Source organism: Candidatus Methylomirabilis sp., assembly GCF_028716865.1.
Classification (GTDB): Bacteria; Methylomirabilota; Methylomirabilia; order Methylomirabilales; family Methylomirabilaceae; genus Methylomirabilis.
The window spans coordinates 1-57671 of record NZ_JAQUOY010000014.1 but is presented as its reverse complement, the minus strand read 5'-3'; the positions used below and the strand labels follow the sequence as shown (position 1 = coordinate 57671).

54 protein-coding genes and 1 pseudogene are annotated in these 57671 nt (G+C 58.1%); 33 read left to right on the top strand and 22 right to left on the bottom strand.

From position 1 onward, the window contains the following. Both PHV01_RS07235 and PHV01_RS07230 read left to right on the top strand, forming a co-directional pair. Complete coding sequence (locus PHV01_RS07235; protein WP_337290484.1) at positions 1-1344, top strand: UDP-glucose/GDP-mannose dehydrogenase family protein; 1344 nt, start codon at positions 1-3, stop codon at positions 1342-1344. A 10-nt stretch (positions 1345-1354) separates the two neighbouring features. Continuing rightward, entirely contained in the window at positions 1355-2323 is a 969-nt protein-coding gene (locus PHV01_RS07230) for a UDP-glucuronic acid decarboxylase family protein (RefSeq protein ID WP_337290483.1), read from the top strand. A 31-nt stretch (positions 2324-2354) separates the two neighbouring features. Here the strand turns inward: PHV01_RS07230 and PHV01_RS07225 are convergent, their stop codons facing one another. Then, positions 2355-3266 (bottom strand): branched-chain amino acid transaminase, encoded by a 912-nt coding sequence (locus PHV01_RS07225; protein WP_337290482.1) that lies wholly within the window; start codon positions 3264-3266, stop codon positions 2355-2357. Between the two features lie 206 nt (positions 3267-3472). Here PHV01_RS07225 and PHV01_RS07220 point away from each other — a divergent pair, with 206 nt between their 5' ends. Next, entirely contained in the window at positions 3473-3859 is a 387-nt protein-coding gene (locus tag PHV01_RS07220) for a cytochrome c (protein ID WP_337290481.1), read from the top strand. A 20-nt stretch (positions 3860-3879) separates the two neighbouring features. Here PHV01_RS07220 and thiI read toward each other — a convergent pair whose 3' ends face one another. Next, positions 3880-5061, bottom strand: a complete 1182-nt coding sequence (thiI, locus tag PHV01_RS07215) for a tRNA uracil 4-sulfurtransferase ThiI (protein ID WP_337290480.1) — start codon at positions 5059-5061, stop codon at positions 3880-3882. A gap of 401 nt (positions 5062-5462) precedes the next feature. On the opposite strand from thiI, the gene PHV01_RS07210 reads away from it, so the two are divergent. The 4 genes and pseudogenes from PHV01_RS07210 to PHV01_RS07195 all read left to right on the top strand — a co-directional run bounded on the left by PHV01_RS07210 (position 5463) and on the right by PHV01_RS07195 (position 7537). Beyond that, a complete protein-coding gene (locus tag PHV01_RS07210) occupies positions 5463-5927 on the top strand; it encodes a GNAT family N-acetyltransferase (RefSeq protein ID WP_337290479.1) in 465 nt (154 codons plus the stop codon). Positions 5928-6057: 130 nt separating this feature from the next. Next, positions 6058-6183: pseudogene (locus PHV01_RS07205) on the top strand (type II toxin-antitoxin system VapB family antitoxin); the annotation flags it as partial. A 56-nt stretch (positions 6184-6239) separates the two neighbouring features. After that, positions 6240-6674, top strand: a complete 435-nt coding sequence (locus PHV01_RS07200) for a heme-binding protein (RefSeq protein WP_337290478.1) — start codon at positions 6240-6242, stop codon at positions 6672-6674. Positions 6675-6829: 155 nt separating this feature from the next. Continuing rightward, positions 6830-7537: a type 1 glutamine amidotransferase gene (locus tag PHV01_RS07195; protein ID WP_337290477.1), complete on the top strand. Its 708-nt coding sequence runs from the start codon at positions 6830-6832 to the stop codon at positions 7535-7537. Here the strand turns inward: PHV01_RS07195 and PHV01_RS07190 are convergent. From PHV01_RS07190 to PHV01_RS07175, 4 genes are all read right to left on the bottom strand, one after another. Next, on the bottom strand, positions 7534-7836 hold the full coding sequence (locus PHV01_RS07190) for a Smr/MutS family protein (RefSeq protein WP_337290476.1): 303 nt from the start codon (positions 7834-7836) through the stop codon (positions 7534-7536). The two genes, PHV01_RS07195 and PHV01_RS07190, sit on opposite strands and share 4 nt — an antisense overlap. Before the next feature lie 72 nt (positions 7837-7908). Continuing rightward, the gene (locus tag PHV01_RS07185; RefSeq protein ID WP_337290475.1) at positions 7909-8412 is read right to left on the bottom strand and encodes a permease; all 504 of its coding nucleotides are present in this window, start codon (positions 8410-8412) and stop codon (positions 7909-7911) included. Positions 8413-8486: 74 nt separating this feature from the next. Next, positions 8487-9878 (bottom strand): sigma-54 dependent transcriptional regulator, encoded by a 1392-nt coding sequence (locus tag PHV01_RS07180; protein ID WP_337290474.1) that lies wholly within the window; start codon positions 9876-9878, stop codon positions 8487-8489. After that, positions 9875-11413 carry an ATP-binding protein gene (locus tag PHV01_RS07175; protein ID WP_337290473.1) on the bottom strand — a complete coding sequence of 513 codons (1539 nt, stop codon included), beginning with the start codon at positions 11411-11413 and terminating at the stop codon, positions 9875-9877. The genes PHV01_RS07180 and PHV01_RS07175 overlap by 4 nt, the downstream gene beginning before the upstream one ends. A 247-nt stretch (positions 11414-11660) precedes the next feature. Here PHV01_RS07175 and PHV01_RS07170 point away from each other — a divergent pair, with 247 nt between their 5' ends. The 6 genes from PHV01_RS07170 to PHV01_RS07145 all read left to right on the top strand — a co-directional run bounded on the left by PHV01_RS07170 (position 11661) and on the right by PHV01_RS07145 (position 17487). After that, entirely contained in the window at positions 11661-12152 is a 492-nt protein-coding gene (locus PHV01_RS07170; RefSeq protein ID WP_337290472.1) for a 4Fe-4S dicluster domain-containing protein, read from the top strand. After that, positions 12152-13960, top strand: coding sequence for an aldehyde ferredoxin oxidoreductase family protein (locus PHV01_RS07165; RefSeq protein ID WP_337290471.1), 1809 nt, complete (start codon positions 12152-12154; stop codon positions 13958-13960). Before PHV01_RS07170 ends, PHV01_RS07165 begins: the two co-directional genes overlap by 1 nt. Before the next feature lie 65 nt (positions 13961-14025). Beyond that, positions 14026-14262 carry a hypothetical protein gene (locus PHV01_RS07160; RefSeq protein ID WP_337290470.1) on the top strand — a complete coding sequence of 79 codons (237 nt, stop codon included), beginning with the start codon at positions 14026-14028 and terminating at the stop codon, positions 14260-14262. Between the two features lie 114 nt (positions 14263-14376). Then, positions 14377-15066: an HNH endonuclease gene (locus PHV01_RS07155; protein WP_337290469.1), complete on the top strand. Its 690-nt coding sequence runs from the start codon at positions 14377-14379 to the stop codon at positions 15064-15066. A gap of 155 nt (positions 15067-15221) precedes the next feature. Then, positions 15222-16178: an MOSC N-terminal beta barrel domain-containing protein gene (locus tag PHV01_RS07150; protein WP_337290468.1), complete on the top strand. Its 957-nt coding sequence runs from the start codon at positions 15222-15224 to the stop codon at positions 16176-16178. A 43-nt stretch (positions 16179-16221) separates the two neighbouring features. Beyond that, entirely contained in the window at positions 16222-17487 is a 1266-nt protein-coding gene (locus PHV01_RS07145) for an FAD-dependent oxidoreductase (protein ID WP_337290467.1), read from the top strand. Between the two features lie 26 nt (positions 17488-17513). Here the strand turns inward: PHV01_RS07145 and PHV01_RS07140 are convergent, their stop codons facing one another. Then, the gene (locus PHV01_RS07140) at positions 17514-17654 is read right to left on the bottom strand and encodes a hypothetical protein (RefSeq protein WP_337290466.1); all 141 of its coding nucleotides are present in this window, start codon (positions 17652-17654) and stop codon (positions 17514-17516) included. Positions 17655-17766: 112 nt separating this feature from the next. Continuing rightward, positions 17767-18204 carry a bis(5'-nucleosyl)-tetraphosphatase gene (locus PHV01_RS07135; RefSeq protein WP_337290465.1) on the bottom strand — a complete coding sequence of 146 codons (438 nt, stop codon included), beginning with the start codon at positions 18202-18204 and terminating at the stop codon, positions 17767-17769. A 108-nt stretch (positions 18205-18312) separates the two neighbouring features. Here PHV01_RS07135 and PHV01_RS07130 point away from each other — a divergent pair, with 108 nt between their 5' ends. After that, complete coding sequence (locus tag PHV01_RS07130) at positions 18313-18630, top strand: hypothetical protein (protein ID WP_337290464.1); 318 nt, start codon at positions 18313-18315, stop codon at positions 18628-18630. A gap of 125 nt (positions 18631-18755) precedes the next feature. On the opposite strand, the gene rbsK is transcribed toward PHV01_RS07130, so the two are convergent. After that, positions 18756-19733 carry a ribokinase gene (gene rbsK, locus PHV01_RS07125; protein ID WP_337290463.1) on the bottom strand — a complete coding sequence of 326 codons (978 nt, stop codon included), beginning with the start codon at positions 19731-19733 and terminating at the stop codon, positions 18756-18758. Next, positions 19715-20701: a nucleoside hydrolase gene (locus PHV01_RS07120; protein WP_337290462.1), complete on the bottom strand. Its 987-nt coding sequence runs from the start codon at positions 20699-20701 to the stop codon at positions 19715-19717. Before PHV01_RS07120 ends, rbsK begins: the two co-directional genes overlap by 19 nt. Before the next feature lie 94 nt (positions 20702-20795). Between PHV01_RS07120 and PHV01_RS07115 the strand changes: the two genes are divergently transcribed. After that, the gene (locus PHV01_RS07115; RefSeq protein WP_337290461.1) at positions 20796-22376 is read left to right on the top strand and encodes a glycosyltransferase family 39 protein; all 1581 of its coding nucleotides are present in this window, start codon (positions 20796-20798) and stop codon (positions 22374-22376) included. 120 nt (positions 22377-22496) lie between these two features. Here the strand turns inward: PHV01_RS07115 and PHV01_RS07110 are convergent, their stop codons facing one another. Genes PHV01_RS07110 through PHV01_RS07095 form a run of 4 tightly spaced genes read right to left on the bottom strand, consistent with a single transcriptional unit; the run spans position 22497 to position 25997 of the window. Beyond that, positions 22497-23612 carry a DegT/DnrJ/EryC1/StrS family aminotransferase gene (locus PHV01_RS07110; protein ID WP_337290460.1) on the bottom strand — a complete coding sequence of 372 codons (1116 nt, stop codon included), beginning with the start codon at positions 23610-23612 and terminating at the stop codon, positions 22497-22499. A gap of 2 nt (positions 23613-23614) precedes the next feature. Further along, complete coding sequence (locus tag PHV01_RS07105; RefSeq protein WP_337290459.1) at positions 23615-24352, bottom strand: glycosyltransferase family 2 protein; 738 nt, start codon at positions 24350-24352, stop codon at positions 23615-23617. Positions 24353-24357: 5 nt separating this feature from the next. After that, positions 24358-24912 carry an acyltransferase gene (locus PHV01_RS07100; RefSeq protein WP_337290458.1) on the bottom strand — a complete coding sequence of 185 codons (555 nt, stop codon included), beginning with the start codon at positions 24910-24912 and terminating at the stop codon, positions 24358-24360. A 20-nt stretch (positions 24913-24932) separates the two neighbouring features. Further along, positions 24933-25997: a Gfo/Idh/MocA family oxidoreductase gene (locus tag PHV01_RS07095; RefSeq protein ID WP_337290457.1), complete on the bottom strand. Its 1065-nt coding sequence runs from the start codon at positions 25995-25997 to the stop codon at positions 24933-24935. Between the two features lie 228 nt (positions 25998-26225). On the opposite strand from PHV01_RS07095, the gene PHV01_RS07090 reads away from it, so the two are divergent. The 3 genes from PHV01_RS07090 to PHV01_RS07080 all read left to right on the top strand — a co-directional run bounded on the left by PHV01_RS07090 (position 26226) and on the right by PHV01_RS07080 (position 28278). Continuing rightward, positions 26226-27023, top strand: a complete 798-nt coding sequence (locus tag PHV01_RS07090; protein WP_337290456.1) for a sterol desaturase family protein — start codon at positions 26226-26228, stop codon at positions 27021-27023. A 223-nt stretch (positions 27024-27246) separates the two neighbouring features. Continuing rightward, positions 27247-27651, top strand: coding sequence for a hypothetical protein (locus PHV01_RS07085; protein ID WP_337290455.1), 405 nt, complete (start codon positions 27247-27249; stop codon positions 27649-27651). A gap of 297 nt (positions 27652-27948) precedes the next feature. After that, complete coding sequence (locus PHV01_RS07080; RefSeq protein ID WP_337290454.1) at positions 27949-28278, top strand: hypothetical protein; 330 nt, start codon at positions 27949-27951, stop codon at positions 28276-28278. A 19-nt stretch (positions 28279-28297) separates the two neighbouring features. On the opposite strand, the gene PHV01_RS07075 is transcribed toward PHV01_RS07080, so the two are convergent. From PHV01_RS07075 to PHV01_RS07065, 3 genes are read right to left on the bottom strand one after another with little or no spacing between them, the layout of a single operon-like run. After that, the gene (locus PHV01_RS07075) at positions 28298-29407 is read right to left on the bottom strand and encodes a lipocalin-like domain-containing protein (protein ID WP_337290453.1); all 1110 of its coding nucleotides are present in this window, start codon (positions 29405-29407) and stop codon (positions 28298-28300) included. After that, complete coding sequence (locus PHV01_RS07070) at positions 29397-31961, bottom strand: FtsX-like permease family protein (protein WP_337290452.1); 2565 nt, start codon at positions 31959-31961, stop codon at positions 29397-29399. Before PHV01_RS07070 ends, PHV01_RS07075 begins: the two co-directional genes overlap by 11 nt. Before the next feature lies 1 nt (position 31962). Continuing rightward, on the bottom strand, positions 31963-32640 hold the full coding sequence (locus tag PHV01_RS07065; RefSeq protein WP_337290451.1) for an ABC transporter ATP-binding protein: 678 nt from the start codon (positions 32638-32640) through the stop codon (positions 31963-31965). A gap of 299 nt (positions 32641-32939) precedes the next feature. On the opposite strand from PHV01_RS07065, the gene pal reads away from it, so the two are divergent. Then, on the top strand, positions 32940-33464 hold the full coding sequence (gene pal, locus PHV01_RS07060; RefSeq protein WP_337290450.1) for a peptidoglycan-associated lipoprotein Pal: 525 nt from the start codon (positions 32940-32942) through the stop codon (positions 33462-33464). A gap of 9 nt (positions 33465-33473) precedes the next feature. Here the strand turns inward: pal and PHV01_RS07055 are convergent, their stop codons facing one another. Next, the gene (locus tag PHV01_RS07055) at positions 33474-34877 is read right to left on the bottom strand and encodes a sodium:proton antiporter (RefSeq protein WP_337290449.1); all 1404 of its coding nucleotides are present in this window, start codon (positions 34875-34877) and stop codon (positions 33474-33476) included. A gap of 230 nt (positions 34878-35107) precedes the next feature. Between PHV01_RS07055 and PHV01_RS07050 the strand changes: the two genes are divergently transcribed. Beyond that, positions 35108-36109, top strand: a complete 1002-nt coding sequence (locus PHV01_RS07050; RefSeq protein ID WP_337290448.1) for a metallophosphoesterase — start codon at positions 35108-35110, stop codon at positions 36107-36109. Here PHV01_RS07050 and lptG read toward each other — a convergent pair. After that, positions 36050-37117, bottom strand: a complete 1068-nt coding sequence (gene lptG / locus PHV01_RS07045; protein ID WP_337290447.1) for an LPS export ABC transporter permease LptG — start codon at positions 37115-37117, stop codon at positions 36050-36052. The two genes, PHV01_RS07050 and lptG, sit on opposite strands and share 60 nt — an antisense overlap. Continuing rightward, positions 37114-38178: an LPS export ABC transporter permease LptF gene (gene lptF, locus PHV01_RS07040; protein WP_337290446.1), complete on the bottom strand. Its 1065-nt coding sequence runs from the start codon at positions 38176-38178 to the stop codon at positions 37114-37116. The genes lptG and lptF overlap by 4 nt, the downstream gene beginning before the upstream one ends. Before the next feature lie 440 nt (positions 38179-38618). Between lptF and PHV01_RS07035 the strand changes: the two genes are divergently transcribed. The 6 genes from PHV01_RS07035 (at position 38619) to PHV01_RS07010 (ending at position 45459) form a co-directional block, all read left to right on the top strand. Continuing rightward, entirely contained in the window at positions 38619-39416 is a 798-nt protein-coding gene (locus tag PHV01_RS07035) for a CDP-alcohol phosphatidyltransferase family protein (protein ID WP_337290445.1), read from the top strand. Positions 39417-39506: 90 nt separating this feature from the next. Further along, the gene (locus PHV01_RS07030) at positions 39507-40997 is read left to right on the top strand and encodes a CDP-alcohol phosphatidyltransferase family protein (RefSeq protein ID WP_337290444.1); all 1491 of its coding nucleotides are present in this window, start codon (positions 39507-39509) and stop codon (positions 40995-40997) included. Next, a complete protein-coding gene (locus tag PHV01_RS07025) occupies positions 40967-42004 on the top strand; it encodes a glycosyltransferase family A protein (RefSeq protein ID WP_337290443.1) in 1038 nt (345 codons plus the stop codon). The genes PHV01_RS07030 and PHV01_RS07025 overlap by 31 nt, the downstream gene beginning before the upstream one ends. A gap of 61 nt (positions 42005-42065) precedes the next feature. Further along, the gene (locus PHV01_RS07020; RefSeq protein ID WP_337290442.1) at positions 42066-43103 is read left to right on the top strand and encodes a glycosyltransferase; all 1038 of its coding nucleotides are present in this window, start codon (positions 42066-42068) and stop codon (positions 43101-43103) included. Between the two features lie 24 nt (positions 43104-43127). Beyond that, positions 43128-44300: a glycosyltransferase gene (locus PHV01_RS07015; RefSeq protein ID WP_337290441.1), complete on the top strand. Its 1173-nt coding sequence runs from the start codon at positions 43128-43130 to the stop codon at positions 44298-44300. Continuing rightward, complete coding sequence (locus tag PHV01_RS07010; protein ID WP_337290440.1) at positions 44293-45459, top strand: glycosyltransferase; 1167 nt, start codon at positions 44293-44295, stop codon at positions 45457-45459. The genes PHV01_RS07015 and PHV01_RS07010 overlap by 8 nt, the downstream gene beginning before the upstream one ends. On the opposite strand, the gene PHV01_RS07005 is transcribed toward PHV01_RS07010, so the two are convergent. Both PHV01_RS07005 and PHV01_RS07000 read right to left on the bottom strand, forming a co-directional pair. Continuing rightward, complete coding sequence (locus PHV01_RS07005) at positions 45456-46253, bottom strand: phosphocholine cytidylyltransferase family protein (protein WP_337290439.1); 798 nt, start codon at positions 46251-46253, stop codon at positions 45456-45458. The genes PHV01_RS07010 and PHV01_RS07005 overlap by 4 nt on opposite strands. Positions 46254-46374: 121 nt before the next feature. Next, positions 46375-47517, bottom strand: a complete 1143-nt coding sequence (locus PHV01_RS07000) for a GNAT family N-acetyltransferase (RefSeq protein ID WP_337290438.1) — start codon at positions 47515-47517, stop codon at positions 46375-46377. Positions 47518-48019: 502 nt separating this feature from the next. Here PHV01_RS07000 and PHV01_RS06995 point away from each other — a divergent pair. The 7 genes from PHV01_RS06995 (at position 48020) to PHV01_RS06965 (ending at position 57521) form a co-directional block, all read left to right on the top strand. Next, positions 48020-49846 carry a fatty acyl-AMP ligase gene (locus tag PHV01_RS06995; protein WP_337290437.1) on the top strand — a complete coding sequence of 609 codons (1827 nt, stop codon included), beginning with the start codon at positions 48020-48022 and terminating at the stop codon, positions 49844-49846. Then, a complete protein-coding gene (locus PHV01_RS06990; RefSeq protein ID WP_337290436.1) occupies positions 49825-50778 on the top strand; it encodes an NAD-dependent epimerase/dehydratase family protein in 954 nt (317 codons plus the stop codon). Before PHV01_RS06995 ends, PHV01_RS06990 begins: the two co-directional genes overlap by 22 nt. A gap of 27 nt (positions 50779-50805) precedes the next feature. Next, positions 50806-51054 (top strand): acyl carrier protein, encoded by a 249-nt coding sequence (locus PHV01_RS06985; protein ID WP_337290435.1) that lies wholly within the window; start codon positions 50806-50808, stop codon positions 51052-51054. Further along, positions 51054-52241 (top strand): aminotransferase class I/II-fold pyridoxal phosphate-dependent enzyme, encoded by a 1188-nt coding sequence (locus PHV01_RS06980; RefSeq protein WP_337290434.1) that lies wholly within the window; start codon positions 51054-51056, stop codon positions 52239-52241. Before PHV01_RS06985 ends, PHV01_RS06980 begins: the two co-directional genes overlap by 1 nt. 254 nt (positions 52242-52495) lie before the next feature. Continuing rightward, positions 52496-54493 carry an asparagine synthase (glutamine-hydrolyzing) gene (gene asnB, locus PHV01_RS06975; RefSeq protein WP_337290433.1) on the top strand — a complete coding sequence of 666 codons (1998 nt, stop codon included), beginning with the start codon at positions 52496-52498 and terminating at the stop codon, positions 54491-54493. A gap of 195 nt (positions 54494-54688) precedes the next feature. Then, entirely contained in the window at positions 54689-55753 is a 1065-nt protein-coding gene (locus tag PHV01_RS06970) for a Stealth CR1 domain-containing protein (protein WP_337290432.1), read from the top strand. 31 nt (positions 55754-55784) lie between these two features. After that, positions 55785-57521 (top strand): ABC transporter ATP-binding protein, encoded by a 1737-nt coding sequence (locus tag PHV01_RS06965; RefSeq protein WP_337290431.1) that lies wholly within the window; start codon positions 55785-55787, stop codon positions 57519-57521. The last annotated feature ends 150 nt before the right edge of the window (positions 57522-57671 follow it).

Below are 57671 nucleotides of genomic sequence, written 5' to 3'. Positions count from 1 at the left end.
GTGGAGATCTGCATCGTGGGGACGGGGTACGTCGGCCTTGTCACCGGAGCGTGCCTCGCGGAGATCGGTCATCGCGTGGTCTGTGTGGACGACGACCGGGAGAAGATCGCGACTCTGAAGCGGGGCGAACTGCCCATCTTCGAGCCTGGCCTCGATAACCTTGTTACGCGTAACCGGGGGGCGGGTCGTCTGTCCTTTACCGCCGACCTCAAGGAAGGGATCGAGGCCGCGACGGTGATCTTCATCTGCGTCGGGACGCCGCCACTGGAAGATGGAGACGCGGACCTCTCAGCGGTGGAGCAGGTGGCGCGGCGGATCGGGGAGTTGTCGTCTGCCTACAAGCTGGTGGTAGAGAAGAGCACGGTGCCCGTTCAAACCGGGATGTGGATTGAGAAGACGCTCAAGGTCTATGGGGGAGGCGTTAACGAACGGTTCGATGTCGCCTCCAACCCCGAATTCCTTCGCGAGGGTTCTGCTGTTGAGGATTTTCTACACCCCGACAGGATCGTAGTGGGGGTAGAGCATCCTCGGGCGGAGCGGCTGCTCAGGGAGTTGTACGAGCCGATTCTTCACCGCGCCTTCACCTGTCCGATTCACAGTAAGTGCGAGAAAGTCCGACCCGTGCCATTCCTGGTTACGGACATCAAGAGTGCTGAGTTGATCAAGCACGCCTCGAACTCATTTCTGGCCACAAAGATCTCCTTCATGAATAGCGTGGCGGATCTGTGTGAGCTGGTTGGCGCTGATGTTGAGCTGGTAGCGGAGGGGATGGGGCTCGACCGGCGGATCGGACGCGCCTTCTTGAACGCGGGGCTCGGCTTCGGAGGGTTTTGCTTCCCGAAGGATCTTCAGGCGTTCGTCAAAATTGCAGAGAAGTGCGGATACGATTTTGGCCTGCTGCGAGAGGTTGATCGAATCAACCAGGCGAGAATTGCGCAGGCGATCAAGAAGCTGAAGGATCAGCTCTGGATCCTGAAGGAAAAGGTTGTCGGTGTCTGGGGGCTGGCCTTCAAACCGGATACGGACGACGTGCGGTACTCCCCCGCGCTTGCCCTCATCAATCGGCTTCTGGCGGAAGGCGTGGCCGTCAAGGCCTACGACCCAAAGGCGATGGAGAGGGCGCTACAGCAACTCCCTTCGCTCGTCTGCTGTCAGAATCCGTATGAGGTAGCTTCTGGTGCCGATGCGCTGGTCGTGGCGACGGAGTGGAAAGAGTTTGCCAACCTTGACCTCACACGGGTCAAGAGCCTCATGCGACGACCCCTGATACTGGATGGCCGGAACCTATTCGATCGCCAGAAGATGAAGGCCATGGGGTTCGAATATCTGGCGATCGGACGATGAAAGGGGTTCTATGCCTCGCACGCTGATCACCGGAGGCGCCGGATTCCTTGGTTCCCACCTGTGCGACCGCTTGATTGAGGAAGGACATGAGGTTATCTGCCTCGATAACCTGATCACCGGTCGGATGGACAACGTCGCCCACTTGATTGGGCATGAACGTTTTCGCTTCATCAAGCAGGACGTCACCGAGTACCTGTACATCGAAGGCCCGCTGGGTTATGTGCTCCATTTTGCCTCTCCTGCCAGTCCCGTCGATTATCAACGCCTTCCGATCCAGACGCTTAAAGTCGGCTCTCTTGGCACGCACAAGGCCCTGGGCCTGGCTAAGGCCAAAGGCGCCCATTTCCTGCTGGCGTCGACCTCAGAGGTCTACGGCGATCCCATCAGCCATCCCCAGCGGGAGGAGTACTGGGGAAACGTGAATCCGGTCGGCCCACGCGGAGTGTATGACGAGGCGAAGCGGTTCGCCGAGGCAATGACCATGGCCTATTACCGGTATCATGGCCTCGACACCCGAATCGCCAGGATCTTCAATACGTACGGCCCACGGATGCGGCCCAACGATGGTCGGGTTGTGTCTAACTTCATCAACCAGGCGCTCCGCGGCGAGCCCCTGACGGTGTATGGCGACGGATCGCAGACCAGAAGCTTCTGCTACGTCTCTGATTTAGTTGAGGGATTGTACCGCCTGCTGATGTCGAATGAGGTTAATCCGGTAAACATCGGGAACCCGAAGGAATTCACGGTTCTTGAGCTGGCCCACATGGTCCTGAAGGTGGTTGGCGGATCGTCCACTGGTTCGACAGGGTTCACCGCAGGCATTGAGTTTCGCCCGTTACCGCTGGACGATCCTCGTGTCCGTCAACCGGATATTGGCCTGGCAAGGGCGACACTCGGCTGGGAGCCAAAAGTGCAGATTGCTGAAGGGCTTGCGCTTACTATCGAGTATTTCCGCAAGCAAATGGCCGGTTTTTCCTAAACCCTCTACCTCATCCCCTACACCCTGTTCTTCAATAGACTGGCGTCAGCCAGTGAGCGTACTTCTTCTGCTTTCCTTTGACCACGTCGAAATAGAGCGCTTGAATCTTTGAGGTAATCGGTCCGATCCTGCCGGTACCCAGCGGCCGTTTGTCCACCTCGATCATGGGCGAGACCTGTGCCCCCGTTCCGCAGAGAAACGCTTCATCGGCAACGTACAGCTCAGTCCTGCCGATGGGCCGCTCGATCGTCTCGATGCCCAACTCCTCCCGAGCCAGCTCGATCACTGTCTCGCGGGTGATCCCTTCCAGGATATCCTCGGACAGGGCAGGTGTGATTAACTTCCCCCCCCTGATGAGAAAGATATTCTCTGCCGATCCCTCAGAGATAAAGCCCTTCTCGGTAAGGAAGATCGCCTCATCGTAGCCATGTTCGAGGGCCTCGGTTTTGGCCAGGGCGGAGTTGACGTAGCCGCCGGTCACCTTACAACGGGCCGGGATGCTGTTATCATTGATTCGGCGCCAGGAGGAAAAGCCCACCTTGATTCCCCTTGAGACGTCGATGTAGTCGCCAAGCGGCAGTGTGTACATGGCGAAACCGGCGGAATAGCCGATGAACTTTGGGCCGATCCCCTCGGAATCGACATACGCAATCGGCCGGATATAGGTGTCGGTTTCGGGGTGGTTTCTCTTGAGCAATTCGAGGGTGATTTCCGATAACTCTTTCTCGTCCTTGCCGATATTGAGCTTCAGGACTCGGCAGTTCCTGAGCAATCGGACGTAGTGTTCCACCATGCGGAACAGGTAGAGCTGCCGCTCTTCCAGGTTCCAGTAGGCCCGGATCCCCTCGAAGATGCCGGTCCCGTACTGGAAGGTATTGTTCTGGATGCTGACCTTGGCTTGATCAAGCGGAACGAACTGCCCATTGAAATAGGCGTACGTCATTGTGGCCCTTTCTCTGCTCACTAAGCAATACCTGAATACCGGGCTCAACCTAGCCGGAATCACATGAAAAGTCAACAGATTTTGGGCTTGTTAAGAACAGCTTAACTTCCTCTTGACATAGGACAATCTGGAGCGCAAACTTCCAAAGAATGGCAGTTACTTCTTGCATGCGATGGGTGAGAACCACTTTACAGGAGGAAGCGAGGGTGAGAAAAGCGACTGTTCGAGTGATTCTGTTAACTGCGTTAGCCGTGAGCTCCGCAGGGGCCTGGACAGCCGTGCCGGCCGCCGCCGAGCTCAAGGCTCCGGAGAAGTTTATGACCTTTTGTGTTCCGTGTCATGGCCCAGCGGGTAAGGGAGACGGGTTGGCAGCCGCTTCTCTGAATCCCAAGCCGCGGAACCTTACGGACGGGACGTATATGAATGCCAGAACCGACGCGCAATTGACCAATGTTATCAAGAACGGCAGCGCAGCCGAGAAGCTAAGCCCGCTGATGACCGGCTACGGCAACATGCTTAACGACAAGGAGATCAAGGAGATCGTTGCCTTCATCCGCGCAGCGGCGGTCCCGAAGTACCAACCGAAGAAGTAGAGGCACGTTGCAACGTGCCTCTACCGACTGGGAAACGACAGCTCAAGGGAGTGCGCAGTAGGATGTGCCTGCGCCACGAGTCGGTCCAGGTCAAGGGGGCGCTCGGCAAGTTCGACCTCGCGGTGAGTCGTGTGCGTCGCCACCTGCCTTGGTAGAAACATCGAGCAACAGTCTTGGTCGGGGAGGACAGAGACATCGTAGCTGTCAATCTGCTGCGCCTGCTGTGTGATCTCGTCTTTATCCATTCCAATTAAGGGGCGCAGAATCGGCAGGGTGGATGCCTGCTCGATGACGGCGATATTTTCAAGAGTTTGTGACGACACCTGGCCGAGACTCTCACCGGTCACCAGAGCTTGGGCGCCTTCCTTTTGGGCGATCTGTTCGGCGATCCGCAGCATCAGCCGCCGATACACAAGGACCCTCAGGCGTCCCGAGACGCGAGAGACCACCTCCTGCTGGATTTCGCCGAAGGGCACCAGGTAGAGGCGAGAGGCAAACTGGTACCGGGTGAGCAGTCGCACCAGCTCGATCGCTTTGTCTTGTGAGGTTCGGTCGGCGAACGGCTGGCTATGGAAGTGGACGAAAACGACACGGCAGCCGCGCTTCATCATCCGGTAGGCCGCAACCGGCGAATCGATCCCGCCTGAGAGCAGACACGCGACAGTCCCGCTGGTCCCCACCGGCAAGCCCCCAGGACCCAAGCACTTCTCGAAATAGACAAACGCCTCTGCGGGGAGCAGTTCAATGTAGATGGTCAGGTCCGGATTGGTGAGATCGACGCTGGCGCCAGAGATGTGCTTGACTCTGGCCCCGATCGTCTCGTTGATCTCCTGGGAGGTCTGTGGAAAGGTCTTGAAGGCGCGACGGGCTGCCACGCGAAAGCTACGAAATGCACGGCTCGAGACCTCCTCTTCGATCCGCTTCGCGAGCAGCTCCAGGTCCGGCGCCATCGCGAGGGCGGGGGAGAAGTTCGCAATTCCGAAGACCCGGCTCAGCCGCTGCCGCAGGACCTCCCACGAGGTTTCCTCGCGCATCTCCAAGAATAGCCGACCGGCAGGCCGACGGAGCGGGCCGCAATCGAGATCACGCGTGGCCAGCAGGAGATTGGCCTCAAGCTGCCTCAGAAAGAAGCCTCGATTTTTCCCCTTGAGGGCGATCTCGTGGTAATGGATGAGGGCGCCCTTTACCGATGGTCGTACCATCGCGTTGCCTCCACTCTTCACAATGCCTCCTGGCCTTCTGCTCTCCCATCCTAACACGTTCCCCGTGATCGGCAATCGAAATCCCCCCTACTCCCTTTTGTAAAGTATCTTCAGCGTAGGTCGGGTTAGCGCAGCGTAACCCGACATCCTCCTGCGAGCCGTCGGGTTACGGCCATAACGGCCTAACCCGACTACACCCTACACCCACTACCGGGGCCTTGAGATGGGGCATACGCAAGACGCGATAACGCAACAGACATTTTCTATGGAAACCCTTGACAAGTCCCTAGAACGGCTGGAGAATCTCGGCAATCGTTGGAGTTCCAAGGACGTAATAGGCCGACCAGCCTAACACTGATAGTCTGACTAGGCTAATCGATAATTGGGCCGCACTACGCATCATGCAATATCCGATCGATAAGATTTGCGTGAGACAGGCCATCACAGCTGATGTCACCCAGCTTTGCGATTTGCTCTTGCTGTTGTTCGCGCAGGAGGCCGACTTCAAGCCCGATACCGAGCGGCAGGCGCGTGGGCTTCGTCTCATTGTCGAGCAGCCGGAGGTTGGGTGCATTTATTGCGCGACTGACGGGGACAGGATCGTGGGCATGGTGAGTATCCTCTTCACCGTGAGCACAGCCGAGGGCGGTCGCGCGGCGTGGCTTGAGGATATGATTGTGCATCCGAGTCGGCGCGGGCAGGGTATCGGCGAGCGGTTACTGCATGGGGCCATCAGTGGAGCGCGGGCTGCTGGCTGTAGTCGTGTTACGTTGCTCACGGACGCCACGAACAGTTCAGCCATGCGGTTCTACGGACGGGCTGGCTTTATTCGTTCCCAGATGATTCCATTCCGCCTGAGTTTATGAGACCAGAGATTGATACCGTGCAGCCCACGCCGATCGAGACCGACGCGAAAAGAACGCGCGGCACGTCGCCATGACGTTAGCGCTATCCGAAGCCTTGATGAGTCTGCATGGCTAATGCAGGCTGACGCATATGAGAACCACGCTCAGTATCGATGACTCGCTCCTGAAGAGGGCCGAGCAATTGACCGGGGTCAGCGAGAAGACCGCCTTGATCCGGCGGGGGCTGGAGGCCCTGATTGCGATGGAGAGTACTCGTCATCGTGGGCGCTAACTACCGCGCCTTACAACAGGCTTTGATGGGAGGAGACGACCATGCATGTGACGTTTGAAGAAGCGCAGCAAGCCGTTGAGGCTGCCATGAAAAAAGCTGAGGCAATCAGCACCCAGATGTGTATTGCGGTCGTGGATTCCGGGGCCAGCTTGAAAGCCTTTGCTCGGATGAATGATGCCTGGGTCGGAAGTATCGATATTGCGATCAAAAAGGCTAAGACTGCCTGTTTCTTCGGGATGCCCACGGGTCAAATCGGCAAGCTCTCTCAGCCTGCCGGTCCGCTGTTTGGGATTGAGCACTCCAATGAAGGCTTAATTACCTTTCCTGGAGGGCTTCCCATTGTGAACAGAGACGGTATCCTTATTGGAGGGATTGGAGTAAGCGGCAGTTCGGTTGAGAACGACCATCTTGTCGCCAAGGCCGGCGTTGAGGTCATTGGACTGTCCGATCTTCCAGACCACCCATGGCGAACATAGGGAGTCATCAACACCCGCACGAGCCGTTCGTGGTGAGCCTGTCGAACCACGGGTAGAACACGTCGGTAATATTGCCCTTCGACATGGCTCAGGGCGAACGGTAAATATAGCGGGGATCCTGCAGGTCACCCCTTCCGCGATGGAGATCCTTTGCAATGAAACCACTCCTGGTCTTTCAGCACATCGGGTGTGAGACCCCGGGCATCTTCCTGGACGTGCTCCAAGCGCAGAAACGGCCCGTGGAGACGGTGAGGTTGTACGATGGCGATCAAGTCCCGAGTGATCTTTCGCCATATTCCGGGCTCCTGGTCATGGGCGGGCCAATGAGTGTCAACGACGAAGCTGACTTCCCGTGGTTGAGGACAGAGGATCGACTCCTGAAGGAGGCGCTGGCGCTTGATTTTCCCACGCTGGGCATCTGTCTCGGTTCGCAGCTCATCGCCAAGGCGGCCGGCGGGACCATCCGCCAAGGGCCGCGCAAGGAGATCGGCTGGTACCCGGTCCATCTCACCATGGCGGCGCGACACGATCGGCTGTTCGGCGGGTTCCCTGCGTCGATTAAGGTGTTCGAGTGGCATGGCGAGTATTTCGACATGCCGCCTGGGGCCATCAATCTGGCCAGGTCAGCGCTCTATGAGTGCCAGGCCTTTTCGATTGGTCGCAATATCTACGGTCTGCTGTTTCACCTCGAGGTCACGGCGTCGATGGTCTCCGACTGGGTCAGGACCTTTACGCAGGAGCTTGAAGGGGTCAAGGACTATATCCGGCCCGATACGATCCTTGAACAGCTTCCAGCACGGATCGACGCACTTAATCGGCGGGCCCGGATTCTCTTCTCGCGCTTTTGTGAGAGCCTACGCTAACTGCCGGGCGGTTTAAGGCGGACTACAGTTGCTCCCCATCCCCCGGTCTGCGGCGGCGCATCGGCAAAGGACAGAACATCGGGATGGTTCATCAGGAGTTGCCTGATGACCGCCCGCTGCGTACCTGTACCCTTCCCGTGAATCAGGCGGACCTCCGATATTCCTGCCTGATGGCACTGCCATAGATATTCCTCGACCACCGAGGCGATCTCCCTCGGCGCGAAGGCGTGCAGGTCGAGGGCTTCTTCGATGGGAAGCTTCACCGGCTCCTCGAACGGCTGATCCGGCGCAGTTCTCACGTCATCATCCTGGCCCGTTGTCTCACGAGTTCGCAGCGGCAGTCATGTCATGGGTGTGTTCCGGGCGCCAGGTTACAATCGGGAAAACAGGGTGAAGAGTCGCTGGCCGATGATGCCGACGATTGGGGGCAGGAGCAGGCTCGGTACCGTCCTGGCCGTGACAAAGGCCCAGCCGAGGAACGGGACCTCCCACGTGAACATCCGTATCGGCGAGAGGAGCGACTTGGCAGTGATGAAGGTGAGCAGCGGCCCGACCCCTATCCCCTCCTTCAAGAGCGCGGCTGCCAAAGGGAAGACGACATACGGCCCGCCGGGCATCAGCAGGCCCACCAGCCATCCGAGTAAGATGCCCTGAAAGCCGGACTCCTCACCCATCCATTTGACGAGCAGCTCTCGGGAGACGAGCACCTCGAAGAGGCCGGCCAGACAGAAGCCGAGCAGCAATGGAAGCCAGACCTCCTGGAGCAGCCCAAACCCCACCTGAAAGCCCCGCAGCGGCAGATCCTTCCCTTTCGTAAAGGCCCACGCGACCATCAGGATGGTGAGCCCTCCCATGACAAGGACGTCGGTATCCATTGTCTTTTTCCCCCTCGGTATATCCGCTTTGTCGGACAAACCAGTCCTCCCTTGGTCGAAGGCCTGATGACGACTCAGGGCCGGGAGAGGCCGAACTTCTTCAGCCGATAGCGAAGGGTGTCTCGGCTGAGGTGGAGCAGCTTGGCCGCTTTGGTCTTATTGCCGCCGCTTTCCCGTAACGCCTGCTCAACCAACGACCTTTCCCACGCCGCCAGATCGATCCCCTCCGGTGGGAGAGCCCCTTGGGTCAGACCAGCAGCAGGCAGAGCGTCGGACGGCGTGATCTGCGGTGAAGGGGCCAGGGAGAGCTGTTCAACAGACAGGCGTTCCCCGTGGCTCCACAGGACCGCCCGCTCGATGACGTGACTCAGCTCGCGAACGTTGCCAGGCCACGGATACTCGCACAGGATGCGGACCGCCCTGTCGTCGATCGCTCGGACCGCCTTGCCGTACTTGGCGTTAAATGTATCCAGGAAGTGGGTGGCGAGCATCAGAATATCTTCGCCACGCTCGCGAAGCGGTGGAAGATCGATGGTGATGACGGCGAGCCGATAGTAGAGGTCCTTTCTGAATCGTGCGGCCTTGACCTCATGTTCGAGGTCCCGATGAGTGGCGGCAACGATGTTGACATCGACCCGTCGATCCCGTAGCCCTCCGACCCGGCGGATCACCCCCTCTTCGACGGCTCGCAGTAGCTTGCCTTGCAGTGCAAGCTCCAGGTCCCCCACCTCGTCCAGGTAGAGGAAGCCTCCATCAGCGGCCTCGAACAGGCCCATCTTTGATTCCTTGGCGTCCGTGAACGCTCCCCGCTCGTACCCGAACAGCTCCGCCTCCATCAACGTGGCAGGTAACGCCGTGCAGTTGATCTCGATGAACGAGCGTGAAGCCCGCCGGCTGTGGCGGTGCAGTGTACGCGCCACCAGCCCCTTTCCGGTTCCCGTCTCCCCCGCGATCAGAATGGGTGGGGGCTCCTCTAAGGCGGCGATTTGCCGAATCCTCGCGATGATGTCGCGGACCGCGTCACACTTGCCGATGATCCCCATGAAGGGAAGTTCCCGGACCTCTCGCTCCCGGTAGTAGGAGAGCTCCTGCCGCAACCGGGAGCTCTCACACGCCCGGTCAGCCAGCAGCTTCAGCTCATCCAGGTCAACCGGTTTCTTGATATAGTCGAACGCCCCCAGCTTGACCGCCTCCACCGCCCCTTCAATCGAGCCGTAGGCGGTCATGACAATGATGGCAATATTGCGGTCGAACTCTTTGATTCTTCTCAGCAGCTCGATGCCGCTTGTGCCCGGCAGGCAGACATCGAGGAAAACCAGGTCCGGACGGAAGCGATCCAGCAGATCCAGCGCCTTATCGGCGTTCTCAGCGACCTCTGCCTCGTACCCTTGCTCGGACATGAACAGTTTGATCGAGCGGGCAAGGGTGCGCTCATCATCCACAATCAACAGCGTAGAGGAGTTCATGCGATCCTGTCCCGGTCACTCGATACGGCCGGCAGTGTAATCCTTACCGTTGTTCCGGCTCCTGGCGCGCTGGTGATGTCAAGATGACCGCCATTCTGCGCCACATACCGTTTGGCAATGGCGAGACCAAGGCCGGTCCCATCCGCCTTTGTCGTGAAGAATGGATCACAGACCGACGGGAGCAGTGGTATGGCGATCCCATCCCCGGTGTCGGTGATCTCCAGGACCACGGATTCTGACGTGCCGTGTTCCGGTTCGCGGTACCCCCGGATCGTGACAGACCCGCCCTCGGGCATAGCATCAAGCGCATTGGAGAGGATCTCACTCAACGCTTGCTCCACCTGAATAGGATCGATATAGACCTCCGGCAGGTCGTTCATCGGGTCGATCTCAAGCCGGATACCACGATCCCTGAGCGGCCCGGCGAATGTGGGCACGAGACCCTCAATCAGCCTCGGGAGTTGTTCCGGCATGGGACGAAAAGGTCCCGGTCGGGAGAAGCTGAGCAGATGAGTAATGCGGCGGTCCAGTCGGTCCACCTCGGCGATGACCATCCTCAAGTGCGCCTGCGCTACAGGTCCATCGGATACGTGACGAAGGGCGACTTGGGCCGCGGCCCGAAGACTCGCCAAGGGATTGCGCAGGCCGTGAGCGACTGCGGCTGACATCTCGCCTATGGAGGCCAGTTTTTCAGATTGGATGAGTTGCGTCTGGGTCGCTTCCAGCTTCTTGATCTTGGCTTCCAACTCGTGGTTGAGCCAGGCCATCGACTCATGGGAACGTTTCAGGTTCTCGGTCATTCCGGCGAACGCCTGGGCCAACTCGCCGATCTCGTCTTGCGAATGGACCGCTACCTCGTGATCCAGGCGACCTGCTCCCACCACCTCCATTGCCGCCTTGAGCTGATGGATCGGACGCGCCAGCCCCCTGGAGATCAGGACCGAGGCGGCCACCCCGAGGACCAAGGACAGCAGGATCACCAATGAGAGCAGCCGCTGTTCCGTCTGCAGGATCGCCTCGAGCCTGGCGTAGGCCCGTTGCAGACTGTGTGCGCGGGCTGCGCCATACACCTCTTTATTTTTCGCGCTGAGGGCGGGCAGGAGCCGGCCTTTTAACTCCGTATTGGCCAGGGTCAGCGCTGCCTTTCGCTGTTCGGCCTGGTACAGGGAGATGATTCGCTTGCCAACATCGAACATCTGGGTGTGGAGCTGCTCGACGTCTGTGGCGAGATCCATTTCATCGAGTGTCAGTGTCAGCTTCCACCGGCGGAGGCGCTCCTCGATCTCCGGCTCCAGCCGGAAGAACTCCGCCTGCGCCTCATGGTCCGTCCCGGTGAGAAACCCCCAGATTTGGCGACTTTGGCGGAACAGGACCGTTTCGAGATCGGCATACGTTCGGGTTCTCGCCATACTCTCGCCGAGCGCCCTAAGGGCTGCTCGTTCCTCCCGGTTATTCCAGATGGCCTCTGCGCTGATCAGCAGAACCGGTACAACCATGAGCGCGAAGCCGAGTAGTAACTTGCGTTGGAACCTCATGGTTAAGACTTTAGCCGTCCTGCTTCAGCGGCGTCAAGGGAAAGTTATGGCGTGCAGGGGCAGGCCTCGTGCTTGCCCAGCGTGGTGAACGCGCAGCGGAATTGTCGAGTTCTTGCCTATCATCCGTCGGGCAGGGGGGTCGCTCGCATAGCCCCAGTCGCGACCCCCCTGAATCCCCTTGACAGGGGTGATGGCGTGGAGTTAGATGAAGGGAATCGTAATCCGATCAGAGTAGACGGAGGTGGGAATGGCGAAGGTCCTTAGCATTATCCCCGAACGGTGCACCGCCTGCCGGGCCTGCGAGTTGGCCTGTTCCGTGAAGCACACCGGCGAGTTTAACCCCACTCGATCGCGCATCAAGGTCAGCATCTTTCTTGAAGAGGCGGTCTACATCCCTACCGCCTGCACCCAATGCAGCGAAGCCTGGTGCGCGAAGATCTGCCCCACCACCGCTATCCTTCGCAACGACGACTACATGGCGTACTACGTGGACGACAACAAATGTGTCGGTTGTAAGATGTGCGTCCTGGCCTGCCCGTTCGGGGCGATAGAGCTGTATGCGGATCACGGCAAGGCCGAGAAGTGCGATCTCTGCCTCTCTATCGACGGCGATCCGGAGTGCGTGAAGTTCTGCACGCCAAAGGCGCTGCTCTTCACCGATGAAGATGCGGGCCCCAAGGCCAAGCAGGCCGCTACCGCCCTTCGGATGAAGGAAGTTTACAAGGAAGTGGCAGGCTGATGGGCTGGACCGGGACGATCCTCAGGGTCAACCTGAGCAACGGCAGCGTGACGAAAGAGCCGCTGGATCTGCAACTTGCCAGGGCCTACATCGGCGGCCGGGGCCTAGCGACCAAGATCCTGTACGATGAAATCGATCCACGGCTCGATCCGCTTGGACCGGCCAATAAACTGATCCTCGCCACCGGTCCGCTCACCGGCACGAACGCCCCCACAGGCGGCCGGTACATGGCGGTGACCAAGTCGCCGCTTACCGCCGCGATCGCCTGCTCCAACTCCGGCGGGTATGTCGGCGCGGAGATGAGGTACGCCGGGTATGACCTGGTGATCGTGGAGGGGAAGGCGCCGCATCCCGTTTACCTCTGGATCAACAACGACCGGGTGGAGATTCGGGACGCCGCCCAGGTCTGGGGGCAGTCCACGCACGAGACCGAGGATGCCCTTCGAGCGGCCACCAGCGCCGAGGCGAAGATCTTGAGCATCGGACCGGCGGGTGAGACGCTGAGCCTCACCGCCTGCATTATCAACGACAAACATCGGGCAGCAGGGCGATCCGGGGTGGGCGCCGTGATGGGCTCAAAAAACCTGAAGGCGGTGGTCTTTCGGGGCACTCGGTCGGTGAAGGTCGCGCATCCCCAAGAGTTTATGCGGGCCTGTTTGACGGCCGTGGCGAAGCTCAAGGCAGATCACGGTTCGGGAGAGGGCTTGCCGACGTACGGCACGCCAGGGATCGTGAACGTCATCAACGCGCATGGCTTCATGCCGACCAACAACTTTCAATTCGGCCAGTTTGCCGGCGCCGATAAAATCAGCGGCGAGACTATCCATGAGGAGATCTTGATCCGGAATAAGGGCTGCTTTGCGTGTACCATTGCCTGCGCGCGAGTCACCGAGGTCAAGGCCGGAACGTTCAAGGGGTCGGGCGAAGGACCCGAATACGAGACTGTCTGGGGTCTTGGCGCCATGACCGGCGTGGACGATCTGGCGGCAGTCACCAAGGCGAACTACCTGTGTAATGAGCTGGGGATGGACACTATCGAGGCGGGTGTGGCCATCGCTACCGCCATGGAGCTGTTCGAGCGGGGCTACATCCCGGAGCGCGAGATCGGCCGCTCGCTTCGTTTCGGCGACGCGGATGCCCTAGTAGAGATGACGGAGAAGCTGGGCAGGGGGGAGGGGTTTGGCGCACTGCTCGCGCTGGGCGGTGCGCGGCTCGCTGAGCGGTACGGCCACCCTGAGCTGTTCATGGGGGTCAAACAGCAGGCGTTCGCTGCGTACGACGGACGAGGGGCCCAGGGGATCGGGTTGGGGTATGCCACTTCCAACCGGGGCGCCTGTCACCTGCGCGGCTACACCATCGCGGCCGAGGTATTCGGCGTTCCTCGGAAGATGGATCCGTTCTCCACCGAAGGGAAAGCCGCCCTGGCCAAGGCGTCCCAGGACGCCACCGCCTTCGTCGATTCGACCGGTACCTGTGTGTTTACCACCTTCGCCCTGGGGCCTGCTGATCTGCATGCCATGTTGGAGCTGGCGACTAATGCTGGCTATACGGAAGAGGAAGTCGTCAAGATCGGCGAGCGGATCTGGAACCTCGAGCGGCTCTTCAACCTCAAGGCCGGTTTCAGCGCCAAAGACGATACCTTACCCCGTCGCATCCTGGAAGAGCCGATTCCGGCTGGCCCGGCCAAGGGCAAGGTGGCCCGCCTCGGCGAAATGCTGCCCGAATACTATCGCCTTCGAGGCTGGGACCCGCAAGGCGTGCCGACGCCAGAGAAACTGAGGGATTTAGGCCTCTACCCTACACCCTAAAACCCTATACTCTATCTTTTATGGCTGAGGTGAGGTTCCTGGGGGCGATCCGGAGGGCTGCAGGAATGGCCACGTTCGGGATCGATGCCGGAACGGTGGAAGAACTCCTGGAAGCGCTGAGGCAGGTCATGCGCCCCGCATTCCGGGAGTTCGTGTTTGAGGGGGAAAAGCTCAAGCAGGACATCGAGGTCCTGGTCAACGATCGGAACATCGCGCTTCTCGACGGTCTGAAGACAACGCTCACCCCATTCGACCAGGTAACGCTGCTCATCAACGGCACCCGAGGGTTCCCGGGTGGTTAGTACCCTAAGCGGCAGCATTATCGCTCTCATTAGAGATCTGGGGACCGGGATATGCTGACCAGCATACTCAGTAGCTAAGCAACACGGCGCCAAACCTCTCGTCAGGTTCAAGTTATGGCAGACAACATCATTCCCTATATCGAAATGTGCCGACGAGAAGGTACAAGTCTTCAACAAGGAATGAATTTCGGTCTCGGTGGCAATCACTCTGTTATTTTGATGTCAGTCCGACGGAATGCCCCCTACCGCGACCGGCTTGAAGACGGGGGCACGACATTGATCTACGAGGGTCATGACGAGCCGCGTGGGTCTTCCTCCCCAAACCCGAAGGTAGTCGATCAGCCGGAGCACTATCCTTCGGGTAACCTGACGCAAAACGGCAAGTTTCACAAGGCAGCTCAAGACGCCAAGGCAGGACGGCGCCAGCCCGAGAGAGTTCGAGTGTACGAGAAAATTCATGTGGGAATCTGGTCCTACAATGGCATCTTCCACCTTATAGATTCCTGGCAGGAACGGGACGAGTATCGGTTAGTATTCAAGTTTCGCCTGGTGGCCGTCGAGGGGGAGGAAGATTTCAGCGTACCGCCAAGTATGACTCCGGTTCGTCGTCGAATCATCCCAACCGCGGTCAAGCTTACTGTCTGGAAGCGTGACGGTGGTAAGTGCGTCGTGTGCGGTGCCTCGGATGAACTCCACTTCGATCACGATTTGCCGTGGTCGAAGGGCGGAACTTCGTTAACCGAAGCTAATGTTCAATTGCTGTGCGCACGGCACAATTTGGTGAAGCATGACCGAATTCTTTGACGAGCTGCCTAGCTGACGGGTGGAGCCGACGTTTCTCTAGTCTGTGCAACCCTACAACTGTGGGGAGTAGCTCATTCGCCACATTGAGTGCCTTCTTGAAGTATTCCGTAAAGCACCACAGAAAGATATCTCAGAACGCTTCCATGACATGGGGGGTGAGCAAGGAGGTCAGCATAGGGATTGGGCGCGTCCGCGAGATCTGGCGATACCCGGTGAAGTCCATGATCGGCGAGCGGCTCGATCGTGGTCACGTGGGCACTCAAGGATTATGGGGCGATCGAGGTTGGGCGATTCGAGATGAGGCGACCGGGGAGATTCATAACGCGAAGCGCCACCCCATCCTGATGCAGTGCTCGGCGATGTACCGCGCAGAGCCACGCGCCGACCACATTCCGCACGTGGACATCACACTCCCCGACGGCGTCACCGTCTCCAGCGACTCGCCGGCTGCCTCGCAGCGCTTGTCGGAGCTGATCGGACGGTCCGTGACCCTCCGCCCGGTGCAGCCGGCCGCAGAGACGGCGTATTACCGTAGACGCGAGCCAGGCGCCGCTTTGCTTGGCCGACTCTGGGCGTATCGACCGGCTCGTCGCCTACTGCAACGGCTCATCCTCCGCGGTCCGGTCGCAAAGGAATTGCGGACGGCGCTGGGGCGCGAACCAGAGGAACCATTGCCCGATTTATCCGGCGTTCCTCCAGTCGCGTGGGAGTATTACACGCCGCCTGGCACGTATTTCGATCTCTTCCCGATTCAGGTGCTGACAACGTCCACGTTACAGTTGATGTCGCAGTTGAATCCGGCCGCCAATTGGGATGTCAGGCGGTTCAGACCCAACGTACTGGTGGACACCGAGTCTGCGATTGGCGCCGTGGAGAACGACTGGGTTGGCCGGGCGATTCGTATCGGTAATCTCGTCGTTAAAGGTGAACTTCCCACGATCCGTTGCGCGATGCCGATGCACGCCCAGGCGGATTTACCGCGCGATCCATCGGTGCTGCGAACGATCGTCCGTGAAGCGAATCAGTGTCTAGGGGTGTACGCGTCGGTCATTGAGGCGGGCAGCATTGGCACGGGCGATCCAGTGGAACTCGCACCTCATTCAGTTACTTAGCGCCAGTTGAGGGCTGGTACAATGAAACTCAGGGAACTCAACTATGGGTAAGCTTCATCACGTCATCATCGGGGCGAGTGCGGCAGGCTTGGCAGCCGTTGAGGCGATTCGGCGAGTGGATAAGGACTGCCCGATCACAGTCGTCTCCAAAGAACCGATGCCGCTCTACTCGCGGGTTGGTCTTACGCACTTCATTTCTCGTGAGGTCGGCTACGACGGGATGCGGATGCGGGACGATGGCTATTTTGACCAGATGAAGGTGCGGGGGATAATGGGGGTCGCTGCTCTCGCCGTCGATCCTACGGTCCGCCGAGTCAGGCTCAGCAACGGCGAGAATCTGGCCTATGACAACCTGCTGGTGGCGTCGGGCTCTCACGCTGTGATGCCACCGATCCCGGGGACGGATCTCCAAGGCATTTACCCCTGCATCACCAACCATGACGCCAAACAGATTGACGCGGCGATCCCCAGCGCGAAAGAGGCCGTGGTGATCGGCGCCGGCCTGATCGGGATTCAGGTGGTGGATGCGTTTGCTCGTCGCGGTCTGAAGACAACCGTCATCGAACAGATGCCGCACGTGATGCCGGCCATGGCCGACGCGGTCTCGGCTGTGATGGCGGAGGAAGCGCTTCGGGAAGCCGGGGTAACGGTCAGGTGCGGCGTCAGGGCGACGGAACTGTTGGGCAAGGATGGTCACGTCACCGGGGTGAAGGTTGACAGTGGAGAGGTGTTTCCGTGCCAGCTTCTGGTGATGGCTGCTGGCGTCGCGCCCAACCTCGACTTTCTCAGCGAGACCGGCGTGAAGATGAACCGCGGTCTACTTGTGGATGCCTACCAGCGGACCAGCCTGGATGGGATCTATGCCGCGGGCGACGTCGCTGAGACGGTAGATATGTTCAGCGGCAAGCGAGCGGTGAACGCCATCTGGCCTGAAGCGCTGAACCAAGGCAGGATTGCCGGGCTGAATATGGCCGGGGTGTCCACCGCATATGAGGGGTCAATGGCCATGAACGTCACGACAGTCATTGACACCCCGATCGCCTCAATCGGCCTGTGGAATCCAAAGGTTGGTTCGGGCTATCAGATTCGGGAGGTCCGTGACGACGGAAGGCAGACCTACCGCAAGCTGATCTTCACAGGGGAACAGCTTGTGGGCGCGATGCTGGTGGGCGACTTCGAGGATGCTGGGATCCTCCACAACATGATCCGGACCCGGACAACCTTTACCTTGAAGCCGGACCACCTGGCGCCATCCACCATCCGCTGGGGAACTGTTCTGCGAGCGATCAAAAAGGCCGGTAGGGTGTGAAGATCGAGGTGGCGCTGTACGCCGCGTTATCTCAGTACCTGCCGAAAGGCTCCCAGGGCCACAAGGCGACCATGGAGTGTGCCGATGGGGCGACGGTCGGACAGGTGGTCGACCAACTCGGTATTCCCAAGCCGCGCCCCACGATGATCCTCATTAACGGCCTCCAAGTCGACGAAGATACTCCACTCAAGGATGGGGACCTTCTTGCCCTGTTTCCGCCTCTGGCCGGTGGACGCGACCCTAGCCTGAGTACTCAGAGGGCGAGGCAACAAGGCATGATTATCGATCGCCTCGTATCGCTGACTGGGTTGTTTGCAGGTGGGTATGGGCCTTGGCTAGGAGATCCCGGGAGTTCTTGAAGGTCAGCCGACTCATGGCGAGGTCATAAGGAAGCCAGTCGAAACCGATATGTTCATGGGAAAGGCTGACCTCGGACTGATCCGTTTCTGCAAGGAAGTAGATGACAGTCTTGAAGATCCCGATCCCTTTCTGTCGGAAGAAATATCGGAGCGTCTGTTTGTAGCCATCTACAAAGGAGACCTCGGCGATTCCGGTCTCCTCCTTCAGCTCACGTATGGCCGTTTGCTGCGCATCTTCGCCAGGTTCGATGTGTCCCTTGGGGAAGTCCCAGTGGCCTGACCCGTAATGGAGGAGCAGGTAGTGCGGCTCTGGCGCTTGCCTGAATAGGATTACCCCCGCGGAGATCTCGCGCGCCATATCACCTCAATCCTGTTCCATCCGTTCACTCAGCCACGAATACGAGCGCCTGAAATCGGCGCCATTTTCTACTTTCCTTAGGCCACCCATTATGTTATATCATATTACATGAGCGAAAGGTTGGCTTCATGCCCGCCGTTTAAAGTCTATGGCATCAATCTGGTAGTCCGGATGCTTCGAGAACCGCCGGATACGCTGACAGTTCACTGCCCACGTGGCGCCTCCATCCGATACGGCCAGGTTGTGATGGCCGGCGACGGTTTTGACGAAGGGTCGAATTCCTTCCGGGAGATGCCGCCGCCAGAGGCGATTGTCGCCTTCGAGGAGGCCTCCGAAGGTGTGGAGGGGCATTATTTCTACAGGAACAACGAGGAGTATCGGGTCCTCTCGCTGGATTCGATCATCATCGCCTTCCCGCAGCCCTAGCTGACTTTAGCCCGGCGACAGCCCGTCTCGTCTATCTCTTTTCGGCCCAGCGTTTCTCCCTGACTTCTGTCCGTGTTCGCTCGAGCACACCCCTGTCCTAGTCGGTCCGGCCTCCCATGAAATCTTTATGGTAAAGGTCTTGCTGCCAATAGCCTCTCGATCTCGGCCTTTGTGGGTAGTGATTCTTGCGCGCCGCGCTTGGTCGTGGTCAGGGCGCCGGCTGCGTTCGCAAAGCGCACGATGTCCTCTAATACCCGTAATCGGCCTGTACGAAGCGTGTCGGTTTGAGGTTTCCCAGCCAAGGCCGCAGCCAGCGCACCATTGAACGCGTCACCGGCGGCGGTCGTATCGACCGCCGCCACCGGGATAGCCGGTAGATGTTGCACGATCGATGCCGTGCACAGCAGCGCCCCTTGAGCTCCAAGCGTCACGATGACAACGTGTGGGCCGCGCAAGAGCAGCGCCTTGGCCGCCGCCGCAGCGCTGGGCAGGTCGGAGACCGCGATCCCTGTTAAGGCTTCGGCCTCGGTTTCGTTCGGTGTCAGCAGATCGACGTGACGGAGAAGATCGTCCGATAAAGCGGATGCCGGCGCCGGATTTAGGATCGTCGTCATCCCGTGAGCCTTGGCGAACTGTAGCGCCCGCTCGACGGTAACGATCGGGATCTCGAGCTGCACGAGCATGACGGTCCCATGGGCCAGGAAGGGTTCGTGCTGCTCAATGACTACAGGCAGGAGCAACTGATTGCTGCCAGGCGCCACTGCGATCTGATTCCGCCCCTGTCGATCGACAACGATCAGGGCGACGCCCGTCGGAGCCGACTCGTCCCGGAGCAGACCATCGGCCGGGAGCCCCGCCGCGACGAGGTCTCGACAGATCCGGTCACCGAATGGATCACGCCCGACCTTTGCCAGGAACCGGACCTCGGCTCCGGCCTTGAGCGCCGCAACAGCCTGATTCGCCCCCTTGCCGCCGTTTGAGAGGAGTAGTTCTCCGCCGAGGACCGTCTCCCCCTCCCGCGGTAGCCGGGAGGCAATGACGGTCAGATCAAGGTTTGCGCTGCCGATCACGACAACCTGTTGGCTTAGGCAAGCGGCCGGCATATCCGCTCTAAAAAAAGGGCCATGAACCGTCCGGCGTCCACCTCCATACACACCTGCAGGTTTGGCGTCTGTTTCCATTCCTCTTTGATCTGGCGCCTGTCGGCAATCGTCATTCCGCGAGATGGCCCGTTGCCCGTCTCTACCTCGACATGCAATGGCCGGCGCGTCACGAGCGATGGATCGATCGCGACACCGACAGCGAGCGGATCATGGAGCGGGATCGCGGCACACCCCGCCCGCCCCTGTTCAACGCCAAACAGTCGCTCGGTAGTATCGCGGACGAACTGGGTCACGCGACTGTCGATGTGCCGGACTACCGCGTCGATCAACTCCGTCCTGAGCATGATTCGCTGCGTGACATCCAAAGGGACGAGGGTAATCGGCAGGCCGGAGGTAAACACGAGCCTAGCAGCCTCTGGATCGGTGTGCAGATTAAACTCCGCCCCCGGTGTCACATTACCCGGCGCCTGGATCGCCCCGCCCATGATGATGATCTCTTTGACCTTGGCCATCTGCGTCGGGGTCGCTTGGATCGCCATCGCCAGATTGGTCAGCGGCCCAAGGCAGATCAGGGCCATCTCCCCTGGAGCGGCACTGATGAGTTCGGCGATGAGGGCTGGGGCGGGTTGGGTCGCGAGGAGTTGTTGTGGTTCTGGGTACCGGGGCATCCCTTCCCCTGTCTTGAAACGGGACAACTCCCCCAGACCGTCCTCACCATGGTAGTCCTCGGCAGTGCGCAGCGGCCGTATCAGGGGGTGTGCTGCACCTTTGGCCACCGGGGGTCGTGGGTGCGGATCCGCCACCTCAAGCAGCAGGCAGGCGTTCCGCGCCGCCTGCGCCACCGGGACGTTGCCGGCCACGGTCGTGATCGCCTCGACAGATAGCTCTGGAGAGGCGAAGGCGAGGATTAGCGCCAAGGCATCGTCGATGCCGGGATCGGTATCGATGATCACACGCGTTGGGGGCATTCGCTTTGCTCCTTTGCGGCCATTGTAGTTGAGTTTGGCTCGGCCTGCTATTCTCTTGTTGACACCCACTGCGCTCGTTCCCTATGATGCCGTCATGTTGCAGCCTCGTTCCGGATCGCAAGAGCATGGGCAGCGCCAAGGCGTAGTGCCCTCCTTGCTACTGTTTGTCTTTTTCCTTATGGTCTTTTTGTCGGCTTCCAGCGGAATCATCGCCTCTAGCGATGGGGTTACGATTTTTAATGTCACCCAGGCAATGGTAGAGCGGGGCGAAATCTCGGTGAGCGGTGAGAACGTGGCAGTTGGGGTTGGCGGCAAGGACTACTCACGTTATGGCATTGCCCTCTCGGTGGTCGCAATTCCTTTCTACCTCCTGGGGAAACTAATTGCCACCTTTGTTCCGGCGCATCTGAGTCTACTCGTCCTGAAAGGGAGCGTCTCCCTGGTCAATGCCGTCATTAGCGCCCTCGCCTGCGTCCTGTTCGCCTTTACCGCGCGCCGACTCGGCTTTTCCTCCCGGGTGTCACTGCAGCTCACCTGTGCCTTTGCCTTCAGCACGTTCTTTATCGTATACGCCACGAAGTCGTTCCTCGCCCAACCCCTCGAGACCCTCTGTCTCTTGGGGACCGTATATCACCTCATCGCCTACAGCCGAGACGCCGACCCAAGACGGCTCATGTACGCCGGGGGCTTTTGCGGTGGTGGCATCCTCACGAAGTGGGTATTTATTATCAATCTTCCCATCTTCGCTGGGTATCTGTTGAGCAGCACCCAGAAAGACCGTTGGGAAAGGGGTCTCATCCTCTTCTCGGCGCCGGTGGTAGCATTCCTGGGACTCGCTTTTGGCTATAACTACGCGCGGTTTGGATCGATTCTGGAGACTGGCTATCGGGGCCTTTACGCCTTTTCGACGCCCCTATTTGTGGGGTTGTATGGTCTCCTGCTGAGTTCGGGGAAAAGCCTCTTCCTCTACGCCCCCGTCACCCTGTTCGGGCTGATCTCATCGAACCTCCTGGCTAAGCGCCGAGCGCGTGAGGCGTGGCTGCTGCTCGGGCTCTTTGCGGTTAACCTTCTGGTCATCGCGCAGTACCGAGATTGGGCTGGAGAGGGGAGTTGGGGACCGCGATACTTGACCCTTGTGCTGCCATGTCTGATCCTACCGAGCGGGTCGTTGTTGGAAAGCGGGTCGGCAGCCGTCAGACGAATCTTTCTTGCCCTGACACTTGCTGGGCTATTGGTTCAGTTTGGTGGGATCTCGGTGTACTACGGGACCTATTACCGCATCATCGGTGAGTTCCCCTATCGGACAACCCCGTCCGATCCCTTATTCCTGTATAAGGCCCATTTCGTGCCCAATTACTCGCCGGCGTGGGGACAGCTTACAATGGCCTTGCATAACTGGCGAACATTCCTGAATGGCAAAAAACCGTCGCTCCAGGTAGACGCTGGAGCCACTCGCATCCCGCTCTCCGAAGCCGACCGCGAGAAGCTTATCGATACGCTGGATCTCTGGTTCGCATATGCCTATTATGCAGGCTTGCCGTTCAGCCTCTGTCTGCTTGGAATGGCTGGGTCGCTGAGCGCAACCACCGTGATAGGCTGGAAGCTCTGCCAAGCCGCAAAATCAATGGCTTGCGAGACAAGCATCTCCCCTTTTCCTGATCGTGCCTCGGCGTGACCCTGTCGGCAATACGCCCGCTCCCCTCCATCGCCGCCATCGCGCCACACAGTGCAGGGATGAAGCTGCCCATCTCGTCCCATGGCGGGCATGCGTCAGCCATTTGGCCTACTGTGAGGGTTAGCGCTTCTGGCTGGTGAAGGCAACAACCGCATTGGCGACAAGATCGATCTGACTCTCGGTCAGTTCGGCATACATGGGCAATGAAAGGATCTCCCGTGACACCCGCTCGGCTACCGGGAAAGCCCCGGCTCGGTACCCGAGTTCCCGGTAGGCCGCCTGCAGGTGGATCGGAAGTGGGTAATGGATACCAGTTTGGATACCCCTGTGGGCCAAATATGCCTGGAGTTCATCCCGATGTAATGTGCGCACAATATAGGTGTGAAAGACATGTGTTCCACGCGGATCGATCATTGGAATGCGCACACCCTGACCGGCCAGCGCCTGGGAGTATCGTGCTGCGTAGGCAGCCCGCCGTGCATTCCATCTGTCAAGATACCGAAGTTTCACGCTGAGCACTGCGGCCTGTAACGGATCGAGCCGCGAATTCATCCCCTTCACAACGTGCTCGTTCTTGGTCCGCTGGCCATAGTTGCGCAGCAGGTGTATGCGCTGAGCCACCTCATCATCACCTGTGACCACCATCCCGCCATCGCCATATGCACCGAGATTCTTAGCTGGATAGAAGCTGAAGCACCCGGCACGTCCCAACGTTCCGCAGAACGAGCCAGCGAAGCGGGCCCCGTGAGCCTGCGCCGCATCTTCGATGAGATCAAGGCCATATGCCTTGGCTACGGCCGTGATTGAGGCCATATTGGCCGACTGGCCGTAGAGATGGACAGGGATGATGGCCTTCGTGCGAGGTGTGATCGCCGTTACGATCAGCTCGGGATCTATCTGATACGTGTCCTCCAGACAATCCACCAGGACAGGCGTCGCCCCGACAGCCGAGACCGCAAGGGCCGTCGCGATGTAGGTATTAGCTGGGATAATGACCTCATCGCGAGGCTGGACGCCGATGCCCTCGAGGGCCAGACGCAAGGCGTCCAGTCCGCTCCCTACGCCGATCGCGTGTGTGGTGCCCAGATAGCCGGCAAAGTGTTGTTCAAACTGTTCTACTGTCTCTCCCAGAATAAACTGCCCGCTTTCCAGCACACGCTCGATAGCCATTCTCACCTCATCGCGAATCGAGCGATACTGCGCCCTGAGATCGACAAACGGAATCGTCGCTTCCATCTCTACCTCTTGAGGCCCAGCCCGAGGATGATGATCGGGCGCAGAATACTCCACCAGTCGGCTACGGGTGTCATCTTCGTGTAGCGCATGGGAGGGGGCGGATAGATCTTCGTCACCGGCACTTCACGCACCGCATACCCAAGTCGGATCGCTTTGAAGAGCAGATAGGGCTCGAGCTCATATTTTTCGAGCCAGGGTTGGTCGAGATCGATTCTAGGGTCAGCTAGCATCGACAGTCGCACCGCACGGTATCCGTTCGTCGTGTCCGTCATCCGGCGCCCCACCACTAGTGAAAACACCAAGGGATGGATATATCCCGATGCAATCCGGCGATGAAGCGGCATATTGGCGTGGGTTCCGTCGGTAAGGTAGCGGGACCCCTGCACAAGGTCCGCTTTACCACTCAGAATCGGATTGACCAAGCGGTGGATTTCACAGGGGCGGTCCTTATCGTTACCGGACATGATCACACAGATCTCATAGCCCTGGTTTCGCGCCCAGACGTAGGCCGTACGGATCGCCGCGCCGGCTCCACCGCACTTGGCTCGCTGGATGAGGGTCACTCCTCTCTCGCCGATAATAACTGGCGTGCGGTCGGTTGACCCGTCATCGACCACCGCAACATCTACCCCCTCTGTGCCTACAAAGCGGTCGAGCACACGCCCGATCGCGTACTCTTCATTAAACGCAATCGGGATGGCCACAATGCGAGCGTCTCCGATTAGCCTTGAGCGCGCCATCGTGACTAGACTACCTCCCTGGCACCTGACTCCGTCACATCGTACCGACGGCCGCACATCGCGCAACTTAAGCACTCCCCCTTATTCCATTTGAGCGATCGGCCGCAGAAGCACACCCATCCACGTTGGCGCGCAGGGTTGCCGTAGACTAAGGCGTGTGGGGCGACATCATGCGTCACCACCGAGCCGGCACCAATAAAGGCTCGACGACCCAGTCGAATACCGCAGAGGATGGTGGCATTCGCCCCGATCGTGACCCCCTCCTCGATCCAGGTCTCTTCCGCCCGGTAACCGGTTTCGCTGCGCCGTGGGAAGCGGTCGTTTGTCAGCGTAACATTTGGACCGACGAAGACGTTATCGGCCATGTGGACATGCTCCCAGATCGAGACCCCGTTCTTGACTGTCACGTTGTCGCCAAGTGTGGCGTGGGATTCGATGAACACGTGGTCTCCGATGTTACAATTACGCCCGATAGTCACATCCGACATGACATGCGCAAAGGCCCAGATACGTGTGCCCTCCCCAATGCGATCAGTCTCGACGAGTGCCTTCTTATGCATGAAAACCAGTCCTGAACGATTCACAGCGTCTTCCTTCCCTCGCCGATCCTGTTGGATTCGATCGCCACAGGCGAGCCACCTCTCAGCATTGATTCATTGATGGCCTCTAGCGTCCGAATCACTGCCAATCCACACTTTCCACTGCAAAGCGTTGCGGTCCCCGTCTTGATCGCCTCGATAAAAAAGCGGGCCTGGCGCTTAAGCGGTTCTTCAGTATGGATCTTCGGGATCGTCACATCGCCTTCCCGTGCGAGGAGCTGGAACTCGCCGTAGCTATCGTAGAAAGGTTCCTGTGCTGTACCTTTGTCATGAATCGCCACAGGGCTCAACGCCAGATCGTTCCACACCACCATCTTCTTGTCACCAACTAACGTGATCTCGCGGACCTTCTGTGGATTGAGCCAACTGACCGTAATGCCAGCGATAATGCTTTTCGGGTAGGTCAAGGTGATGAACGCCACATCCTCGATGCCTGGCTTCAGGAATGCCTGTCCGCGCGCTGAGACGATAAGCGGTGTTGAACCAAGGAGGAAATTAAAAATGGAAATCTCATGAGAGGCTAGGTCGTAGGACACATTGGTATCGCTACGGATGGGCCCGAGGTTGGTTCGGATTGCCGAGCCATAATAGAGATTCCCTAACCCATCGGAATCGATAATCTCTTTTAGCTTCAAGATGCCAGTATTGAACAGGAAGACATGGCCAACCATTAGGACGACGCCTCGGGCAGCCGCAGCAACGATCAGCTTTTCACATTCAGCCGAACTCAATGCGAGCGGTTTTTCACATAACACGTGCTTGCCAGCCTCGATGGCCCTGATTGCCAGCTCACAGTGAGTTTCGGCTGGTGTAGCAATCACGACGGCGTTAACCCCCCCGTCGTTCAGAACCTCCTGCACGTCCGTCGTAACGCGAACATGCCTGAAGGACACGGCAATACTCCTGCAACGATCCTTGCTCTGATCAACCGCCCAGGAGACGGACACCCCTGGCAGGGACAGGAAGGCCCGGATGTGATTTGGCCCCCAATGGCCGCACCCTATAATCCCGATTGAGACTCGCTCCCCGTGTTGTAACCTGTTCACGTTCGGACCTCCATAGCCGCGGCGCAGTCTTCAAGAGGCTGATCAAAGAGTACCATAGGATCGAACTCCTCTGTTACCGTTTCCGTTTAACACCTCACGGTCTTCTGGCAGATTGTCACTATGACAAATCCCTATTGGCGATGAGACTCCCTCCGCTGCGTGTTTCCTGTTGCGGCGATCTAAGAGTCGTAGTACATTGGCCACCACGCACAGGTGGAGGTGACGCAGATGCTGCTTCTCATTTTTACTGCAATGGCCTTCGTGTTCTTTCTCGCCGAGCGCCTGGCTCCGCTTCGACCTCAACCGATATTCCGGCAAGGCATCCTCGCCGACCTATTCTATATCCCAATCTATTATCTCATGCGAATCGTCATCAATGGCACGTTGGCAGTCAGTTTATCCTACGCTGCCCACCAGACGTTACCTGATTACACGATGAATGTACTCAGCGATCAACCGATCTGGGTGCAGGCACTCGTCTTGCTCTTCGTGCTCGATTTTCTCTTCTATGTGCTGCATCGCTTGAAGCATCGCTACACGTGGTGGTGGCGTCTGCACGAGACTCACCACAGTTCGATTGAAATGGACTGGTTATCGACGGCGCGATTTCACCCGGTTGAGAAGTTGCTCGACCGCACCATCTACCTCCTGCCACTCTTAGTGTTGGGCGTTTCTGACCATGCCATGCTGATCTGGGCCTCCGTAGACGCCTTTTTCGGCATGTTCATCCATTCGAACCTGAACCTTCGGATCGGATTCCTAATCTACCTCTTCGTCGGTCCCGAAATGCACCGCTGGCATCATTCGCGCCTCCATCGATATCAGATCTGCAACTTTGGCAACAACTTCTCCATCTTCGACTGGATCTTCGGAACGGCCTATCTCACGCGAGACGAACCGGGCGAGTGCGGTGTAGCCGATCATGCCTATCCGGTAGGGAGTATCACCAGGCAGTTCTTGTATGCGTTTAGGCCGTTTTCACCTGAACGGTCGATTGGGTTGGACGAGCCAACGCCTACGACCTAATGCGCATAGGATGATGCCTTAGGATAATAGATAGCGCCAACAGTCAATTAATTCAACCTGAATCCGGCACGGTGGCGGTAGTAGCGCAAGGGCTCGGTCGCCGCTGGATCTGGAGGAACTCAAGAAAGAACTGGAAACCAGACCCGACCTCAAATACGGCAGATTTATCCGGCACGAGCCAGCCACGGCGGAGGTCAAGGTCACCCGCAAGGGGGACAGGATAGTGGTGCAGATCGGAGACTGCATCTCGCCGACGATCATCGAACGCCTCGAACAGCAGACGGGGATTCTCAAGCTAAAGATCGATGACCGGCGGGCGATGGTGGACTACGTGATGATCGACCCGGCCTATGATGGGCAGGTCTTCAATGTGGCTCTTGCTGACGTGCCGGAGAAGAAGACCGACCTCGTTACGGGAAAGCGGATCTATTTCCGGGATGAGATCATAAGACGGAACAACTCAGTCATGCTTTTCCTTGTAAATGTGACGGGACGCGCGGTTCTGGTCTCGTCGAAGCTTGGCCCGCTCACGAGGTCCGAGTTTCCCATCCCGCAAGAAGGCCCGCTTCTCGGCCTCGATCTTGGTCTGTTCGGCTTCGAGGCGTGTAGCCTCTTTGGGATTGAGTGAGCCGCTCGCGATCCCTTCAGCGATGCGATCCTGCTGCCGTTCCTGCCGCTCCGCGATCGGTCCGGCGCCTGCAAGGACCGGTAGGGCTACCAGGAAACCAAGGACGAAGCCGGGAAAGAGAATTCGGAGAGTGCGTTCCATACGTTACTCCTTTCTTGAGAGAGGGGTTGATCTGTGTTCGCGTTACGTTACCCTATCAGAAAAGCTGTAGCGAGAGAAGGTTTAACCAGGGTTGCACACGAAGTAACGGTGTGAACCCGAATAGATCGTATTGCCGGACTCTTCCCGCTCTGGGCGGTGCTCATCTCGGCCACCGCTGTCGTCTATCCCGCGCCGCTGATCCCACTCACGTGGGCGATCGTGCCACTGTTGGGAGTCGTCATGTTCATTATCGGCATCATTGTTGTCGCGCTGAATCAGCCGCAGCTTTCCGCCCTCGCTCTACCCATCATCATCGTCGTAGTCCTGCATAATCTCCTGGGGCTGGCTGGCGGGTATGTTGTGCCGAAAGCGCTCGGCCTCGATCCTACCATCTGCCGAACGATTGCCATCGAGGTTGGAATGCAGAACTCCGGACTCGCCGTGGCGCTGACCAGCTTCTGGTCCCGAACCGGCCGACCGAGATAGGGCAGTCGCTCCTTCCCCATTAGAGCGGCTGGCGGAAGGGCTCGGCGTAACCGGTCATTTCGAGGTAGCCTACGCCGGTGATCGGTCGGTTACCCGCAGTCCCCACGACTGACACCGACCCCTCCCAGTAGGTCACGAGGGTGCTGCCTCTCGTGTCCAGCTCCTGATCGGGAAACGCCGCCCGCACAGACAGGTCGAGGCGGCGACTGGGGACCTGGATCCGCCACCGGATCGGATATCGGCCACCGCTCTTCGGGCTCTGCCAGACCTCTTGTGGCGTGAGTTGGAAGGCGCTCAAGGGCAGATGCTCAATGCGTCCATCCGGATGGATCAGGCTGCCGCTAGAGCAGGGGTCGGGTCGGCCATCCGTTAGGCGGAGTTGATACAGCATCAACTCGACGCCATCCGTAAGCTGGATCGCGAACCAATCCCAGCCGACTTGCGATGCGGTCAATTGGCTGCTCCCGAATTCGTGATCCATCCAAGCTGAGCCGGCCACAGCCTGCCGCTTCTCGGCGACGGTCAAGGTTCCTTCGACGGCCATCCTGGTAAGCGAGTAGTAGTGGGAGGCATGGCCCAGCCCCGCCGCCTTTTGGCTCACGCCGTTACTGCCGTGGATTGCTGGCGGTTTCGTCTGGGTCAGGGTGAGATTGATCGCATATCCTGGAACGTGAGCGGTCACACGCTGGACCTGCCCGTCTCCACTGGCTTCCCACGAGCCGTTCCAGACCTTGAACTCTTTCGTCAAGGCGCCGGCCGAGTCCAGGGCGCCGCGGCTGCGGCGTTCCCAGTATTGGAAGCGGCGGTGCGTGAGGTCCGAGATGGCAAAGTGGGCCAGGTGCAGGTCGGAAACCGCCCAGCGTGATCGGCTATCGCCCCGCAGCGCAGGATCGACCCCGACGCGGAAGAAGGTCAGTTGGTAGCCGAACCGCTGGCCGTCCGCAGTCTGCAAATGGCCGGAATAGTACCACCACTCGGTCTTGAAGTCGGGATGTGAGGCGTGGTCCCGCGGAAAGGCGAATCGATAACCGGGAAGCGCCTGCCGGAAGGCCGCCTCTATCGGCGCCACAGTCCCGATGAGGAGGCAGAGGAGCGCCACTGTCCAGACATTGAACCCCTTAACCCTCATATACCACCGCTGCAGCGACGTTCATGCGGGCCGCTCGCCGTGCGGGCAGGTAGCCGGCCAGCAGGGCCGCGCCGAACGCGATGATCGACGACTTCATGACGACCCACCAGGAGAACTGAAACTGAATGGTCCAGCCAAATGACTGCTTGTTGATGACGTGGATCAGGATCAGCGACAGCGCGATGCCGGCAAGCAGGCCAAGCAGATCGGCTAACAGGCCAAGGAGCCCCGCTTCACCCAGGACGATCCGGGCAATCTGTGTCCTCGTCGCTCCGACTGACCGTAGGACGCCGATCTCTCGCTGGCGACTCATGACCGAGGCCCACAACACGTTGAAGATCCCGAGCACGCCAACCAGGATCGCGATCAGCTCCAGGGCGCGCGCTACCGCAAAGGTGTTGTCAAAGATCTCCAGGACCCTGGCCTTCAGCGCTCGATTCGAGTTGAGCGCGATTGCGCCATCCTCGCCCGCCATCGCCTGAAGCCGCTGCCGCACCGCGGCCTCGTCGGCGCCCGACTGCAGATAGATCGCCAGGATGTCGGCTCCGTGCCCGCCCCCCGTTTTCGTCCAGAGGCTCCGATCCATCACTACCTTGCCGCCATCGGTTGAGTAGTCATAGAAGACACCGATGATCGGAGGCTCGACCCGGCCTGAAGGGAGAGAAAGAGGCAATCGGTCCCCCTCGGTGAGTCCTCTGGACAGCGCGAGACTCTCTGAGATGATGACCCCACCCTCAGCCTTTGCGCGCTGAAGGATCGTGGCCGACTCCCCCCTCCTGAACAGGAGCTTGCCGTATCGCGCCACCACCTCGAAGTCACCCGCCGCGAGCAGCCCCTCCTGCCCCAACAGCTCGATACGCTGGCCGATGAACGGGTCAAGGGCAGCGATCCCTGGGATTCGAGCGGCGCCTTCGATGAAGGTGTCGGGAAGCGTTGCCTGACTTCCCTTGACGAAGCGGGCCGCCGGCGACACCATGAGATCGGCCCTGATCGTCTGCTCCACCCACAGCTCCACCGTCCGCCGGAAGCTGCCGATCATCAGGGTCAGCCCAACCAGCATCGCAAGGGCGGTCATCATGGCGGCGACCGCGACCGCGCTCCGCCCGACCTGCGATGAGAGATTGCCGGCGGCAAGTGTGAGTAGTGGCGCCCGCCTCCCTCCGCAGAGAGCATGGATGCCCGCCCCGATGAGGCGTAAGAGATGGGGGGTGAAACAGGCAACCCCGAAGACGAGGCAGGCCAAGGAGAGATAGCCGAAAAGGGGAACGCCGCCAACCGGACCCGGGCGAGTCAATAGGAACGAGGCAGTGAGCAGCAGGAGGCCGCACAGGAGCACGAGCGGGGAGCGGCGCATCCAGGTCCTCTCAAAGGAACCGAGGTGCATGGCGTCTTTCGGCGCGATCCGGCTTGCCACAAAGGCAGGCGCGATGGCGGCGAGCAGCGCACCGACGCTTCCTAACCCCAGCGCCATAAGCAGAAGGCCCGGACTAGCCTCGATCTCTTCCACCCGGAGGTAGGCATAGAGGGTCGAGACCGTTCTTGAGACGCTCTGTAGGAGCGCCCCGCCAAGCAGCAGCCCGCCGCCGATTCCAAGCAGCGAGCCCAGGAGCCCCAGCGCCATCCCTTCCGCGGCAAAGAGCGCGGCCACTGCACGGCGCGTGAGCCCGAGTGAGCGGAGGACTCCGATCTGACGTCGCCGCTCCAGGACCGAAAGGGAGACGGCATTATAAACCAGGAAGAGACTAACCAGCAGTGCGATCGCGCTCAGGGCGGTCAAGTTGAGACGAAACGCCCTGAGCATCTTCTCTACTTGGTGGCTCCGGCGATCCGGTCGCTGGACAGTCAGGTGCGGGGGAAGGAGTGTCGCAAGGCGCGCACTGATCTCATCCAGCGGGACCCGCTCATCCGTTACCAGATCGATCCGATCGAGTCGTCCGAACTTACCGAACGCCACCTGAGCGGCGGCGATGTCCAAGATCGCGATGTTGCCGTCGAAGGCACGGGCCGGCCCCTGTGGGGTCAGTAGTCCCTTGATGGTAAACCGCTGCCGCTTCGATCCGACCAAGAGGGTCAGGCTTCCACCTTTTTGTAGTCCATGTGCCTCTGCGAATGCCGCAGTCACAAAGATCGCGTCTGTGCTGAGCAACTCCTCAATCCCCGGCGGACGAACGCTATCAGCCAGCCGGTATTCTCGAAACGGATCTTCGGCAAACAGATCAACCCCCATCAACAGAAGGGCTTCGCCCGGCCGATCAGCGACGGAAGCCACCGTTTGCATGATCGGCGCGGCCGCCGACACCCCGTCCACCCGTTGCACGGCCGGCAGAAGCCACTCGTCGATTCCCGGCTCACCGCCTGAAATCTCAAGCGTGGCCCGACCTGCCACCAGATCGATCGCCCGCATAAACGAGCGCAGGACGCTCTCGTTGGTTGCCTGGATTGCGGTAAAGGTGGCGACACCAATGGCGACGCCCGTCACGGTTACCAGCACCCTGACAGGGTTCGTCCAGAGATGGCGAAGGACGGTGAGCCGCATGATCGACCAGGTATGCACGTTAGCGCTCCTCGAGCCCCTCTATCCTTCCATCGCGCAGGTAGACGATCCGACCGGCCCTTTTCATCGCCTCCTGGCTATGGGTGGCCAGGACAATCGTCTGACCTTGCTCTCGATGAAGCCGCGCGAGCAGATCCAGAACCGTTTCGCCCGCCACCGAATCCAGGTTGCCTGTGGGCTCGTCGGCCAGGAGAACCCGCGGTTCAGCCACGATCGCTCTGGCTATGGCCACTCGCTGCTGTTCCCCGCCGGACAGCTCATGAGGCCAGTGCTCCGCGCGGTGCATCAACCCTACCCGCTGCAGCCCTCGCTCAACGCGCCCTTCGATGTCGCTGCGCTGCAGTCCATTCAACAGTAGCGGCAGAGCGACGTTCTCCCTGGCGGTCAGTGTCGGAAGCAGATTGAAGAACTGGTAGACGATCCCAACCTTACTCCGGCGAAGGCATGTTAGGCTGTCGTCGGACAGGCGATCCAGACGCTCCCCCTCAAGCCACACCTCGCCGGAGGTCGGCCGGTCGATCCCGGCCATCAGGTTGAGGAGAGTGGTTTTGCCGCAACCGCTCGGTCCAACCAACGCAACGAACTCTCCCGACCCAATGGTCAGCGTGATCCCATCTAGGGCTCGCACCTCGACCTTGCCCAGCGAATAGACCTTTGCAACCTGCTGCAGCCTGATCATCTACGCTTCCTTACGCTCATCGAACCCATTATTACGTGTACCTTCCACCGAGTCAACGTGCCCACTTCCGGAGTACCCCGTACAAAAACTAGAAATTCGATTGACAAGCCTACTGGTGAAGAGTAAAGATACCTTCATTCTGAAACAGTTTTATAACTTATTTTGGTCCTTATCCATTTTTTGCTCGATCTGCCCGCAGGAGGTTTTGCACCATTTGTGTTGCGTAAATGGCGTCGAGGTTGCGGTGAGCACTGTGAGTTGCTCTATCACGGGGATTATTCGTTGAGGAGGCGAAAGCAATGAGAAAAGTATGGAGGCACAAGACTATCTCGAGCATAGGATTGCTGTTGACTGTCGCATTTCTGCTCTCAAGCTGCGCGAAGCTTGCAGAGTTTTTCGGTGAGGAGGAGGTAAAACCTGCCGCGCCGATTCAGGAGCCACCGGCAGCAGGAGCGCCCTCGGCCCAACAACCAATGGCAGGCAAGGAGTCACCACTGAAGGACATTTTCTTTGATTTTGATAAATCGGCCATTCGCAAGGATGCGCAGCCACGTCTCAACGAGGATCTTCAGTGGCTCAATGCTAATCCAACGGAGCGGATCACGATCGAGGGCCACTGCGACGAACGCGGGACGTCGGAGTATAATCTGGCTTTGGGCGAACGACGAGCTAAGGCCACCAGGGACTACCTGGAGGTGGCGGGCATCGATGCCAGGCGCATCAAGATCGTGAGCTTCGGGAAGGAGCGTCCGTTTGCCATGGGTCATGATGAAGCAGCCTGGCAGTTGAACCGAAGAGCCCACTTCGTGGTGAGCGAGCGGTAGCGCCAGAAGCTATGGGCGAAAGAAGACGAAAGTAACCAGCAGAAAAAGGGGAAGGAGGATGCCGATAGTATATTTCATGTACCCGAAGAAAGAAGGCATCTCGATCCCGGCCTCTTCTGCGATTGCCTTGACCATGAAGTTGGGGCCGTTGCCGATATAGGTATTCGCTCCCATAGAGACGGCACCGACAGAGATCGCCGTCAGGAGCGCTTCCCCATGCATGGGCCCGGTTGTGGCGTGCAGAAGTTGACCCAGGCGTGCGGCTTCCGTTCCCATCAGGCCGCTGGCCATCGACGCGAAGGTCAGGTAGGTCGGCGCATTATCAAGGAAGCTCGAGAGGAATCCCGTTACCCAAAAAAACTGCCATGGGCGCGTGAGACCGAGCTCGCCTGCGCGGGCCTCCAGGATGGCCAGGGCAGGAATCATCGTCGCGAAGATTCCGGCAAAGATCACTGCTACCTCCACAATGGGGGATAAGGTAAAGCCGTTGGCAGCGCGCGTTTCCCAACGCGTCATTAGCATGGAAAGCCCTGCGAGGATGCCCATCCCCACCACCTGCCCTCCCCGACGCGCATGTTCAGACTGCAAACCGATCTGGGTGCCGAACCGCCCCACCACAAAAGCCACTGTGATCACGCCCAGTAAGAGCAGGATATTGATCTTGCCGTCAACGCTCAGCTTTTCCTGAACCCCATACTCCTCTATTGTGGCCCCATGGTGTGCCGCTCGTTCGGCTGCAAACCAACGCCGGTCCCATACGTAGAAGAGGATGAGCAGCGGCGTAATCATCAGGAGCCAGTACGGCAGCAGACGAATCGTCCACTCGAACGGTACCCCGCGAAGAAAACCGAGAAAGAGCGGCGGGTCACCGAGGGGGGTGAGCAGCCCGCCGACGTTGGAGACGATGAAGATGAAGAAGATCACGATATGCACCTGATGTCGACGCCGCTCGTTTGCGCGAAGGACCGGACGAATCAGAAGCATGGAGGCTCCCGTAGTTCCAATGAAATTTGCAAAGATGGCGCCTGTCGTCAGGACGACGGTGTTGGTGAAAGGCGTTCCAGGCAGCGAACCCCGCAGGTGAATTCCGCCGGAGATGATAAACAGGGCTGCGAGCAGGACGATAAACGCCGCATACTCAATCCCTGTTTCGACGAGGCGTGCACTCTCCAGCCTGAAGATGTAGAATGAGACGGGAAGCCCAAGGATAGCGCACATGATCCCTTTGTTGAGGTTGGATTCCCACCAGCGTGGAGCAAGGAGCGGTAGGACCGCAATGGACAGGAGCATCAGGGCGAATGGGACTACCCAGACCAGCCCGAGCTGATGGCCCAATGGCATCCCACCCTCCTCTGCGGCCGCGGCGGAACCCTGCAGGGCCAAGAGTGCCAGTGTCGTCAATACCGGTATCATGCGTTGCGTTTCACCATACCAGATTTGATGTGAAAGTCAAAACGCTTCTGGAGCGTATGGTTGACGGCCCTCTTTTATTTCCGCTCTCAGTGCGGTCTAAGAGGTTGTTGTGTTATGCTGAGCTTATCGAAGGGTCGAACAGGAGACGGGGGCTTATCGGGCAGACTCCTCAATAAGGGAATGCAGAGATTTGTCGCTTTACATGGCTCCGCATCAGGATGGCAAAATCGATGAACGGAATCTTCAGAGTCGCCCACCTCTCTGATCTTCATCTCTCTTCGCTGATTGACGTCAAGATCCGCGATCTTCTGAACAAGCGCGCGCTCGGTTATCTGTCCTGGCGGCTCCGGCGTCGTCGCGAGCACGCTCCTGAGGTCTTAGCTGCCCTGCTTCACGATCTGAAAGGGCTGACGCTGGACCATGTCGTGATTACGGGTGATCTGACCCATATTGGCCTCCCCGATGAATTTCGACAAGCCCGACAATGGCTGGAGACGCTTGGTTCATCGAATGACGTGACCGTTATCCCGGGTAACCACGATGCATACGTCCGTACTCCGTGGGCGGACACCTTCGCCCTGTGGACGCCCTATATGGCCTCCGATCAGAGATTACAGATCGGAAAACAGCAGACGCCGGGTCGTTCGTTCTTTCCAAGCGTACGTGTGCGTGGGCATACCGCTCTGATTGGAGTGACCTCCGCACACCCGTCCGCACCCTTTTTCGCCACCGGAAGCCTGGGTGCCGCACAGATAAACAGACTCGGCGACATCCTCGACCTCACCCGCCGACAGGGTCTGTTCAGAATCCTCCTCATCCACCATCTCCCTATGGCGGCCATGGTCGCGTGGCGGAAAAGACTCACCGACGGGGCCACGTTGAGGGCTCTTCTCGCTCGGCACGGTGTGGAGATGGTTTTGTACGGACATACCCATCGTTCTGCCGTGCTGTACCTTCCCGAGGTACGAGGCAATATCCCCATGATGGGAGTCCCTTCTGCCTCCGCGCGCGGTCGAAAGCCGGAACAGCGTGCGGGGTATCATGTCTACGAGGTATGTCGATCGTCTCACGGATGGGAGGTTCGAACGACGGCGCGCGGCTACTCCCCAGGGAACCACTGTTTTCTTGCAGAGGATCAGCACGTAATAAGGGTGGCAGACTCGGCGGCGGGCTCACTGTGCACGACGGTACACCCACACGGTTACCCCACCCAGCACGGCCAGCGGGCTTAGCACGGTCAGCGCCGCGTTCAGATGCATGATGGCCCCGAGATAGGCTACGGAATGGCTGCCCAGGTGAAAGGCAGCGCCGACCAGCGACCCGTGAAGGATCCGCTTGCCGGCAGTCGCCTTCCGAAGGGGACCGAGTACAAAGGGGATTGCGACGAGTACCATCATCAGGGTCGACAGGGGCATCGTGAGTTGCTGCCATAACCTGATCTCCAGGCGCGCCACATCCTGACCGGTTGCTTTCAGGAATGTTATGTACCGGCCGAGCGCCGCACGCGACAGAATCTCGGCGGGCAGGATGAGCAGTTCCACTTGCGCTGGTGTCAGTGATCCAGCCCAGGGAAGACTGGCAAGGTGTTTCGTTGCGACCCCTTTCGCTTCGGTCGTTCGTTGCACTACATTCAAAAGTACCCACTGATGCGAATCCTTTGGATCGGCTTGCGCTGCCCACGTCACCAGGCGTAAGCGATCGTGGTCGTCGAATTCGTAGATCTCGACGTCGGAGAGAACGCGACCGGGCAACACCTGATGCACCCGGATAAATTGCCGCCCATCGCGCGACCAGAATCCCCGTTTGGTGGACAGGGCTTCCGGATTCGAGATTGCCTGGATACGACGCGTATAGGCGATTTGATCCGTAGACGGAGCCACCCATTCCTGAATCCCTACCACTGCTATCATGAGGACGATGCCGGTCACGGTCACCGATAATCCGATACGCAGGGGTGAGGTGCCCAAGGCCAGCATGGCGATCAGTTCGTGGCCGCTCGCCAATTCTCCAAGGCCAATGATGCTTCCCAGTATGGCGGTTGCCGGTGCCAGTTCGATCATCCGGCTCGGCACCGTTAAGAGGACGTTGAAGACCGCGTCGCGCAGCGTGTAGGTGCCGCGCCCCACCGAGTCCAACTCGCTGACAAATGCCATCAGGCTGAAGACGGACAGCAGGACGGCCATCATAAGGGCATAGCCCCTGATCACCCTGAGCCAGATATGGCGATCAATCGTACTCATGGATGCGTTGTTCGTCTCCACAACAGGTATGCAACTAGGATCCCCAAGAGAAGGTGGACCCACCAGATGCCCGGAACGGTCTTCACAACCTCCTGCTCAACCCATGCCTTTGCCATGATACTCAGGTTATAGAATATGGCATAACACAGCACCGAGACGAACAACTTGGCATACTTGCCCTCGCGTGCCCTCGCACGACTGAGAGGAAATCCCAGCAATCCCATCAGAAAGGCAGCCACCGGGGTTGACAGTCGCCATTGAAACTCTGCAATATCCTTGGGCGAATCTGAGCGGGCTAACTGCCAGGTTGGGGCGGCTTTTCGCCTGTACTCCTCCGAGGGAGCATGTGCTTTCTCCCACTCGAGAACCAGCCCGTCAGATGTGGCCTGTCTCACCCTGCCCTGATCTCGATAGATCTCATAGATTTGGGCGCTAGAACAAACCAGGGTCTGGCCCATACCCGCCTTCACCGGTTCAGGGTAATAGCCCTCCTCCGCCCAGACGAGCCGAACTCGCTCCTCCGACCGAGACTGGATAAAAACCTTCTGCATTCGACCACTGCTCTGGTCGCGCAGTTGAAAGAATAAGACAGTGCCGGAGGAGTTTTCGTAGAAGTGACCCGGCTGCATATCGTTCAGATCGATATCCGCAACCGCCTGGCGCTCCAGACGATAGCGGTTTCCGTTTGCCCATGGTCGCACGTAGATGGACAGCAAGGCCACGATCCCCGCCACGACGAGAGAACCCGCGATCACGGTGCGTATGACCCGTATCGGACTAATACCGGAACCAAAGAGAGCGGACATTTCGGAATCGGTGTAGAGACGTCCAAGGGTCACGACAACCGACAGGTTGAGCGCGATCGGCAGCAGGATCTCCAGTGCGACCGCAGTTCTGACCAGGACCAGCGGAAGGACGCTTTGAAAGGGCATGGTGCCGTCGGCTACCCGATTCAGGTACCGGATGGCGGTAAAGTTAGCAAACAGCAGTAACAGCCCTCCACAAAAGACGAGCAGAGGCTTGGCGATTTCCCGGGTCAGATATCGATCGAGTATCAACATGGCTGTAAAGCGTTCAGCCTCGGACCTGCCTGCGCCGCGGACAGGTAAAGTGAAGGAGCGCTTTAGAAGCTGGCCGCTTATCGTTGACGGCTGACCGCTTCCCCGGGATCCCCAGTTCGCTTTGTAGAGTTCCGCATCTTGGATCTATCCCTCCCAAGGGGTTCTATGGTATCGTACTGATACTGGATTGCACAAGTCCGCTCTTTTTGGCTCCTCGCCTAAAAGTGACACAGTAGTGGGAGACCCGCATAGCAGTGAGAGATGGTTGCGATATACGTCCAAGACGTCCGGTAGCCAAAGGCGCGATGACTGATCGCCCTGATCGTGTTGTTCATCCCCCCCACGTTGCCGTTGGTGATCCGGATGCTCGTCCAGACCAGTACCCCGTTGAGGTGAGTCCGGAGCGTCTCGGCAAGTTGCTGGAAGGACCCTAGCCTGTTATGGCTGAAGCGCCAGAGCCAGTGACTAAGGCACGCCTTCACGATGGGGCTGTTCAGCCGCAGGAGGGTAGGCAGTCGGATGTATTACCCACCACGATGAAGGGTACAACTAAGAAAACCGACGAACGCGTTAACGATATTTTGTTCGGACCATTGGAAAGACCGGCGCTGCGGTTTTTGTCCCAGCATATGCCGGCGTGGGTCAATCCCGATATACTCACTGCTATCGGAGTCATCGGCGGCATTATCATTACTGCCGGGTATTGGCTCAGCAATGTCGACAAGAATTTTTTATGGCTGGCTGATTTCGGGTTCGTCGTCAATTGGTTTGGAGATAGTCTGGACGGTACGCTGGCACGGTATCGAAAAATCGAACGAGTCAAGTATGGATATTTTGTTGATCATACGGTAGATACATTGACCCAAACATTGGTCTGCATCGGTTTAGGATTATCGCCATTCGTCGATTTTAATTACGCTATGCTGGCGCTAGTCGGTTATTTACAACTTGGCATTCTCACATATGTGAATGCGGCAGTCACGGGCGTTTTTAAAATTTCCTACGGTAAAATCGGCCCCACGGAAGTTCGTGTCATCCTTATTGGAGCGAATGCGGTTTTTTATTTCGCCAGCAATCCAACGATTCATTTGTCGTTTATCAACATCACACTTTTTAATTTAATTATTCTTGGGATTACCGCAGCATTTTTCATCTACTTTATCGTCTTCACGCTCAAACGGGCTAGTAGTTTGAATAAAGAAGATCGGCTCAAAAATACTTCATGCACTTTGCGCTAACAGTTCTGTCGGTCCAAGCTGGTCGGTTTGAGATGAAGCCTTACTCGTACATTTCAGAAGAACATGCTTTGAGTTGCGGAGTTTTAGTGGATGATGAGTAAATATATTACGCAAGCGGTTCTCATCGCTTTAAATACAGAACCCGTCGGCGCGACGTACGATTCTGTATATGGCGGGGAAACGCTCTTGAATCGCGCCTTGATAGCCATGTCCAAGGCGGGCATACGAACGGTTAAAATCATCTGCGCCGACGGTCAGCGGAAAAAAATTGAATTAATGATAACTTCGGTTCGAAAACGGATTGCCCTTGAATATGACGTATCGGAATTGCGGTCCGATGAAATGCTATCGAAAAAGATTTCTTGTGTCGTCGGAAAGTGGGATGGTGTATTTTTGATATTCGAAGCGGATAAAATCGTACATCCTACATTCTTTGATCAGGCTGCGAAATTCCATTCACAGAAACAGCCTTTGCTGTTCGCTTATAAAAATGTTTGGCTGAATGCCGGGCAGGTTGCGTTTGCTGAGCCATTTACTGAGAAATTCAAAGTGATCTTTCACAACACGAGCGCGTTCACAAAAATTGCTTTAAGCAAAGACGTTTTTCAGAATGCGACGTGTGACTTAGCTGCATCTCGCCCCGTCGAGATTTCAGCCGAGTTGCAACATGGCGTCATCAGTACTGACATTGCCGTTTGCCGTCGATCGGATTTACAACATATAGCTTTCAAGAGCTTCGCTGAAATGGTTCAACGATGGAATGAAAAATATTTGCTTACCACTGGGTTCCTGGAAAAAGCATGGTGGCTGAAAGTGACCGGAAAGGAAAGTAAAGAGCAGATCACGGAATTTTTCTGGAGAATAGCTTTTAAAGAAATCAGCGGGGAATTTTCAAAACTCGTGAATTCCAAACTTTCCAAACCGATGACGTTTCTTTTTGTTCGCCGTGGATTTAGTCCGAATGCGATCAGTATGATCCAGCTTATTTTGTTCCTGGTGTCCTCCTCATTTTTATTAGTCAATCGATACTGGGCGATGATTGTATTCGCCATCGTGTGGCAATTCGCCGCAGGGGTTTTAGACCGGTGCGATGGTGAGACGGCGCGCGTGCGCAATTATGAATCGGAGGCCGGAGGTCGATTCGATATGCTGATTGACGATCTACGATTCGGCCTTCCTTTTACTTTTTTGACAATTGCGCTGTATCGCGAATCTCAACAAGGGCTGAATTATGTGTTTGCTGCTGTCGTAACGTGTGCTTGGTATTGCACGGCGGTAGTCTTTCATAACCGCTTTCTGCGCCGAGCAGGCTATGTCAGCCATCAAGCCATGGGTGTAGATTTCTTGAAAACACAGAAAAGTGCCTGGTTAAAATTCTTCCAAAAAATTCAGCCGTTCATCAAAGGCGACATTCGAACGTTTTACATTTTTCTCTTAACATTTCTTGGCTATAAAAATGTTCTTTTCTGGATGCTGGTGACGTACGCGTGGCCATTAGGCGCTCAATATTTTTTCACCATAAAGAAGTTTCAACTCCCGTCCGAGAGGGTATGGGCACCTCACCTCGAGTCACCGTCCTGATCCCGGTCTATAACCGCGAGAGGTATGTCGCCACAGCAATCGAGAGCATCCTTGCCCAGAGCTTCATCGACTTCGAACTCCTCCTCATCGACGACGCCTCCACTGACGGCAGCGTGGAGATCCTGCGGACGTATACGACGGACTCCCGTGTGCGGCTGGTGTGCAATGAGCAGAACCTCGGTATACCGAGGACGCGCAACAGGGGCATTGATCTGGCCCGTGGGGAGTACATCGCCATGCTGGACAGTGATGACTGGGCCTATCCGCGCCGGCTGGAGAAACAGGTAGCCTTTCTTGACCGCCACAAAGACTTTGCGGTGGTGGGGGCCTGGGCGACGGAGATGGATGAGAACGGCCGATCCTTGAGCAGGGTCAAAATATTGCCTGTCTTACCAGGAGAGTTGCAGTCACGGCTGCTGTTTAGCTACTGTCATCACCATTCTTCGATCATGGCCAGGACCGCCGTCTTACGGGAGTATCGGTACCGCGAACAGTACGCAGTTTGCGAAGACGTTGACCTGTTTGTTCGCCTTGCCAGAAAATATAAGCTCGGCAATCTGCCCAACATCCTGCTGTGTCGCAGGGTGCATGCCAGCGGCATTACACGTGAAAAGGCGCAGGTGGTGAAGGAGAAACACCTGGAAATTGTGAGTGCTCAGCTTGCCGAGCTGGGTGTTGAGTTCACCCCTGCCGACCTGGAACGACACTTTCTCCTGCTGCGCATGGACAGAGTACAGTCGACCCCTGACCGTACGTATCTCGAGTGGGCCAACGCCTGGTTGCTCAAGCTGCAAGCGGCCAATCAACATGCCTTGCGTTATCCCGAACGTCCGTTGGCACAGATGGTGGGCGAGATATGGTTTGTGGTGTGCTGGCATACCATGACCGGTATGGGTTGGAGTGCCTGGAAATACTTCTGGCAGTCGCCGTTGAGCAAAGAGGGGTGGTCGAGGATGAGGATGTATCTTCTCTTGCTGGCTTTCAGACACCTACCTCGGGATATCTGACGCACGGTCAGGCCGGCGTGCTGACCCGTTATGAACAGTGCGAGAGTAGAAGGTCTTTGATATGGGCACCTCACCTCGAGTCACCGTCCTGATCCCGGTCTATAACCGCGAGAGGTATGTCGCCACAGCAATCGAGAGCATCCTTGCCCAGAGCTTCATCGACTTCGAACTCCTCCTCATCGACGACGCCTCCACTGACGGCAGCGTGGAGATCCTGCGGACGTATACGACGGACTCCCGTGTGCGGCTGGTGTGCAATGAGCAGAACCTCGGTATACCGAGGACGCGCAACAGGGGCATTGATCTGGCCCGTGGGGAGTACATCGCCATGCTGGACAGTGATGACTGGGCCTATCCGCGCCGGCTGGAGAAACAGGTAGCCTTTCTTGACCGCCACAAAGACTTTGCGGTGGTGGGGGCCTGGGCGACGGAGATGGATGAGAACGGCCGATCCTTGAGCAGGGATAAGAGACGATTTGTCTCGCCAGGAGAGTTGCAATCGCGGCTGTTGTTTCGATGTAGTCTTTGCAACTCTTCGATCATGGCCAGGACCGCCGTCTTGCGGGAGTATCGGTACCGCGAACAGTACGCGGTTTGCGAAGACTTTGACCTGTTTGTGCGTGTTGCCAAGAACTCTAAACTCGGCAACCTGCCAGAGACCCTCGTGCATCGCAGGACACACGCGGGTAACCTTGGGCGTGAGAAGGCACAGTTGATGAAGGCTAAGAACCAGGAGATCGCGAGCGCACAGCTTACTGAGCTTGGGGTCACGTTTACCGTGACCGACTTAGAGCGTCACTTTGTTCTCCCCCGCATGACTAAGTTGCAGTTCGCGCCGGACCGAGAGTATCTGGAATGGGCCGACGCTTGGTTGCAAAAGCTGCAGAAGGTCAACCGCCGCGTCCTGCGCTATCCCACAGAGGCGTTTGCCAGGCTGGTGGGCCAGCTATGGGTTACCGCGTGCTGGCGTGCTTCGGGCGGCATGGGGTGGGCAGCGTGGAAACACTTCTGGCGCTCGCCGTTGAGCAGAGGAGCCCTGGCAAGCTTAAAGCAGAATCTGTTCTTTTTTGTTTTCAGACGCCCTCTGTGGGAGACCTAGTGTTGCTTGGGGTTATGAACTAACATGGCCGAAGATCACCGGCACCTGGCGCTGTTTATTCTCAGCCTGTCTGGAGGAGGGGCACAGCAGCGGATGATGACCCTGGCTCACGCCTTCGCGGCTCGGGGTCACAAGGTGGATCTTGTGGTGGTGCGCTCACAAGATCCACCTCGCCAGGAAATATCGCCTTTGGTGCGCCTGGTGGCCCTCGATCCGTGGTGGACGTACTTGCCATGGGTTAAGAAAGGCCCCTGGACCTTGGCGAGCATACCAGCTTTGGCGCGCTATCTACGACGCGAGCGGCCGGCGGTCTTGCTGTCATGTTGCCATCTCGTCAATGTCATCGCCCCGTGGGCGCGCGCTCTCACCCGCGTCCGAACAAAGTTGGTCATAAGGATCGGCACCCATCTGTCCCGACCCGCTGTGAACATACAAAAACGGTTTGAACTCTGGCAAGCACGACACTTCTATCCTTGGGCTGACGCCATTATCTCCATTTCGAATGGTGTGGCAGATGACGTTGCTCGCGTCACAGGGTTGCCACGTGAGCGCATCGCAATGATCTATAATCCTGTGGTGACGCCTGAGCTGCAAGAGAAGATGCGCGCTCCATTGGACCACCCCTGGTTTGCGCCAGGCAGCCCGCCGGTGTTGTTGGCAGTGGGGAGGCTTGTAGCTCAAAAAGATTTTCCGACCCTGCTCAAGGCCTTTGCCCGGGTGCGGGCGATACGTCCGGCGCGGCTCGTCATCCTCGGGGAGGGAAAGAAGCGGACGAAGTTGGAGAGGCTGGCGCGACAACTAGGCGTGGCCGCTGATGTGGCCCTGCCGGGTTTTGTGCTCAATCCCTTCCCCTACATGGTACGAGCCTCGGTTTTTGTGCTGTCCTCCGCTTGGGAAGGGTTCGGCAACGTTGTGGCCGAAGCCATGGCCTGCGGCTGTCCGGTGGTGAGTACGGACTGCCCGAGCGGTCCAGCCGAGATCCTGGACGGCGGTGCCTACGGCCCACTAGTGCCAGTGGGGGACGATGCAGCGCTGGCTGAGGCTATCCTTTCTGTGCTGAAGAGGCCGCCGGATCCGAACCGATTGCGCACGAGGGCAGCCCTGTTCTCCGTGGATCATACCGCCGACCGCTATCTGGAGCTGTTGCTGGGGCCATGCAGAGGAGAGCAACCGAAGAACACTATCTCGCATGAATAAAGATAGCAGGCACCTGGCCGTATTCGTCTACGGCCTCTCTGGAAGCGGATCAGAGCGGCGTACGCTGACCCTTGCCCACGCCTTTGCTACTCGAGGCCACAAGGTTGATCTTGTGGTGGCCTGTTCACAAGGTACTCTTTACCAGGAACTCTCTCCCTTGGTGCGCCTGGTGGCCCTCGATCACCGCTGGAGGCACTTGCCATGGGCAGCAATGAATAAGTCCCGATGGGCATTAGCGAGCGTCGCAGCTTTGGCAAGCTACCTACGACACGAACAGCCGGATGTTGTGCTGTCAGCAGCGAACCATGTCAATGATGCTGCCTTGTGGGCGCGGTATCTTGCCCGCGCCCGAACAAGGTTAGTGGTGAGGGTCAGCAACTCTCTGCGCCCACCCGCCACATACGCACACGGGAAAACAACACTCTTCCGACCGCAACTGGCAGGCCGCTTCTATCCCTGGGCCGACGCCATTATCGCTGTATCGGATGGCGTTGCGGATGACGTTGCTCGTGTTACAAATCTGCCGCGTGAGTCCATCACCACGATCTATAATCCTGTGGTGACGCCTGAGCTGCAAGAGAAGATGCGCGCCCCATTGGACCATCCCTGGTTTGCGCCAGGCAGCCCGCCAGTATTGTTGGCAGTGGGGAGGCTTGCAACTCAAAAAGATTTCCCGACTCTGCTGAAGGCCTTTGCCCGAGTCCGGGAGGTGCGGAAGGCACGGCTCATTATTCTGGGGGAGGGGCAAGAACGCCCAACATTAGAGGCATTAGCACGGGATCTTGGCGTAGCCTCCGATGTGGCCCTGCCGGGGTTTATGCCGAATCCCTTTCCCTACATGATGCGGGCCTCGGTCTTCGTATTATCTTCGGCCTGGGAAGGGCTCCCCGGCGTGCTGATTGAAGCCATGGCCTGTGGCTGTCCGGTGGTGAGTACGGACTGCCCGAGCGGCCCGGCGGAGATCCTGGACGGCGGCGCCTACGGCCCGCTGGTACCGGTGGGGGACGACGCGGCGCTGACTGAGGCCATTCTCTCGGTGCTGGAGAGGCCGCCAGACCCGGAGAGGCTACGCGCACAGGCTGCCATGTTTTCTGTGGACCGTGCTACTGACCAATATCTGCAAGTGTTGCTTGATCTGGGTGGCCGGCCCAAGCGCTAAGAATCTCCTACCGATGAGAACACCGTTGTTCGTTCAGGTACCGCCTGCTCGCGGACGAAATATGAGCGTGCCTTCGCAAAGTCTTTTGGTGTGTCAATTTCCGTCCACCAGAGTCCCTCAATGAACTCGGTCCCTACCAACAACGAACCAGCCATAGTGCTGATGACGTCGTGATACCACTTACGTAGGTTCGCAGGATCCCGTATAGCCGTATCCAATGCGGCCCGAAAGGCCTCCACCCCTTTGTTTCTAAACACCATAAGGCCAATCGACTCGCCATCGATCTTAGACGTCGCCAGCACCTTCCCCACCGCTTTAAGTTGTCCGTCGCTGTCCAACACTATCTTCATATCGTCCTTATCGTACTCTGCCTTTTGGTCGATGGCCAAAGTCACAGGCCCCTTGTCGGAGGTGAGCACGCGACGTAGGACTTCCACCTCAAAAAGAGTATCGCCGTTAAGCAGCATAAAGTCCTTTGTCATTTCTGGAATCGCCAGCCAGCATGTGACCAGAGTGTTGGTAGTCCTAAAGAAAGGGTTGTAACGGGTGTGAACCTCAAGATTCTCTATGGGATGGGTGGCAAGGAAGCGCTCAACCTTTTTGGCGCCAAAACCCACCATAACGGTAACATGCTGAATACCGCACTGCGCCAGCATACGCAGTTGCAGTTCGAGCACCGGATGGTCGGCATCTACAGGGAGAAGGCACTTGGGTAACTCTGCGGTGAGAGACAGCAAGCGCCGTCCGCTGCCGGCGCTAAGAATAATGGCTTTTTCGATTCGTTGCTGTTTCATGAGGAGCCATATTACCGCACGATCGGTAAGCTATACAAGCGTACTGTTTCAGAGGACAAGGTTGAACAGCCGGCCCGACGATGACAAACGAGGGCAATCGGGATCAACGGCAGTCCACTCCTTATCTCAGTGCCTTTTCATAGATTCGGTAGCGTTTGTAGGGAACCCCCCCGATCATGCTCAGCATATTTCGCATCGGTCTGTTATCCTCCAGCACCCAGGAAAGCTCAACCGCCTGGACTCCACGCCTGATGCCATGGCCGCGCACGGCATCGATGAGCATGAAAGCGAGCGCACTTCCCAGCGCGCTCGCCTGAAAACGCTTGCGCACACCCATCAGGGCGACGCGGGCCGTTTTCGGCTGCTTGACCTTAAGCCGCCACAAGAGCTTGAGCCAGCCGAGCGGGAATAGACGTCCGTCAAGATCGGCTATTGCCTCATTGACATTCGGAAAGGCGACGATCATCGCGGCCGGCTCCCCATCCACTTCCGCAATCTGTACGTACTCGTCCTCAACCAGCAGTCGCAGGCTGTATCCGAGGTGGCGAAACTCCTCCTCTGTGAAGGGAATGAAGCCCCAGTTGGCCGACCACGCATCTTCGTAAATCTCTCGAAGAATATTGAGCTCTTCGCTCAGGCATGACCGGCGCAACGGCCGGATTCGTGCGACGCCTGCAACTCGGTTCAAAACGGTCCGCATGAGTGCTGGAGGTGTGAAATGGGTGACAATATGATAGGCCAACAGGTCCTTCACGCCCTGATATCCCTCGGCCGCGAGCCGATCTGCATAGTACGGACGGGCATGGCCCATCATGATCATCGGAGGTGTATCGAACCCCTCCACGAGCAACCCACACTCCTGGTTGATCGACAGGTTGAATGGGCCGCGGATGCGCACCATCCCTTGGTCACGCAGCCAGGTCTCCGCCGTACTCAACAGCGCGTGAAACGTTTCTGCCTCGTCCTCGGCTTCGAGCAGGCCGAAAAATCCGGTGGCATCTTGATGCCGCGCCTCGTGTAACGCATCAATCTGAGCGCTGATCCGGCCGACAGGCTTCATCCCACGGTAGGCGAGCCAGAAGCAGCAGTGCGCGTGGGCGAAGTACGGGTGACGCCGAGAAAACTGTTCCTGTCGCTCGAGAAACAGGTGAGGGACCCATGCGGGATCATCGACGTAGACCGACCAGGGGACGCGAATGAACCGTCGAAGGTCCCGCGATCCGTTTATCGGTTCGATGCGTACAGGTTCGAGCGCTGCTCGCATGATAAGAGATTCCCGGTTGGTATACGGGTTGCGAAGCTCTGATCCAATACCCCTGTACCGCAGAGGGGTTGCTGTGTCAATGCCACGCTTAAGCTCAACTCACTTTCTTATTGTAAAAGATCCCAGGTCTTGTATATAATGCAACGTTTTCTATTCGAGGCGGGGGCAGGCAGGTCTATTCATTAGCTTGAGTGCCCATCATTATCTATGACGTAATGAAAACTTTCAATGCTTATCGTCACTAGTGCGAGTTTCGTGCGAGAGTTGCCTGCTGCAGATATCGAGATGCCAGTGTCCTTCCCGCAAGCTTGCGAGGATATCTGCCGTCTCTTGCTTGGCAGAATGCGCATGGCGAGTTGCCTTGTGAGCTTGACCAGTATAAGAGTGGCGGCGCAGTTCGGCCGATTCGACTCCTTCTTGGGTTTACGCGAGGGGTCGCGCCAGTGTCGAGAGGCTGGACTTTTCAGGCAACGGCGTAGTGCATAGAGGGGGTAAGGGGAGGATGAGAACAGGACCAACGCCGACCGAGAATACCGTGCCGCTTCGAATCAGTGGCTTTTCCACGTTGGCCGAGGCTCTGGATTATGCAGCTAGGGGAGAAACTGGATGCAATTTCTATGGAGACCAGGGTGAACTGCACGCAGTCCTGCCTTATGCTGATCTTCGAGAACAGGCACAATCGCTGGCGTGTCGCCTTTTGAGCCTGGGACTTGAGCGAGGTGCTCGAGTGGCGATCGTTGCGGACACGGACCCGGATTTCCAACGCTTCTTTTTCGCCTGTCAGTATGCCGGCTTCGTGCCTGTCCCGCTGTCGGCTTCGCTCCTGATAAGCGGCCACAAAAGGTACGTTGCCCAACTCAGGGCGCTCTTGGCGCATTGCCAGCCGTCCGTCGCGGTGGCTGGGCCTGAATTTTTTCCGTTCCTGAGCGAGGCTGCCGAGGGTCTCGAGTTGGACCATATCGGGACCGTAGAAACCTTCACATGCCTTCCGGAAGCCCCGCAAGCGTTGGAACCTTTGGGCCCCACGGAGATGGCCTATATCCAATACACCTCGGGAAGCACTCTGTTTCCCCGCGGGGTGATGATCACTCAAAGCGCGGTACTCGCCAATCTGGAAGGTATTCTCGCGCACGGTCTCAAGATTTGTCCCGGAGATCGCGCGGTATCCTGGTTGCCTTTTTATCATGACATGGGGCTTGTCGGATTCGTGCTTGCGCCGATGGTGGGCCAAGTTTCAGTAGATTACCTGAAAACGCGGTCCTTTGCCATGCGACCCCGATTGTGGTTGTCCCTGATGACGCAGACAAGGGCTACCATCTCCTTCAGTCCGACGTTCGGGTACGAGATGTGTGCGAGACGTTTGAGAAGGGATGATGCCGGCAAGTTCGATCTCAGCGCGTGGCGAGCTGCGGGAGTAGGCGCCGAAACGATTCGGTCTGATGTCCTGGAGGAGTTTGCGGCAGCCTTCGCGTTGAGCGGGTTTAAGCCAAGCGCATTTTTGGCCTGCTATGGTATGGCAGAGGCGTCCCTCGCCATCAGTTTTGCATCCCTCGGTGAAGGGATTACTATTGATCATATTGAGCAGACGCCTTTATCCGAACGTAGAGTGGCGATACCGCTCAATGGGCGTGGGTGTGGGTCGGAAATGGACGGGACGAATGTGAGTCGATTTGTCAATTGCGGTTCGGCGCTTCCCGGGATCCAGGTCGAGGTGCGAGACGAGCAGGGTCAGATTCTTCCGGACCGCCACGCCGGCGCGATCTTTGCGCGAGGCGCCAACATCATGTCCGGCTACTTCGGAGATCGTGGAAAAACTCGGAAGGTCTTATCCTCGGATGGGTGGCTGGATACCGGAGACATTGGCTATCTCGTGGCAGGCAGCATTGTCATCATTGGTCGGAAGAAAGATGTTATTATCATTCACGGTCGAAACATCTGGCCTCAGGACTTAGAGCATCTCGCCGAGGAATTACCGGAAATCAGAATAGGCGACGCGTGCGCGTTCTCGATTGAGGCTCCCAACCGGACTGAGTTAGCCGTGATGGTCGTCCAGTACCGGGAGCTGAATGCCGCCAAGCGAGCCGAATGCATCCATCGGTTGCAGGGGTTGATCCGCGAGCAGTTCGCCATCGACTGCTTTGTTGAACTCGTTCCTCCACGTACGCTGCCGCGCACGTCGTCCGGGAAACTGTCCCGATCGAAGACCCGGGAAGAATTCCTGAACCGCAATAACGTAGCCCAGTTCTTCCACAGCCGAAACGGATTCGCCGAAACCCGCCCACAGCAACCCCACCAGCAAGCGGATTCATGCGCGACGTTGTCGCGTTAACGGGAGCGACGGGATTCATCGGAAGTGCTGTAGCCCGGAGGCTGATACAAGGAGGATGGCGCGTCCGCGCGCTGCTCCGTTCACCGTCTCTGGCCGCTCGATTTGCGGGCACATCACTTCAGTGGGTTCTGGGTACACTCGAAGACCCTGACTGCCTCGAAGACCTGATTGGCGATGCGGACGCCGTGATCCATTGCGCCGGGGCGGTGCGCGGAATCACCGAGGCCGACTTTTATCGAACAAACGTTGAAGCGGTCTCGCGGCTGGCCCATATTGCCGCCAGCCGGAACCCCGTGCCCCGATTTCTGCTGATATCATCGTTGGCGGCTCGAGAGCCGGAGTTGTCACCCTACGCAGCCAGCAAGCGGATGGGGGAACTTGCCCTCACTGCAGTGACCGATCGACTCCCGTGGACCGCGCTTCGCCCTCCCGTGGTCTATGGCCCAGAGGACCGTGCGATGCGCCCCCTGCTTCGCCTGATGCTGCAGGGATTCGCCCCCATATTGGGTCGAAAAGATGCCAGATTCTCCTTGCTCTACGTGGAAGACCTGGCAGAGGCCGTGATACAATGGTTGCTTTGTAATGTCCGAGAGCAACGCGCGTTCGAGCTGGATGATGGGCATCCCAATGGGTACACCTGGCATGAGGTCGTCGAGACCTTCCGGCAGCTTCGGGGAAAACGGGTCGTCCATTTCCAGGTGCCGGAGCTGATTCTGGATGTCGCCGCGAGGTTCAACAAGATGGTGGCATCTGTAATAGGATACATGCCGATGTTCACCCCGGGAAAGATGCGGGAGTTCAGACACCAGGACTGGGTCTGCGACAACGCTCCGTTCTGCCGGGTCGTCAACTGGGCGCCGGCGGTGCGTTTGGAAGAAGGTCTGCGACTCACTCTTGGTCTTCCGTTGCCAGGGCGAGAGGTGGGCGCATAATTTCATTCATCTCAGGCTGACTCACAGATGGCTCGCTACGAGACGATACTGCCGCAACTTTACGAGATCCTTCGGCCGCATGGGCAGGACGGACAGGCCCTTTCAGAGGAAACCGAACTTGTCGCCGATCTCGATCTCGATTCGCTGAAGGTTATGGAACTTCTGCTTGAGGTGGAGGAACGATTCGACATCTCCATTCCTTTGAACATCGTCCCGGACGTACGGACCATCGGAGATTTCGCCCGGCAGATCGAGCAACTTATGGAGCACCGGTGATGGCTCTCCTGAAGAAGTTCCGACAGTTGGCCGATGCCCGCAAGGCACTGACGAAAGTGAGTGAAGACCCCTTTCGGGTAACAATCGAACGGCTCCTATCGCCGACCGAAGCTGTCGTGAACGGCCGTCCGATGATCCTGGCAGGGACGAACAACTACCTTGGGTTAACATTCGATCCTCAGTGTATTGAGGCAGCGGCACGCGCCGTGCGGGAGCAAGGGACCGGTACCACCGGTTCCAGAATGGCGAATGGCAATTTTATCGGACACCTTGCATTAGAGAAAGAGCTGGCAGAGTTTTATGGGCGTCGGTGGTGTGATGTCTTCTCGACCGGCTATCTGGCAAATTTGGGTGTCATTTCGGCGCTCGCGGGCCAGGGAGACGTGATCCTGATCGATGCCGATTGCCATGCAAGCATCTATGATGGCTGCCGGATGAGCGGCGCGGAGATCATTCGATTCCGCCACAACGATACCGCCGACCTCCATAAGCGCCTGACACGCCTGGGAAAGCGTTGCGCCAATACGCTGATCATCGCCGAAGGGATCTATAGTATGTTGGGAGATCGAGCGGCGCTAGTGGAGATAGCGGCCTTGAAACAGGAACACGGCGCCTATCTGCTGCTGGACGAGGCCCATTCGCTTGGAGTCTTGGGCGAGCGAGGCCGCGGGCGCTCCGAAGAGGCCGGCGTTGAAGACAGCGTCGATTTTATTGTTGGAACCTTCAGTAAGAGCCTGGGCGCTACCGGCGGGTTCTGTGTCTCGGATCATCCAGAGATGGAACTGATCCGGTATGCCAGTCGCCCGTATATCTTCACCGCGTCACCCTGCCCATCGGTCATCGCTTCCACAAGGGCTGCCTTACGCAGGCTCCGAACGGAACCGGAGCTACGTCTCAGGCTCTGGGCTAACGCGCGGCGATTGTACGATTCGTTGAAAGAGTTGGGATGCAGGCTTGGCCCCGAACCCAGTCCGATCATCGCAGTCCGGTTCGGCGGAGGGGAAGAAGCGATCGCCTGCTGGAACAGTCTCCTCCAACAAGGCGTATACGTGAACATGATTCTGCCGCCAGCCGCCCCCGATGGCGGGAGCCTGCTCCGATGCAGCGTGAGCGCGGCGCACACCCCTGACCAGATCGACCGCGTTGCAAAGGCCTTTGCGTCCGTCAAGGCAACCTTCTCTCCGTAACGCCGCAGAGAGCTCGGCGCAGTTGTAGAGCCGGCCAATCATGATAGCGAGCTCAGGATTCGCAATCATGCAGGCACAACGGGATCGACGGGCCTTCCACGATGGTGAACCCGTGAGGCTATAAGGTTGGGCGCTCAACTGATCGTGAAGGGGTTGATCGCACTTCACCCTATCTTCGCAGGGCGTCTGAACAATCGTAGCGATCCGTCTTGAAGCGTAGAAATCCGAATAGTAATCTCAGGACAGAGACGTAGATGTGCGGCATTGCCGGATTCCTTGATACGCGCGGCGCACTAGGGGCCGAGTACTTAGCGGCGACGGGCGCGGCGATGGCGGCGACCCTACGCCACCGGGGACCCGATGATTCCGGCGTCTGGATTGATCCGGCGGCAGGGATTTCGTTGGCGCATCAGCGGCTCGCTATCCTCGACCTCTCGCCGGCGGGGCGGCAGCCGATGGTCTCCTCGTGCGGGCGTCTTGTCCTCACCTATAACGGCGAGATATACAATCACGCCGAGCTCCGACGCGAGCTTGAGGCCCATGGTCGGCGCTTTCGCGGTCACTGCGACAGTGAGATTCTCCTCGAGGCGTGCGCAGAGTGGGGCGTCAAAACCGCGCTTGGGCGGCTCAACGGTATGTTCGCCTTTGCCGTGTGGGATCGAGCAACGCGGACGCTAACGCTCGCGCGTGATCGAGTCGGCATCAAGCCGCTCTACTGGGCCCGATTTGGCAACCTGTTCATGTTCGGCTCTGAGCTCAAGGCGTTGCGCGCGCATGCTGGCTGGGCGCCAGAGATCGACCGAGACAGTCTTGCCGCCTTCGTTCGCTACAGCTACGTACCGGGACCGCATAGTATCTATTGCGGCGTCTTCAAGCTGTCGCCCGGCCACCTCCTTGTGCTACCCTACGCTGACGCACCGGAGATCCATCCCTACTGGGATGCACGGGAGGTCGCTGCTGCGGCCGCGGCCAATCGTCTCGACATCAGCGAGGCGGAGGCCGTCGACGGCCTCGAATCCCTGCTGCGCGACACCGTCGGCCGTCACATGGCGGCCGACGTACCGCTGGGCGCCTTTCTCTCCGGCGGGATCGATTCGTCTGTGGTTGCGGCCCTGATGCAGGCGCAGAGCAGCCGTCCGATCAACACCTATACGATCGGCTTCGCGGAGCCACGCTACGATGAGGCGCGCCACGCCCGCGAGGTGGCGGCGCATCTCGGCACCGCGCACACCGAACTGTACGTCGCACCCGAACAGGCCTTAGCGATCATCCCAGAGCTGCCGCGCTGGTACGACGAGCCTTTCGCCGACAGTTCTCAGATCCCGACCCTGCTCCTCTCGGAGCTGACCAGGCGGCATGTCACCGTGGCGCTCTCAGGCGATGGTGGCGACGAACTGCTCGGAGGCTATACAAGTTACTACAAGGCGCGGGCCCTTGCACAGGCTGGCAGGTATCTCCCCATGCCGCTGCGAGGCGCCACAGCGGGCGCCACAACGGCTGCCGCAGAGTGGATCCTGGCAGGGGGCGCGATGCTGTCCGGCGTTCTCCCGGTCTTCCTCCGTCATAAGCTTTCGCTCAATCGGAGGAGTGTGCTGACACACACCTTCGTGGGGGCAACTGAGAGCGACCTCTATCGTCAGGTGGTCTGCCCACTGGAGGACTCGGCCGCTGTCATGTCTGACGCGCGTGAACGGCCGGATCTTCTGCAGGATGCGACGACAGAGGTCACCTTGCCAGACTTTATGGAACGCATCGGCTTCCTCGATATGATGACACGCCTGCCGGACGGCATGCTGACCAAGGTGGATCGAGCGAGCATGGCGTTCGGCCTTGAGGTTCGCGTGCCGCTGCTTGACCATCGCGTCGTGGAATACGTCTGGCGCCTGGCGCCGGCGCTCAAATATGTGGATGCAGGCGAGAATAAACGGCTCTTGCGCAGGGTCCTTTACCGGTACGTGCCGCGGGCGCTGGTCGACCGCCCGAAAAGGGGCTTTGACGTGCCGATCAAGGCGTGGCTTTGGGGTCCGTTGCGGACATGGGCGGAAGAGCTGCTCGATGAACGGAGACTCGCCGAGGACGGATTTTTCGACCCCACACTTGTCCGCGCACGCTGGCACGAACACCTTGCGGGAATGCATAACCGTGGGAAGTTGCTGTGGCGCGTCCTGATGTTCCAGCAGTGGCGGCGACATCAGGCGGCAGAATCCGCAATCACGAGTGGCTGCCTGGGAGCATCCGGTGGCGCCGCCTGAAGCACCTACGGTTTTTTGGTTGCACGCGAGTAATCACAACCTGAGCAGATACATTGCGCATCGGCTTTCCCGTCAACCACTACTCATTTCATCAGGTGCTGCGCGCGCAACAGGGGGGATGACGATCTAAGATTGACTGGCCTGCTGGAGGTGGCTTCAGGAGCATTGTTGGCTAGAGCGAAGGAGGTAGCATGAATGCTAAACGAGATCGATCTGGTGTATTTATGGGTGGACTCAACAGATCCAGTATGGCAAGCCAAAAAAATTGAAGCGCTTAAAACAATCGGTGGGTGTACTCCGACCCCTTTCGCTGCGAGATTTAGGAATCATGATGAGCTCAAATACAGCTTGCGAAGCGTAGCAAAGCACGCACCCTTCATCCGAAACATATACCTTATTACAAACCAGCAGCGACCGACTTGGCTGAATCCAGAGGCTGGGGGTCTATTTGTTGTTGACCATCAAGATATTTTCCCGGATAGCAGCTGCTTGCCATGTTTTTCTTCTAATGCCATTGAGACCGTCATGCATAGAATTCGCGGACTGTCTGAGTTTTTTTTATATGCAAATGATGACATGTTCTTTCTCAATGATGTCTCTGCTGAAGATTTCCTTGTTGGAAATGCGAAGATGCGTGTGGGTTTCAAAACAAATCTTGTCCATATTCCTCGCGACCCAGAACACGATCCATTTTCTGAGCAAATGGTGAATAGCTGTCACCTCATGGAAGTAGAGTTGGGGAAATTCTATAGGCCTCGCATACATCTAAGGCACTGGATACGGCTGCGGCCTTTTCGGAAGAATTTTTATCTCTGGAATTATCCAAATCATCAAATTCAGATACACTCGAAATCGATTGCCTATGAGATACATGACAGGTTTCCGCGAGAGGTGTCTACTGCGATGCATGAGAGGTTTCGATCGCGACAAAGCATTGACGTCGCCGCCTTGCTGCTTTATTACGCGATTTACAGGAGCGCTGCCACGCCTATTTTCGACAAAAATTGGTTGCTGATGTCTAGAAAAAACATAAGCCGCTTACTCCGGAAATCAAGAGCCCTCATCAACACACCGCCATCTCATCGTCCGAAGTTTCTGTGTCTAAATGACTGCGAATACAATGAGCACTTTGATTGGGGATCCTACCTCACGCATATGTTGGAACGTCTTTTCCCCAACCCTAGCCGTTTTGAGAAAACGACTGCTGAAAATCGAGATCTTTATTCTCCGGAAGCGATCGTCGGTGGTACACCTCTGTGAAGTGTAATCTTCGGAACTGTTGCGTGTCGCCATGCGCTTTTTAAGCACCATCGTCCGGAAGTATCCGCGACGGAGCGCACTCACCCTCATCTCTCTGCTGTTCGCCAGCATTGCGGAGGGGGTCGGGTTCCTCATGCTGCTTCCGATGCTTAGCGCGGCGACCGACGAAAAGATCCAGGGGGCCGGTTCTCAGCTATTCGGAGCGCAGCAGGTCCTGACACAATCCCTTTCGGTCGTGGGGCTGAGGCCGACTGTTGGCACGCTGCTGATTGTCATCGTCCTCTGTGTGGCGGTCAAAGGGGCATTTACCCTGTTGGCCAAAACCCAGGTCGGTTACACGGTCACGCACGTCGCCACTGATCTACGACTCTCCCTGCTCCATGCCCTCCTGGCCGCTCGGTGGGAGTATTATGTACGCCAACCTGTCGGAAGCTTTGCCAACGCGGTGGGTACTGAAGCGATGCGGGCTTCAATGGCGTACTATGAGGGTGCCAAGGGGGCGACCCTGTTTGTCCAGGCTATTGTGTATACGGGTGTGGTCTTTGTTGTCGCGGGGAAGGCGACCTTGGCATTTCTGGTTCCCGGAATCGCTATCCTCTACGGACTCAGCCGTCTCATCCGCATGGCGCATCGAGCCGGAACTCGCCAGACCCAACTCTTAAAATCCCTTCTCGCCTGTTTAACCGATAGCCTTCAATCCATTAAACCGCTCAAAGCCATGGCGAGGGAAGAGTTGATCGGTCCCTCCCTTAGATCTGACACCCAGCGATTAAACCGGGCATTCCAGCGGGAAGTGCTCAGCTCGGAGGCGCTCAGTTCCTCCCAAGATGTCTTGTTGGCCATCATCATCGCTGTCGGGTTCTACGTGGCCCTTGGCCGGTGGCAGATGCCCTTCAGTATCGTGATGATTATGATCCTTCTTCTCGCTCAATTGCTGACCTGCCTTGCCAAGATACAGCGGCAATACCAGAGAATGCGAACCCTGGAAAGCGCCTTCTGGTCGTTGCAAGCGGCCATCGACGACGCGACCCGTGACCGTGAAACAGCGCCAGGAGGTCTTCTCCCCCACTTCGAGAAGGCCATTTGCCTGGACAAGGTCAGCTTTGGATATGGAAAACATCATGTACTTCGGAATGCGTCGCTGACCGTTTCGATGGGATCATTCACTACCATCATGGGGCCGTCGGGGGCAGGGAAAACGACGATAGCGGATCTGTTTACGGGTCTGTTGCGTCCGCAGCAAGGCCATGTCTTCATCGACGACCTGTCGCTGGACACCGTTGACCTGAGGCAGTGGCGGCGGATGATCGGATACGTACCACAAGAGACCTTCCTGTTTCACGACACAGTGCTGCGGAACGTGACGCTTGGCGATCCGGAACTGAGCGAGGCTGACGCCGAAGCTGCACTGCGTGCTGCAGGCGCCTGGGACTTTGTGATGGCTCGGCCCTCCGGGATCCACAGTTCGGTTGGGGAGCGCGGCTTGACGCTCTCAGGAGGCCAGCGACAACGCATTGCCATCGCCAGGGCGCTGGCGCATCGGCCCAAACTGCTGATCCTGGACGAAGTGACCAGCGCGCTCGACCCGGAGACTGAGGCGGAGATCTGCCGAACGCTCCGCGGCCTGCTGGATCGGCTGACGATTCTGGCCATCTCGCATCAGCCTGCCATGGTGAAGTCTGCCGATATGGTCTACCGGATACGACACGGCGAGGTTTCTTTAGTCACGAGCGACCATGATTCGGGTCTCGTCCCAATCGCGCCATAGGGGGCGGTCTCAGTTGAGGGGCCTGTAGTCCTGTCAAACATGGGTAACACATCCGCCATGCCGTCCCCACCGTCGCGCGGGCGCGATATCGGGGCGCCCGCGCCGGCGGGGCCCCTGGTCAGCCATACCACCGGCGCAGCCCCCGAAAGG

Coding starts and splice junctions, on each gene's coding strand:
- PHV01_RS06980 (WP_337290434.1), top strand. CDS start 51,054: ATGGCTCTCCTGAAGAAGTTCCGACAGTTGGCCGATGCCCGCAAGGCA.
- PHV01_RS07010 (WP_337290440.1), top strand. CDS start 44,293: ATGAATAAAGATAGCAGGCACCTGGCCGTATTCGTCTACGGCCTCTCT.
- PHV01_RS07065 (WP_337290451.1), bottom strand. CDS start 32,640: ATGATCAGGCTGCAGCAGGTTGCAAAGGTCTATTCGCTGGGCAAGGTC.
- thiI (WP_337290480.1), bottom strand. CDS start 5,061: ATGGTACGACCATCGGTAAAGGGCGCCCTCATCCATTACCACGAGATC.
- PHV01_RS07005 (WP_337290439.1), bottom strand. CDS start 46,253: ATGAAACAGCAACGAATCGAAAAAGCCATTATTCTTAGCGCCGGCAGC.
- PHV01_RS07175 (WP_337290473.1), bottom strand. CDS start 11,413: ATGAGGTTCCAACGCAAGTTACTACTCGGCTTCGCGCTCATGGTTGTA.
- PHV01_RS07115 (WP_337290461.1), top strand. CDS start 20,796: ATGTTGCAGCCTCGTTCCGGATCGCAAGAGCATGGGCAGCGCCAAGGC.
- PHV01_RS07015 (WP_337290441.1), top strand. CDS start 43,128: ATGGCCGAAGATCACCGGCACCTGGCGCTGTTTATTCTCAGCCTGTCT.
- PHV01_RS07110 (WP_337290460.1), bottom strand. CDS start 23,612: ATGGAAGCGACGATTCCGTTTGTCGATCTCAGGGCGCAGTATCGCTCG.
- PHV01_RS07130 (WP_337290464.1), top strand. CDS start 18,313: ATGAGCGAAAGGTTGGCTTCATGCCCGCCGTTTAAAGTCTATGGCATC.
- PHV01_RS07155 (WP_337290469.1), top strand. CDS start 14,377: ATGGCAGACAACATCATTCCCTATATCGAAATGTGCCGACGAGAAGGT.
- PHV01_RS07135 (WP_337290465.1), bottom strand. CDS start 18,204: ATGGCGCGCGAGATCTCCGCGGGGGTAATCCTATTCAGGCAAGCGCCA.
- PHV01_RS07185 (WP_337290475.1), bottom strand. CDS start 8,412: ATGGATACCGACGTCCTTGTCATGGGAGGGCTCACCATCCTGATGGTC.
- PHV01_RS07035 (WP_337290445.1), top strand. CDS start 38,619: ATGGCTGAAGCGCCAGAGCCAGTGACTAAGGCACGCCTTCACGATGGG.
- lptG (WP_337290447.1), bottom strand. CDS start 37,117: ATGAGTACGATTGATCGCCATATCTGGCTCAGGGTGATCAGGGGCTAT.
- PHV01_RS07145 (WP_337290467.1), top strand. CDS start 16,222: ATGGGTAAGCTTCATCACGTCATCATCGGGGCGAGTGCGGCAGGCTTG.
- PHV01_RS06990 (WP_337290436.1), top strand. CDS start 49,825: ATGCGCGACGTTGTCGCGTTAACGGGAGCGACGGGATTCATCGGAAGT.
- PHV01_RS07120 (WP_337290462.1), bottom strand. CDS start 20,701: ATGCCCCCAACGCGTGTGATCATCGATACCGATCCCGGCATCGACGAT.
- PHV01_RS06965 (WP_337290431.1), top strand. CDS start 55,785: ATGCGCTTTTTAAGCACCATCGTCCGGAAGTATCCGCGACGGAGCGCA.
- PHV01_RS06985 (WP_337290435.1), top strand. CDS start 50,806: ATGGCTCGCTACGAGACGATACTGCCGCAACTTTACGAGATCCTTCGG.
- PHV01_RS06995 (WP_337290437.1), top strand. CDS start 48,020: ATGAGAACAGGACCAACGCCGACCGAGAATACCGTGCCGCTTCGAATC.
- lptF (WP_337290446.1), bottom strand. CDS start 38,178: ATGTTGATACTCGATCGATATCTGACCCGGGAAATCGCCAAGCCTCTG.
- PHV01_RS07100 (WP_337290458.1), bottom strand. CDS start 24,912: ATGCATAAGAAGGCACTCGTCGAGACTGATCGCATTGGGGAGGGCACA.
- PHV01_RS07020 (WP_337290442.1), top strand. CDS start 42,066: ATGGGCACCTCACCTCGAGTCACCGTCCTGATCCCGGTCTATAACCGC.
- PHV01_RS07210 (WP_337290479.1), top strand. CDS start 5,463: ATGCAATATCCGATCGATAAGATTTGCGTGAGACAGGCCATCACAGCT.
- PHV01_RS07025 (WP_337290443.1), top strand. CDS start 40,967: ATGGGCACCTCACCTCGAGTCACCGTCCTGATCCCGGTCTATAACCGC.
- PHV01_RS07030 (WP_337290444.1), top strand. CDS start 39,507: ATGATGAGTAAATATATTACGCAAGCGGTTCTCATCGCTTTAAATACA.
- PHV01_RS06970 (WP_337290432.1), top strand. CDS start 54,689: ATGCTAAACGAGATCGATCTGGTGTATTTATGGGTGGACTCAACAGAT.
- PHV01_RS07225 (WP_337290482.1), bottom strand. CDS start 3,266: ATGACGTACGCCTATTTCAATGGGCAGTTCGTTCCGCTTGATCAAGCC.
- PHV01_RS07165 (WP_337290471.1), top strand. CDS start 12,152: ATGGGCTGGACCGGGACGATCCTCAGGGTCAACCTGAGCAACGGCAGC.
- PHV01_RS07200 (WP_337290478.1), top strand. CDS start 6,240: ATGCATGTGACGTTTGAAGAAGCGCAGCAAGCCGTTGAGGCTGCCATG.
- PHV01_RS07160 (WP_337290470.1), top strand. CDS start 14,026: ATGGCCACGTTCGGGATCGATGCCGGAACGGTGGAAGAACTCCTGGAA.
- PHV01_RS07195 (WP_337290477.1), top strand. CDS start 6,830: ATGAAACCACTCCTGGTCTTTCAGCACATCGGGTGTGAGACCCCGGGC.
- PHV01_RS07090 (WP_337290456.1), top strand. CDS start 26,226: ATGCTGCTTCTCATTTTTACTGCAATGGCCTTCGTGTTCTTTCTCGCC.
- asnB (WP_337290433.1), top strand. CDS start 52,496: ATGTGCGGCATTGCCGGATTCCTTGATACGCGCGGCGCACTAGGGGCC.
- PHV01_RS07105 (WP_337290459.1), bottom strand. CDS start 24,352: ATGGCGCGCTCAAGGCTAATCGGAGACGCTCGCATTGTGGCCATCCCG.
- rbsK (WP_337290463.1), bottom strand. CDS start 19,733: ATGCCGGCCGCTTGCCTAAGCCAACAGGTTGTCGTGATCGGCAGCGCA.
- PHV01_RS07075 (WP_337290453.1), bottom strand. CDS start 29,407: ATGAGGGTTAAGGGGTTCAATGTCTGGACAGTGGCGCTCCTCTGCCTC.
- PHV01_RS07170 (WP_337290472.1), top strand. CDS start 11,661: ATGGCGAAGGTCCTTAGCATTATCCCCGAACGGTGCACCGCCTGCCGG.
- PHV01_RS07050 (WP_337290448.1), top strand. CDS start 35,108: ATGAACGGAATCTTCAGAGTCGCCCACCTCTCTGATCTTCATCTCTCT.
- pal (WP_337290450.1), top strand. CDS start 32,940: ATGAGAAAAGTATGGAGGCACAAGACTATCTCGAGCATAGGATTGCTG.
- PHV01_RS07055 (WP_337290449.1), bottom strand. CDS start 34,877: ATGATACCGGTATTGACGACACTGGCACTCTTGGCCCTGCAGGGTTCC.
- PHV01_RS07230 (WP_337290483.1), top strand. CDS start 1,355: ATGCCTCGCACGCTGATCACCGGAGGCGCCGGATTCCTTGGTTCCCAC.
- PHV01_RS07000 (WP_337290438.1), bottom strand. CDS start 47,517: ATGCGAGCAGCGCTCGAACCTGTACGCATCGAACCGATAAACGGATCG.
- PHV01_RS07180 (WP_337290474.1), bottom strand. CDS start 9,878: ATGAACTCCTCTACGCTGTTGATTGTGGATGATGAGCGCACCCTTGCC.